Source organism: Sphingomonas sp. NFR04, assembly GCF_900114095.1.
In the GTDB taxonomy this organism is placed as follows: Bacteria; Pseudomonadota; Alphaproteobacteria; order Sphingomonadales; family Sphingomonadaceae; genus Sphingomonas.
In genome coordinates, this window is record NZ_FORV01000010.1 from 57,672 (window position 1) to 115,342 (window position 57,671).

The following is a 57,671-nucleotide window of genomic DNA, read 5'->3' on the forward strand; positions in this document are numbered from 1 at the left end:
AGGCGGCCGCGGCACGATCGTCGACGATGCGGATGCCCGTGACGCTCCTCAGTTCGCGAACACATTCTCCACCGCCGCCCGCAGCGCGCTCGGCGAGCAGGGCTTGGAGCAGACCACCGCCTGCGGATAGCGGTCGCGCAGCGAGGTGGCGTCGGCATGGCCCGAATGGAAGATGATCGGCACGCCCGCATCGCGCAGCACGTCGGCGGCGGGGAAGACCTCGCCGTCGGTCAGGCGGACATCGAGGATCGCGCAGCCGGGCAGATGGCTCGCCACCGCCTCCAGTGCCTCGGCGACCGAGACATAGGGGCCTTCCACCGCGAAGCCTGCCTCTTCCACCACGTCCTGTACGTCCAGCGCCACGAACAGCTCATCCTCGATGAGCATCACCGTCTTCGTCATTCGCAAGCACTTTCGCAGGCAGATGGATCTGAATGGCGAAGACATGGTCTTCCGCCGATCGGGTGACCGTCACGCCAAGCTGGCGCGACGAGGTTTGTACCAGAATCGTGCCGAACCCGGTGCCCGATTCCACCGAAACGGGGCGATCTCCGGTCTCGCGCCAGTCGAGCCGAACACCGTCGGGCACGCGTTCCCAGCGCACGACGAGTTCTCCGCCATTCGCACCGAGTGCCCCATATTTGACAGCGTTGGTCGCCCATTCGTGGAGCATCAACGCAAGCGGGGACAAACAGGTCCGGTGAATCTTCACGGCCGGGCCATTTATTTCGATGCTGGCATGATCCCGATAGGGGGCGAGCGTCGCCTCCACCAGCTCGGCGAGGTCGATCGACTGCAGCGCGCCGGCGGGTGCCGCCAGCGAATGGGCGCGGCCCAGCGCGGCGATCCGCTCGCGCATGTCGTTGGCGAAGCGGATCACGTCGTCATGGCTGCGGGCACCGGCAGAGATCATGCCGCTGACGATCGCGAACAGGTTCTTCACCCGGTGGTTCATCTCGCGCAGCATCAGCTCGCGGGTTTCCGCCAGCGCATATTCGGGCGTGACGTCGATCGAGACACCGACCAGGCGGCGCGGTCCGGCATCGTTCACCAGGCGCCCGAAGGTCTTGATCCGGCGCACCTCGTCCCCGTCGACGATGCGGTAGCTGATCTCGAGGTCGCCGCCCTCGGCGATAACCTGGGCAAGTTCGAGGTCGAATAGCGGGCGATCCTCGGGATGCAGCCGGTCGAGCCGCGCTTCGGGATCGTCGGGCGCGATGCCCGGGGCGATGCCCAGCACGGCACGGGCGTGATCGTCGATCACCGTCTCGCCGGTATCGACGCGATATTCCCACACCGCGATTCCGCCCGCGCGAATCGCCATGTCAAGTCGTTCGCGCTCGGCGGCCAGCGCGCGTTCGAGCGAGAGGGCGTCGGTGATGTCGGTCAGCACCAGCGTCGCGCCGTCGGTGGTGCCGTTCTGGGCGCGATAGGGCAGGGTGCGCATCGACAGCGTGCGGCTGCCGTCCTGGGTGGTCACGCGGCGCTGGAGCGGGCCCTCGCCCGCGATCACCGCACGGGCATCCGCCAGATAGTCCGCGCCGGCCAGGCGGCTGGCGACATCGGCCAGCGGTCGGCCACGGTCGCTCGGCTGGAGCGGGAACAGCGCGGTCGCCGCCTCGGTGAAGCTGCGGATGCGGAGATCGGCGTCGAGCACCACCACCGCGAGATCCGTGGATTCGAAGAAATTGCGCAGGTCCGAATTGGCGATGGTAAGCTGGTCGACCTTGCTCTTCAGCTCGTCGTTGACCGTGGACAGCTCCTCGTTGGTCGACTGGAGCTCCTCGTTCATCGACATCATTTCTTCGTTGGAGCTCTTCAGCTCCTCGTTCGCGGTCTCCAGCTCTTCGACGGTGGTGCGCAGCCGGTGGCGGGTGACGCGCAGCTCGTCCTCGAGCGCATCGAGATGATCGTCGCCGGCATCGAGTTCGGCAACGTCCTCGTCGAGCGCGGGGCGGAAGGGCGCGGTCTCTCGGAACACGAACAGCAGCGTGCCGTCGGGCATCGGATCGCAGACCACGTCGATCGTCTGTGCGCCATATTCGGAATCGACCGTCACGTCGCGCGCCACCACCCGCTTGCGCTGGTCGCGCCCGGCCCGGAGCAGCGGCCCCAGCACGTTGCGCAGGCCCGGCCGTGCCAGGCCGATCGCACTCGATCCGCCGGTGCGCGTCACCGGAAAATCGAAATAGCGGCCGAGCCTACCATAAGCGGCGATGATCACGCCTTCCTGGTCGAGCACCAGGCTGGCCGGGGCATAGCGATCGATCAGCCGGCGGACGGCGGCGGTCTCCTCGGCACCGACTCGGCCCGCCCGGCGCTCGTGCCGATCCTCGCGCGGGCTGCGCGCGCGGGAGCTGCCGGGAAGGTCGATCGGGTAATTGGGCGCGCCCGGCGAGCGCCGGAAGATCCGCGCCTGGGCGTCGATCGCCGGGAACAGATGCTCGAACCGCCCGATCGTTTCGGAGGGTCCGAGGAACAGATAGCCTTCGGGCCGGATCGCATAGTGCAGCAGCGGCATCACCGATTGCTGCAGGCGATCGTCGAAGTAGATCAGCAGGTTGCGGCACGAGACCAGGTCGATCCGCGAAAAGGGCGGGTCCTTGACCAAGCTGTGGTTGGAGAAGCGGATCATGTCGCGGATCTGCGGCACGATCTGGAAGCGCTCGGTATGCGGCAGCGTGTAGCGTTCGCGCAGCGCCGGCGGCAGGTCGATCATCGCAGAAGTGGGATAGACGCCGTTGCGGGCGATCTGCAGCATCTGCTCGTCGATATCGGTCGCGAAGATCTGTACGCCGGTGGAAGGGAGCGCGAGCTTGCGCGCCGCCTCCGCGAACAGCATCGCGATGCTATAGGCCTCTTCCCCCGAGGAGCAGCCGGGGATCCAGACGCGGATGTCCTCCTCGCTCGTCCAGCTGCGCATCAGCGGCTCGATCACCTGAGTGCGCAGGCGGTCGAACAGGTCGGCGTCGCGGAAGAAGCGGGTGACGTTGATCAGCAGGTCGCGGAACAGCGCCTCGCATTCGTCGGAGTCGGACTTGGCGCGGGCCAGATAGGCGCGGCCACTGGTCATGCCGAGCACGTGCATCCGTCGCTCGATCCGGCGGATCAGCGTGGTGCGCTTATAGCCCGAGAAGTCGTGGCCGACGGCGGTGCGCAGCACCTTGCACAGCTCGTCGACATGGTCGGCGACGAGCGAGGCCTCTTCCGTCTGCTCCTCGCCGCCGCTGCGATGGAAGAAGGCGTGGAGGCAGTCGAGCATCTGGCCCGGCGCCTTGACGAAATCCACCAGCCCGGTGCCGACGGCCGAGAGCGGCATGCCGTCATAGCGCGCGCTCTCCGGCTCCTGCACCAGGCAGACGCCGCCATGTTCCTTCACCGCGCGCAGGCCGATCGTACCGTCCGCGCCGGTGCCCGACAGGATCACGCAGGCGGCATTGCCCTGCTGGTCGGCGGCGAGCGACAGGAAGAAATCGTCGATCGGGCGACGCAAGCCCCTTGGCTGGGCGAAATCGGTGAGCTCGAGCGTGCCGCCGCGGATGGCCAGGCCATGGCCCGGCGGGATGATATAGACCTTGTCGGCCTCGATCTGCTCGCCGCCCTCGCACTGGAGCACTTCCAGGCTGGTCTGGCGGTCGAGCAGCTGCGCCAGCATGCTCTCATGATTGGGATCGAGATGCTGGACGATGACGAACGCCATGCCGGTCGGTGCGCGGGCGGGCGCCAGCATCTCGCGCAGTGCTTCCAGCCCGCCGGCGGAAGCGCCGATGCCGACGATCGGCAGCGTCGTCGTCTTGGCGTCGAAGGGCGCGTTCACAGATAGCTGCTCGTATCGAGGTCGGAGAGCGTCATCTTCGCCTGGGCGATCGTCGCGGCGGTGTTGGCGATGGTGATCAGCGTGCCTTCCACCGCAATCCCGCTCTCGGCGACAACCGGCGCAAGTCGCGCAAGGGTTTGCCGCAGCGCCTTGTCATAGTCGGCCAGCCGCTCGGGCTGGGTGCGGCTGACGTCGAACTGCGAGGCGAAGATGTAGCGCGTCTCGCCGGTGAGCGCGCGCAGCTTCGACATGTAGAGCAAATTGACGAAGGGCGTGCCGTCCTTGCGGAAGTTCACGATCGCGGTGCGGACGCTGGTCTGCGCATCGTCGTCGAGGAACGCGTGGATGCGGATGCGGGCTTCCTGATTGTCGCTGTCGCCCTGGAGGAAGCGGCAATTCTGCCCGGCGATCTCGTGCGAGGCGTAGCCGGTCAGGTCGCGAAAACGCTGGTTGGTGAGCAGCAACGGATGATCGCCAACCGCTTCGCCCAGCGACAGGGCGACGGGCGAGCTCTCGAAATAGTCGCGGAGCGCGGGGGGGAGTTGCGGGGTCATGTCTGCGGGGGCCTCGATAGGGAAGCAGAACGACCTGTCCCGGAAACTGATCCAGGATAGGCGCGATTCCGTTCCGAAACAACCCGCGCGGCCGGGCCACGGCGCCGCTAATCACCTGATTTCGCTTGCGATCCAATCATCGGCGCAGCGCGGCATCGCCCCACACTACGGGCAATCTCTCATTGGCGGCGCCGCCGGACCGGGCCACCAGCTCGACCAGCTTTACCCCGGCGACGTCGGCGCGGAGCGGCTTGGCAGCGCCGCCGCGCCGTATGGGGGCGGAGGTGGCGAGCAGACGCCGGTCGCCATAGATCTGGAAGGTCACGGCGTGGGTGGCATCCGTCGCGGAATCGTCGACACCGACTGACACGGTGAGCTGGCGATAGCCTGCATTGCGCACCTCCAGCCGCGAGTTGGCGAGCACGCCCAGCCCGGCGGCAAAATGGGCCCCTGCCACGGCGAGCTCGCGGCCATAGGGTGTCGCATCCGCCTGCGCGCCGCCCCAGCCGGCATAGAGCGGGCGCTGCCCGGCGCCACGCGTGCCGCTCCAGGAGACGATCGCGCGGTGGATGGTCGGGTCGGCCATCGGCGCGGTGACGCCGTCCACCGCCGGGTTCACGCTGCCCGGCATTTCGGACAAATACAGCCCGTCGGCGAGCAGCCGCGTGCCCTTGGCGCGGAACACCAGCGTCTCGTGCGGGGCGAGCTTGAACTTGGTTTCCTTGGTGAAGCTGGAGGCGCCGCCGGTCCACAGATCGGTCAGCGCGATGGGCGCATCGTCGCGCAGCTTGAGATGCTGGGCGGTGAGGATCGCCTCGGTCGGCGCGGCGGTGCGATTGAACAGCGCGACGGCCTTGTCGCCGTTCGCCAGCGTCTTGACGAGGATCTGGAAATCGTCGGTGTCGAAGGCGAGCACCGCCTGATTGCCGGCAGGATCCTGGTCGATCGCGATCAGCGCGGCATTACCGAAAATGTCCATCAGCGCTTGCGGGGTTGTGCGCAGGTCGGCACCGATCAGCAGCGGGGCGGAGACCATCGCCCAGAGCGCGAAGTGGGAGCGTGCCTCGACGAGGTGGTCGGCATCGAACTCGCCCTTGCCGATGAACAGCATGTCGGGGTCATTCCACGAGCCGGGGTGCGCATAGAGCGGGCGGCGGGCGGCGGTGTCGAAATTGGTGAGCAGGCGCGTCCAGTGCGGCGTGATGTCGTCACTGGTCCGCGAGATATTGCCCACGTCCTTGGCCCAGCTGCGCACATCGGCCGATCCCCAGATGCACAGCGACAGGAGATAGTCCTGGTCCGGATCGGCGCGGACCAGCGCGGCCTTCACCTGTGCGAACATCGCCCGCACTGCCGGAATGTTGGAGCGGTTGATGCTGTCGAGGTCGAGGATCGGCGCGAGCGCGCGGTAGCGGCCCTCGCGGACCAGCGGGCTGTCCTCGCCATAGGCGCGCAGGCCGCAGCCGTCGATCTTGATGTAATCGAAGCCCCATTCGCCGAAATAGAGGCCGATGTCCTGGTCGATATGGCCGTAGAGCCCGACCTCGCGTTCGAGCACGCTGCCGCGCGGCAGCTGGGGCTCGTTGGGGCCATAGGCCTGGGCGCAGGTGTTGCGGCCAAGATCGGTATAGATGCCGGCCTTGAGCCCCATGGCGTGCAGGCGATCGGTTAACGGCTTGAACGAGGTCGCGCCGTCGGCGGTGCGGGCGGAGGGGAACTTGTCCGCACGCACCAGCATGCGGCCGTCGGCGCGTCGATGATCCCACCAGCCTTCGTCGAGGTTGATGTAGCGATAGCCCTTGGCGGCGAGCCCGGTGTCGACGATCTTCTGCGCGGACGCGAGTACCTTCTCCTCGTCGACATCGGTCGCGAAGGCATTCCAGCTGTTCCAGCCCATCGGCGGCGTCGGCGCACGGCCATCGGTGTTGGCGGACCAGCGGCCGGTGGGGGCGAGCGGATCGCGGGGGGCTGACTGTGCGCTCGCCGATGCCAGCAGCAGCGCCGAAATGCCCGCCAACGTCTTGATCGCCATGCTGCTTCTCCCCTAATCTATTTGTCCGACTAAGCGTTCCCTCGGGGCCGAGGCAAATGCTTTCGTCGGGTCTACGACCATTGCCCGCCACGCCGCCGCGCCGTAGCTAGGGGCCATGAACCCCATCCGGCGGATCCTGATCCTGGGCGGCGGCACCGCGGGCTGGCTCACCGCCGCCTATCTCGCCCGCTATCTTGACATCGCCCGGCAGCGCCGCTTCGCGATCACCTTGCTCGAATCCCCGGCGCTGGGGATCGTCGGCGTCGGCGAAGGGGGCTTCCCCACGATCCGCCAGACCCTGGAATTCCTCGGCATTGACGAGCGCAGCTTCGTGCGGCGGGCCAGCGCCACCTTCAAGCAGGGCATCCGCTTCGACGACTGGCTGCACGCGCCCCAGCCCGACGGCGCCCGCCACCGCTTCCTCCACCCATTCGAGGCGCCGTTCCACACCGAGGGCGCGGGTCTGGTGCCCTATTGGCTGCTCCAGCCCGAGGGGTGCCGGGCGCCCTTCGCCGAGGCGATGACGATCCAGAACCACGTCGCCGCGCAGGGCCGGGCGCCCAAGCGCGCGGAGGAAGCGGGGTTCGGCGGGCCGCTCACCTATGCCTATCATTTCGACGCGGTGCGGCTGGCGCAGCTGCTCCGCGACCGGGCGATCGAACTGGGCGTGACGCATCTGGAGGGCGAGGTCTTCTCCGCCCACACGGACGCCGAGGGCGCGATCGACCGGATCGAGACGCGCGAGCATGGCAGCCTCACCGCCGACCTCTATATCGACTGTTCTGGGTTCGAGGCGGCGCTGATCGGCAAGGCGCTGGGCGCGCCCTTTACTTCGGTGCGCCACCACCTGTTCACCGACCGCGCGCTCGCCTGCAAGCTGCCCTATGCCGATCCCGAGGCGCCGATCGCGACCACCACCGTCGCCGCCGCGCACGAGGCCGGCTGGACCTGGGACATCGGGCTGCAGCACGCGCGTGGCATCGGCTGCGTCTATTCCTCGGCGCATCTGAGCGACGAGCGCGCGGTCGAGATCCTCGACGCGCATTGCGGCGGCGCGCCGCACGAGGCCCGGCTGATCACCTTCGAGCCGGGCTATCGCCGCACGCCCTGGGTGAAGAACTGCGTCGCGGTGGGGCTGTCGGGCGGGTTTCTCGAGCCGCTCGAGGCAACCGGCGTGGTGCTGATCGAGGCCGCCGCGGCGATGATCGCCGAGCTCTTCCCGCATGCCGGCCCGGTCGATGCGCCCGCCGCGCGCTTCAACGCGCTGATGGCCGCGCGCTACGAGCGCATCGTCGACTTCCTGAAGCTCCATTATTGCCTCAGCCGCCGCGAGGAGCCGTTCTGGCGCGACAATCGCGATCCCGCTTCGATCCCGGACACGCTGCAGGCGCTGCTCGACCAATGGCGCCATCGCCCGCCGAGCCGGTTCGATTTCCTGCTCGACGTCGAGAGCTTCGCCTTCTTCAACTATCAGTACATCCTCTACGGGATGGGCTTCCGCACCGATCTTTCGGCCGCGCGGGAGGGCTTTCCGCATACCGACGCCGCCGAGCGCCAGTTCGCCCGAATTCGCGGCTTCGGCGAGCAGGCGGTCGCAGACCTGCCCGGCCATCGCGAGCTGATCCGGCAATTGAGCGGATAGCTGCGGGAGAGTTCATTTCACGCTAAGGCGCAAAGGCGCGAAAGAAGCGTTGATTCACGGGGAGGCGCGGAGCGGTTCTGGTCCGCGAAGCGGATCGCCTCCTGATCACACACCAGCCAGCGCTGCGGTGCTGCGTTCCCTGGGCTTGAGGCGCTGGCGAACCCCTTCGCGCCTTCGCGCCTTCGCGTGAACCAGATTTTCTCTTTTTACGCTATATCGGTAACCCTCAAACTGTCGCCAGCTGGCCCTCGATCGCGTCGAGCTCGCCGCTCGCCCGCGCCTTGCGGCCATAGACCGCCTCGAACAGCGGGGTGGCCATCACGGTGGTGATGATCGCCATCAGCACCAGCATCGAGAACAGCGTCGGGCCGATAATGCCCTTCTGCAGCCCGATATTGATGATGATCAGCTCCATCAGCCCGCGCGAGTTCATCAGCGCGCCGATGCCGAGCGCGGTGCGGTTGTCCTCGCCGGCGATCCGCGCCGCCGCCCAGCAGGCGCCGAACTTGGCGAGCACCGACACCGCCAGGATGCCCAATGCGACCAGCAGCAGCGAGGGCGAGTTGACCATGTCCATCCGGGTGTTGAGCCCCGAATAGGTGAAGAACATCGGCAGCAGCAGCACTACGGCGAGCGGCTCGACCTTGCGCTTGAGTTCCGCGACGAACAGCCCGCGCGGCATGCACACGCCCATCAAAAAGCCGCCGAAGATCGCATGAATGCCGATCGCGTCCATGAAGAAGGCCGACAGGCAGAACAGCATCATCGTGACCGCAAGCACCGCGCTGCTCATCTCGCCGCGCGCCTCGACGATCCGGCCGAGGGGGGCGAGCAGGCGGCGGCCGAAGACCAGCATGAAGCCGGCGTAGAGCACCGCCCCACCGATCGCGAGCACCGCCACGCCGGGTCCTGCGCCGAAGGTCGCCAGCACCAGCGCGAGCACGCACCAGGACGCCGCGTCGTCGAACGCGCCGGCGGTGAGCGACAGGGTGCCGAGCGCCGAGTTCGCGAGGCCGCGCTCGTTGATGATCCGCGCGAGCATCGGGAAGGCAGTCAGCGCGATGCAGGCGCCCATGAACAAGGTCGCATTGGCCTGGCTGATGCCGGGCGTGAACAGCCCCGGCACGGTCAGCATATAGGGCGTGATCAGCGCGGCGAGCAGGAAGGGCGCGGCGATCCCGGCGGCGGAGACGCCAGCCGCGCTCTTGGCCTTGGACTGGAAATGGTCGAGCCGCAGCGTCAGCCCGACCATGAACATGTAGAGCCCGACGCCGAGCTGTGCGCCGGCATAGAGCACGTTGCGCGTCTCCTTGGGGAAGACCGCCAGCTGCAGATCGGGCGCGACCAGCCCGAGCAGCGACGGCCCGAGCACCACGCCGGCGATCATCTCGCCGACTACCTGGGGCTGCTTGAGGAACTTCTGCCCGGCCCAGCCGACCACGCGGCAGGCGAGCAGGATGATCGCGAGCTGCAGGAAGAAATGGATGCTGAAGTCGCCCGGCGCATAGGTCTTGGCGGCGTGTACCGCAGGTCCATGCGGATTGAGGACGTCGGTCAGCGCGTGCCAGGCGCTGGTCAGCAGCTCGTTCATTCGGTCCAATCCCCTCGTGCGCTCGACATCTGGTGCGTCGGCGCGAGCCTTAAGGGAGCGGGTCGCCGCGCGTTGCACAAGGGGCGATCGCCGCCTCCCCCCTAGTTTTCGGTCCGGTCGAGCCGGACTGTTGCCGAGGCTCCACAAGGTAGGTACGTACCTACAGGATAACGCTGTCCATCAGGTGCTCGGGAACCCGCGATGAAGGTGCTCACCAGCCGCGAATTCAATCAGGATGTCAGCGCGGCCAAGCGATTCGCGCGGACCGAACCGGTGTTCATCACCGATCGCGGCAAGCCCACCCATGTCCTGATGAGCATCGCCAGCTTCCGCGCCTTCACCGGCGAGCGCGAGAGCATCGTCGATGCACTGGCGGCCCCCGAGCCGTTCGACGTCGATGCCGCAGCTGGGCGTTGGTGAATGTACCTGCTCGACACCGCGGTGCTGCTCGACCTGCGCAAGGCACGCGCCGGCATCGCCGATCCGCGGCTGACCGCCTGGGCGGGTGGGGTACCGCGCGAGCAGCTGTTCGTCTCGGTGCTGGCGCTGGCCGAGATCGAGGCGCAGGCAGCGCGCTCCCCGCGCGGCGAAGGCGCGAGCACACTCCGGCGCTGGATCGACGACCAGCTCGTCCCCGCCTTCGGCGCGCATCTGCTGCCGGTCGACACCGCCGTGGCGCGCCGGCGAGGCCAGGTGGCGCTGGCGAGCGACCGGCATGCGCTGGTCGCCGCGACCGCGCTCGAACATGCGCTGACGCTCGTCACCTATGATGCCGCCGCCTATCGCGGCGTCCGGCTCAAGCTGTTCGATCCGCGCCGCTACGATCCCGACGAAGCGGTGGACGACTGGCGCGCTGCCGCCGCGCGCAGCGGGCCGGTCTGGTTCCGCAATCTCTTCCTGCGCAGCTGAACCGCTGCAACCGGTGCGATCCCCAAGCATTTGTCTGCCAAGGAGAAACGCCATGGCCGACGCAAAGCAAGCGACCCTCTACCGCATGGTCCTGCCCGACCATGTCTGCCCGTTCGGCGTCCGCGCCCGCGAGCTGCTGCTCGAACGCGGCTATGACATCGACGACCGGGTGCTGCGTACCCGCGACGAGGTCGAGGCGGTGAAGGACGAATTCGGCGTCGCCACCACCCCGGTGATCTTCCTCGGCGAGGAACGGTTCGACGGGGCCGACGCGCTCGCACACGCGCTGGCCCGTCGCTGACCGCGGCTCAGGCCACCGAAGCCGCGGCCTCCAGGATGACCTTCGCCACCGCCTCGGGCTGCGAGAGCAGCGAAAGGTGACCCGCGGCGAGTTCGGTCGTCGTTGCTTTCATCCGCGCGGCGAACTCGCGCTCCAGCTCGACGCTCACCACCCGATCCTCGGTCGAGACGATGTACCAGCTCGGCACCTTTTCCCAGGCGGCCTGGCCGATCACGTCGGCGAAGGTGCTGGCGGGCAGCGGCGGCTGCACCACCGCCAGCACGCGCGCCTCGGCCTCGGGCAGGTCGTTGGCGACGTCCTCCACCCAGCCTTCGGCGCTGAGGGTAAGGTTGCCCTTGCCGTCGTCGTGGATTTTGCCGAGCGCGGGCGGATTGGGATATTTGCCGACCAGCGGGCCCAGCGCCTCGCCGGCGGCGGGCGCGAAGGCGGCGACATAGACCAGCGCCTTCACCTTGGGGTCGGTACCCGCCTCGGTGATCACCGCGCCGCCCCAGCTATGGCCGACCAGCACTACCGGCCCTTCGACGGCGTCGAGCGCCTGTCGGGTCGCGGCGACGTCGCCGGCGAGCGACTGGGTGGGGTTCTGCACTGCGACCACCTTGTGGCCGGCGTCGAGCAGGATCGGGATCACGCGCTGCCAGCTCGATCCATCGGCCCAGGCGCCATGGACGAGCAGAATCGTGGGCGAAGAATTAGTGGTCATGCGGCAAACCTCCATGCGGGATGTTGTCCGATGGTCTAAGCCGCGGGAAGGACAGCGGATTGTCGCATCCCGCGGTTTCTTGGCGGATCCGGCCACGCACTCGGCTCGTCGCGTTCGCGTTACAATCTCGGAACAAAGCGGCGCGTCGTTGATTTCCGCTGCCAACGATTTTCGACTGTACCAACGTAAAAGGGTAATGATGATGAAGAAGATGCTCGTGCTCGGCGCCGCTGCCGGCCTGATCGCGCTTTCGGCGTGCAACAACACCCCGCGCGAACAGGCGGCCGACAACATCGAAGCGAATGCCGAGAACGTCGCCGACAATCTCGAAGCGGCTGCCAGCAACGCCAGCACCGATGCGGCGCAGGACAATCTGCAGAACCAGGCTGACGCCGTCCGCGCCGAAGGCGACGCCAAGGCCAAGGACATGCGCACCCACGACGCAGACACCAACCTGCACAACGGGATGTAATTCCGGAAATTTTCCGGTCCGGGTTCCCGCCGTTCCCACGCAGGCGGCGGGCCCTAGCGAAGGGCGCTCGCAATCGCGGGCGCCCTTTTGCGTTTCCGCTTTTCCCTCCGGTCTGACTACAATCGATTGTTGCGGCGCTGTAGCAATCGCTTCATAACAGCTGTCTAGAAAAGACGGGCCGTGTGGAGAGGCGCGACGATGAACCCTGCTGGCGCGAAGCCGCGTCTCTCGCTGTGGCGCATCCTGGAGATGAACCTGGGCTTCCTGGGCCTGCAGTTCAGCTTCGGGCTGCAGCAGGGCAACATGGCGCCGATCTATTCCTATCTCGGCGCTTCCGAAGCCTCGCTGCCGCTGCTCCAGCTGGCCGGGCCAATGACCGGGCTGCTCGTCCAGCCGCTGATCGGCGCGATGAGCGACCGCACCGACAGTCGCTGGGGCCGCCGCACCCCCTATTTCCTCGCCGGCGCGGTGCTGTGTTCGGCGGGGCTGTTCTGGATGCCGCTCAGCAGCTCGATCCTGATGGCGGTGTCGCTGCTCTGGCTGCTCGATGCCGGCAACAACATCACGATGGAGCCCTATCGCGCCTATGTGTCCGATCGGCTCGATCCCAGCCAGCACGGGCTCGGCTTTCTGACGCAGAGCGCGTTCACCGGCCTGGCGCAGATGCTCGCCTTTCTCACGCCGTCTCTGCTCGTCTGGGCGGGGATGAGCCAGGATTGGGTCGATGCGCACCATATTCCCTATACCGCGCGTATCGCGTTCATGGTCGGGGCGGTGCTGGCGCTGGGCACGATCCTATGGTCGGTGCTGCGCGTCCCAGAACTGCCGCTCACTCCGGCCGAGCGCGCCCATATCGCGGCCCAGCCCAAGTCGCTGGCCGCGGCGCTCGGGGAGATCGGCAGCGCCATCTGCGACATGCCGCTGGCGATGCGCAAGCTCGCGCTGATGAGCCTGTTCCAATGGTATGCGATGATGGCCTATTGGACCTATGTCATCCTCGCCGTCGCGCGTTCGGTCTATGGCACCGCAGACTCGACCGCGCCGGGTTTCCGCGCCGCAGTGCTGACCAATGGCGAGATCGCCGCCTTCTACAACGCCGTCGCGTTCGTCGCCGCCTTCGCGATGGTACCGATCGCCCGCCGGATCGGCGCGGCGCGGCTGCATGCCGCCTGCCTGGTCTGCGCCGGAATCGGCATGCTCTGGCTGCCGCAGGTGCAGGACAAGGCGCTGCTGTTCGTCCCCGCGATCGGCCTGGGGCTCGGCTGGGCGAGCATGATGGGCAATCCGTACGTGATCCTCGCCGGATCGATCCCGTCCGAGCGGACCGGGGTCTATATGGGCATATTCAACATGATGATCGTCATTCCGATGCTGTTGTTTTCGGTTACGCTGCCGTTCCTCTACGGGCCGCTGCTCGGCGGCGACGCGCGCAACGTGCTGCGCCTGTGCGGGCTGTTGCTGTTCTGCGCCGCACTCGCCGTGTGGACCGTGCGGGAGCGGAAGGCGGCATGAGCGCGACCGCCGAATGGACGCGCGCGGCGGTCGCCGGGATCGCCACGCAGGCGGGGGCGGCGCTGCCGCTGCTCGCGCCGGGCGGAGAATCTCCGGTGCCGGGCATGGACCTGTGGGACATGTGGCCGATCGCCGACGCCGATGGCCGCACCGTGCTGCGCGGCGGGCGCAGCTGGTGGTTCTTCCTCGCCGCGCCCCGGCTCGACGATCCCGAGGGGCGGCATGATATCGCCCGCATTCGCCTCACCAGCCATGGCGACGAAGGCTGGAGCGACCATGGCGATGCCTTCCCCGATGACTTCACGCCGGGGTCGCGCGAATGGTCCGGTTCGGCGGTGCTGGCGGCGGACGGGGCTACGCTGTTTCACTATTTCACGGCCGCCGGGCGTCGCGGCGAAGCGACCACCTATGAGCAGCGGCTGTTCGTCAGCCAGGGGCGGTTCGTCCTGAACGGCGAGACCCCGCGGCTCGAGGGCTGGACGCCGCCGCAGGAGATCGTCGCCGCCGATGGCGCGCTCTATACCGTCGCCAACGAGGCGACTGCCCCCGCGCATGGCATCCAGGGCTTCCGCGATCCCGGCTATTTTCGCGATCCCGCCGACGGCGCGGACTATGTCCTGTTCACGGCCAATGCCGCGTGGAGCGCAGCCCGGGTCAACGGCGTGATCGGTGTCGCGCGTCGCGAAGGCGAGGGCTGGCAGCTTCGGGCGCCGCTGCTCTCGGCGATCGAGGTCAACAGCGAGCTCGAGCGGCCGCACATCGTCGTCCGCGACGGCCTCTATTATCTGTTCTGGAGCACCCAGGCACGTCGCTTCGCCGAGGGGCTCGTCGCGCCGACGGGTCTGTACGCGATGGTGGCCGAGGGAATGGCGGGGCCATGGCGTCCGGTCAACGGCACCGGCCTAATCGCGGGCAACCCGCCCGAGGCGCCGACCCAGGCCTATTGCTGGTGGGTGACGGGGGAGGGCGAGGTGCTCAGCTTCGTCGACTATCCCGGCGTCGGCCCCGCCGACGCGGCGATGCTCGCCGATCCCGCCCAGCGCCGCCGTATCTTCGGCGGGGTGGCGGCGCCGTTCTTCCGCCTCGCCTTTGCCGGGGACCGGGTGACGATCGCGGCTTAGGCCGAGTCCCGCACCACCAGCTCGGGCGCCATCACCAGGGACGGCGCGTCCTGCCCGGCAATTCGCGCGAACAGCCGCTCGACCATCGCGCGGGCGCCGCGGGCGATGTCCTGCCGCACCGTGGTGAGGCGCGGCACCGTCTGCAGGCCGAGCGGCAGGTCGTCGTAGCCGATCACCGGCACGTCGCTGGGCACCGCCATGCCCTGGTCGGCGAGCACGCGCAGCGTCGTCATCGCGATCATGTCCGATCCGGCCGCGATGCCGTCGATGCGATCGAGATGGCGGGTGAGATGCGCCGCGATCTCGCGCTCCATCATCTCGGAGGCGAGATGGGTGTCGAACTGGAGCGGCACCGGCAGTCCCGCGGCGGCGGCCGCCGCGCACACCCCCTCGAAGCGCGCACGGATCTCGGGTGCGCGCAGTTCGCCGAGAAAGGCGATCCGCCGCACGCCGCGCGCGATCAGATGCTCGGCGGCGATGCGCCCGCCGGCGACATTTTCGGTGCCGACGGCGCAATGCACCTGCCCCGGCAGATTGCTGCCCCAGGCGACCAGCGGCCGGTACCGTGCCGCGACGCGCTCGATCGCCGCCATCTGGTCCGACTGGCCGATCAGCAGCACCCCGTCGAGCATGCCGGAATCGACGATCCGCTCCAGCCAGTCCGCGGCATCGGGAATCACGCGGGAGAGCATCACGTCATAGCCATTTTCGGTCAGTGCATCGGCGAGATGGCCGAGAATGGTCATGAAGAACGGATCGGAGAGATGCTGGCGGCGCTCATGCCCCAGTGGCACGACGACGCCGATCACGCCGGTTTTCTGCGTGCGGAGCCGTCGCGCCATCTGGTTGACCCGGAAGTCGTGCGCCGCAGCGAGCGCCTGGATGCGCTGGCGCGTCTCGGGGTTGACCAGGCTGCTCCCCGCCAGCGCGCGCGACACGGTGCCGGTCGAAACGCCGGCGAGGCGGGCAATATCGGCGAGCGTGCGGGCCGGCCGATCGGAGGGCGGTGCGTCTTGGCTCACGCCGCACGGTGTGACCGGATTGGCGGAAAACCGCAAGATAGTGCCGCTCCGGACAAATACGGGTATTGCTGCAATCGATTGCAGTGGAGGATATGCAGCCTTGTGAAGGGCTCCCGCAAAGGAGGGCCCGGAACAGGGAGAGAGGCTCATGGCCATGTCTGTGCGCGCGAACCACGCGCCGAGGCTGCTGCTGATCGGCAGCATGCTCGCAATCCCCGGCGCACCCGCGTTCGCGCAGGAGGCGAACCCGCCGCAGGAGGCGGAAGCATCCAACTATACCGAGATCGTCGTGACTGCGGTGGCGCGCGGGCGCGATCGGCTCGACACTGCGATCTCGACCAGCTCGCTCAAGGCCGACGACATCCAGAAGGCGGCGCCGCGCTCGGTGGCGGAGATCTTCCGCAGCCTGCCCGGCATCCGTTCCGAAAGCTCGGGCGGCGAGGGCAATGCCAATATCTCGATCCGCGGCCTGCCGATCGCCTCGGGCGGCGCCAAGTTCCTGCAGCTGCAGGAAGACGGGCTGCCGGTGCTCGAATTCGGCGACATCACCTTCGGCAATGCGGACATCTTCCTGCGCGCCGACCTCAATCTGGCGCAGGTGGAATCGATCCGCGGCGGCTCGGCCTCGACCTTCGCGTCGAACTCGCCGGGCGGCGTGATCAACATGATCTCGAAGACCGGCGAGACCGAGGGCGGCGCGGTGCAGGCGAGCACGGGGCTCGACTATAAGGACTATCGCCTCGACTTCGACTATGGCGCGAAGCTGAGCGACTCCTTACGCTTCCACATGGGCGGCTTCTATCGCCAGGGCACGGGCCCGCGCCGCATCGGCTATGACGGCAACAAGGGCGGCCAGTTCAAGTTCAACGTCACCAAGGACTTCGAGGGCGGCCATATCCGCCTCTACGGCAAGTTCCTCGACGACCGCGCGGTGGGCTATCTGCCGATGCCGGTGCGGGTGACCGGCACCAACGCCAGTCCGAGCTACCAGGACCTGCCCAATTTCCGCGCCAATCGCGACCAGCTGCTGGCCCCCAACTTCACGCGCAACGTGACGCTGGACGGCAACAACAATCTGGCCACCGACGATGTCCGCGACGGCCAGCACCCGCTGGTCAAGTCGATCGGCTTCGAGGCGGAGACGACGCTCGCCGGCTGGGTGATCACCGATCGCTTCCGCTATTCGGATATCTCCGGCCGCTTCATCGCCAACTTCCCGGCGGCGGTGGACAGCGCGAGCACCATCGCCACGTCGATGGGCGGGGCAGGGGCAACGCTCGCTTATGCCAGCGGCCCGAACGCCGGCAAGGCGATCACCAACCTCGCCGGACTCAACGGCAACGGCCTGCTCGCGCAGATCGTGGTGTTCGATACCAAGCTCAACAGCCTCGACAACATCACCAACGATCTGCGCGCGAGCCGCGCGTTCGACGTGGGCACCGGCAAGCTCACCGCCACCGCCGGCTTCTACAAGTCGCGCCAGACGATCGACACGGACTGGTTGTGGACCTCGATCCTCACCGATGTGCGCGGGGGCGGCGATGCGGCGCTGGTCAATGTGCGCCGCGCGAACGGCACGGCGGTGACCCAGGACGGCTTCTACGGCTATAGCGCCGCCTATTTCGGCGGGTGCTGCCGGCGCAGCTACAATGTCGACTATAACGTCAACGCGCCCTTCGCCTCGCTCAACTATCAGGTGGGCAGGGTCTCGATCGGCGGCAGCGTGCGCTACGACTTCGGCGATGCGAGCGGCTCGATCGCCGGTGCCGATCTCGGCGGCGGCCGGGTGGGCACCACCAGCCGCGACATCAACGGCGACGGCGTGATCTCCGATGCCGAGACCCGCGTCGCGGTAATCCCGCTGACCAGCCCGGCACCGGTCAACTACAGCTATCATTATTGGAGCTATTCGACCGGCATCAATTACCGCTTTGTCGATTACATGTCGGTGTTCGCCCGCTACAGCCGCGGCGGCCGCGCCAACGCCGATCGCCTGCTGTTCGGCCCGGCGGTGAGCACCACCGACGGCCATCTGGTGAGCGCGGCGGCAGCGGTAGACTTCGTCAACCAGGCGGAACTGGGCGTGAAGTATCGCGAAGGCCCGCTGACGCTCAACCTCACTGGCTTCTGGGCGCGCACCGAGGAGCAGAATTACGAGGCGACGCGGCAGGTGTTCATCGATCGCACCTATCGCGCCTATGGCCTCGAATTCGACGGTTCGGTGCGGCAAGGGCCGTTCAGCCTGACCGCGGGGGCGACCTGGACGCACTCCCGGATCGTCGCCGATGCGCTCAATCCGGCCTCAGTCGGCAACACCCCGCGGCGCCAAGCGAGCCTGATCTTCCAGGCGACGCCCCAGGTGGAGCTGGGCCGCGCCTCGATCGGCGCAAACGTGATCGGCACGACGAGCAGCTATGCGCAGGACAACAACCAGCTCAAGCTGCCGGGCTATACCCAGGTCAACGCCTTCGGCCAGTTCCGGCCGATCCCCAAGCTGCTGGTGTCGCTGAACGCCAACAACCTGTTCAACGTCCGCGGCTTCACCGAGGCGGAGGAGGGCGCGATCCCGGCCAACGGCATCGTCCGGGCGCGCTCGATCAACGGCCGCACGATCAGCACCTCGGTGCGGATCGACTTCTGACCCCCTGATCCTCCCCCGCCAGGGGGAGGTGGCCCGCGCCAGCGGGTCGGAGGGGGAGGACGCACGCCGCTCGCGAGCTTCTGGAATCCTCCCCCTCCGTCACCTTCGGTGACACCTCCCCCTGGCGGGGGAGGATTTTAAAGGCTTACCAGATCCGCACGCGATCCGCGGGCGCGACATATTGCTTCTGGCTGGGATCGATCTTCCACGCCGCATACCAGGCATCAACATTGCGCAGCGGGTTCACCGCGCGGATCTGCCCCGGCGAGTGCGGATCGCTGACCAGCTGCTGGCGCAGCGCCTCGTTGCGGAACAGCGTGCGCCATACCTGGCCCCAGCCGAGGAAGAAGCGCTGGTCGCCGGTGAAGCCGTCGAGCACCGGCGCCGGCTTGCCGCCAAGCGAAGCATGATAGGCGTCGAGCGCGATCATCACGCCGCCCAGATCGCCGATATTCTCGCCCATCGAGGCGCGGCCGTTGATGTGGAGACCGGGCAGCCCCTCGAAGCTGTATGCCTCATATTGCGCACCCAGACGCACCGCCTGCGCCTCGAACTTGGTCGCGTCCTCGGCGGTCCACCAGTCGCGCAGCACGCCGTTGCCGTCGGACTTGCGGCCCTGGTCGTCGAAGCCGTGGCTGATCTCGTGGCCGATCACCCCGCCGATGCCGCCGTAATTGACCGCGTCGTCGGCCTTGGGATCGAAGAAGGGCGGCTGCAGGATCGCCGCCGGGAACACGATCTCGTTCTTGACCGAGTTGTAATAGGCGTTGACCGTCTGCGGCGTCATGCCCCACTCGGCCTTGTCGACCGGGCCGCCCAGCCGGTTGCGGCGATAGTCCCATTCGAACTTGCTCGCGCGCTCGGCATTGCCGACCAAGTCGCCGGGACGGACCTCCAGCGCGGTGTAATCACGCCACTTGCTCGGATAGCCGACCTTGACGGTGAAGCCCTGCAGCTTGGCGAGCGCCTGCTCCTTGGTCGCCGGGCTCATCCAGGCGAGGTTCTTGATGCGGCCGGCGAGCGCGACGCGCAGATTGCCGACCAGCACGTCCATCTTGGCCTTGCTCTCGGGCGGGAAGTAGAGCGCGACATAGTCGCGGCCGACGCCCTCGCCGATCGCCCGCTCGGTGAAGGAGACCGCCCGCTTCCAGCGGTCGCGCTCCTTGGGCTGACCGTTGAGGAAGCGCGAGCGGAAGTCGAACTGTGCATCGGCGAAGCGCTTCGACAGCAGCGGCGAAATGTCGTCGGCGATGCGGAAGGCCTGCCAGGCCTTGAGCGTCTCCAGATCGGTATCGGCGAAGACCAGCGCGATCTTCGGCACGGCGCTGTTCTGCGCGACGATTACCCGGCTCGCCTTGGTGAGCCCAGCTGCCTGCCAGAACGGATCCCAGGCGAAGCCCGGCGCCTGCGCCTTGAGCTCGGCGACGGTGACGGGGTTGTAGGTCTTGTCGCGGTCGCGGCTCTGCGCGCGGGTCCAGTGCGCCTCGGCAATGCGCGTCTCCATCGCGACGACCTTGTCGGCGGCGGCCGCCGCATCGGGCCAGCCCGCCATGCCGAGCAGCTGCGCGACATATTGGCGGTAGCGGGCGACTTGCGGTGCGAACTTGGGATCGAGATAGAGGTCGCGGTCGCCCAGGCCCAGGCCGCCCTGGCGCAGGTACAGCGCGTAGGTGTCAGGCTGCTTGGCGTCGTCGCTCACGCCGACGCCGAAGAAGCTGGCGCCGAACCCGCCCATCGAGGCGCCCATCTCAGCGGCCAGGGCTGCCTTGGTCTTGGCCGCCTGGATCGGCGCGAGGCGCTGGGTGAGCGGCTGGGCATCGAGCTTCTCGATCGCGGCTTCGTCCATATAGCCGCGATACAGGGTCGCGGCCTTGCGGCGATCGGGGTTGGCGGTGTCGGTCGGGCTATAGCCCTCGATCAGCCCGCGCAGCCGCATCTCGGACAGGTCGCGCAGCACGATGAACGCGCCGAAGGAGGAGCGATCGTCGGGGATCTTGGTGCGATCGGTCCAGGCGCCGTTGACGAAGCGGTACCAGTCGTCGCCGGGCTTTACGCTGCGGTCCATGCCCGAAAGGTCGACGCCCCAGCTGCCATAGCGGGTCGCCTCGGCGCTCGGGGCGGCGGGGGCGGTCTGCTGGGGCTTGCGGCTGAGCGCGGGGGCGGCGAGCGCCACGATCGACAGGGTAGAGGCAAGGAGGACGTGCTTCAGCGCCAAGGAAAGTCTCCAAATCAGTCGGTTAGCCGACAATCGACGCCAGTCTACACGGTGGAAGGCGGCTGGCAATCTGTCGTCGGAAATTGGCGGTTGAGCGCATCGGGCGGGCGGCGGTAGAGCGTGCGGCCATGCAGACGTCGCCCGAACTTGCCATCCGTACGACCCGCGCCGCCTTCAACCGCGCGCTGGCTGCGGCCGATCTCGCCGCGATCGGGCCGCTGCTCGCGCCCGATGTCGTGCTGGTCGCGGGCACCGACAGCGCGGTGCTCCAGGGCCGCAAGGCGCAGCTCCAGGCGTGGAAGCGCGAGTTCGCCGCCCGCGAGCGGAGCGTGTACAGCCGGATACCCGAGACGGTGGTCGTCTCGCCCGTCGCCCCGATCGCGTTCGAGCATGGCCAGTGGCGGGGCGTCTCGGCGGCGGATGGCGCGGTTCAGGCGCGCGGCAGCTACACCGCCAAGTGGCGCGAAATCGGCGGTGCCTGGGTAATCGAGGCCGAGCTCTACCTCACGCTCGGCTGACCACTTAGCGGCAGCCGAGACCCGTCAGCGTCGCCGCGACCGCCTCGACCAGCGGCGTGCGCGGCTCGGCACCCAGCGTCTCGACCAGCCGCGTGTTCCGCAGGCGAATCGGCTGCTGCCACAGATAGCGCATCTCCATCAGCTCGCGCGGCGTGGTCATGGCGAGCGCGGCGAGGCGGAGTTGCCACCAGGGCAGGGGGCGGATCGGCACCGCCGGATCGCCGAGCACCCGCGCAATCGTCTCCGCCATCTGCCGGCCGTTGGCATCCCAATGCCCGTCCATGTGGAAGCGGGCGAAGGCAGGGAGAGCGGGCCGGTCGAGCAGCTGCGCCATCGTCTCCGCGACGTCGGGCAGATAGGCCCATTGATGGCCTATGCCGCGCTTGCCGGGCGTGCGGATCACCCGGGGGCGGGCACCTGGGGTCACCATCGCCTGGCCGAACCAGTTGTTTGCGGCACCCGGCCCGAAATAATCGCCGGCGCGGACGATCAGCACCTTGGCAGGCCCTTGTTGCGCGGCATCGCGGAGCCGTTCCTCCATCGCGACCCGTATCGCGCCCTTGCGCGTGCGAGGATGCTGCGGCGCGTCTTCATCGATCTCTCGGAAGGCGTCGGGCCCATAGTTGTAGACCGTACCCGGCAACACGATCCGGGCGCCGCTCGCCTGCGCGGCGGCGATGCTGTTGTCGATCATCGGCAGCACCAGATCTGCCCAGTTGCGATAGCCGGGCGGGTTCACCGCATGGACGATCACCTCCGCGTCCCGTGCCGCCGCCAGCACCGCAGCGGGATCCATGGCGTCGCCCAGGATCTGCTCGCAGCCTTCGAGCAGCGGGGAGGCGCGGCGGGCCAGCGCCTTTACCCGCCAGCCGCCGGCCAGCAGCCGTTGCCGCATCGCGCCGCCGATGCCGCCGGTCGCGCCCAGGATCAGTGCCGTTCTCTTGGTCATGTGTGCCTCCACGTCTGATGGAGACCGTTTCGCCCTTCAGGGCCAAAACGAAAATTGCTTAACGTCGGCTAGCCGTTATACGAAAATAGATGAACTCCGAACCGAGCTGGGACGTCTATCGCAGCTTTGCCGCAGTGCTGCGCAGCGGGTCGCTCTCGGCCGCGGCGCGGGCATTGGGCATGACGCAGCCGAGCATCGCCCGCCATATCGACACCCTCGAGGCGGCGACCGGCGGCGCGCTCTTCGTGCGCTCGCAGCGCGGGCTGTCGCCCACCGATCGGGCGCTGGCTCTCCAGCCGCATGCCGAGGCGCTGGTGGCGGCGGCTGCAGCGCTCCAACGGACCGCGCAGGGCCGCCCGGACCAGCCCGAGGGCGTCGTGCGGATCAGCGCCAGCCAAGCGGTGGGCGTGCTCCACCTTCCCGCCATCCTTGCGCGCCTGCGCCAGACCTATCCGGGGTTGGTTTTCGAGCTGTCGCTTTCCGACGCCGTGGACGATCTGCTCCAGCGCCGCGCCGATATCGCCGTGCGGATGACCGAACCTGCACAGCAGGCGCTGGTGGCGCGGCCCGTCGGCACGCTGCAGCTCGGATTCCATGCCCATCGCGATTATCTCGCTCGGCGGGGCACACCCGCTGACATGGCCGATCTGCATACGCACGACCTGATCGGCTTCGATACCGAAACGCCCTTCATCCGCGCGGCGATGCGTCATTTGCCGGGGTTCGACCGATCCGCCTTCGCGCTGCGCGTGGACAACGATGCCGCCCAGTTCGAGGCGATCCGCGCCGGGTTCGGTATCGGCATCTGCCAGACCGTGGCCGCGCGGCGCGACCCCGCGCTGCGCCACATCCTGCAGGACGCGTTCGCGCTGCCGTTGCGGATGTGGGTGGTGATGCACGAGGACCTCCGTCACGGCGCCCGCTACCGCGCGGTGTTCGATGCGCTGGCGGACGCGCTCGCTGCCATTGCCGAGCGCTGAGGAACGAAAGGCGGGCGGCGTCGGTTGACGTGATACCTCCGCCCTTGTGGGACGCGCCGCCGTCCGGGAGACGCCCCATGCCCAGTTCCCGTTCCTTCTTCGAACGACGCGCCCAGGAAGAGCGCGCCCGCGCCGCATCGTGCGGTAACCCCGTGGTCGCGGCCGCCTTCCGCAGGCGGGCAGAGGCGTTCCAGCACCGCGCCAACGCCCAGTTCGAGGACGTACTCGACCTGCGCTAGCGCGCGGCACGCATCGCGTTTGGGGCCGCCAATCTTTTCTTTCCTGCATTCCTAGCCGGAAGATGGGAAATCGCGCGCTGACAAGAACGAGATCAAGGGGTTGACCATGCGTACCTTCCGCCGCGCGCTGCTGATTGCAGCCTCCACCGCCGCACTGGCCTCCGGCACCGCACAGGCGCAGCAGACCAGTGCGGAGCCGGCGCAGGCCGACGCCCCGGTGGCCGGCGGCGGCGACGAGATCGTCGTCACCGGTACGCGGACGCAGGGGCGCTCGCGGCTCGATACCGCCTCACCGGTCGACGTGCTGAGCAGCGAGGCACTCGGCCGCCAGGGTACCACCGAGCTCGGCGCCGCCGTCGCCGCGGTCGCGCCGTCGATCGATTTCCCGCGTCCCGCCGCCACCGATGGCACCGACGCGATCCGCCCGGCGACGCTGCGCGGCCTTTCCCCGGATCAGGTGCTGGTGCTGGTCAACGGCGTGCGGGTGAACAGCTCGGCGCTGCTCAACATCAACGGCTCGGTCGGGCGCGGCTCGGCGGCGGTCGACCTCAACACCATCCCGACCGCGGCGCTCGAGCGGATCGAAGTGCTGCGCGACGGCGCCTCGGCGCAATATGGCTCGGACGCGATCGCCGGCGTGATCAACCTGCGGCTGCGCGAGGCCCGCTCGGGTGGCGCTGCCTCGGCGACCTACGGCATCTATCGCACCGATATCGATACCGCGCGGGGTAGCCGCTCCACCACCGGCGAGCCGGCCTTCACCGCCTCCGTCTGGCAGGGTTTCGGGCTTGGCGACGACGGCTTCGTCACGGTCACCGGCGAATATGTGAACCGCCAGGCGACCAACCGCGCGGACTTCGATCCCCGCGTCACGCCCACCCGCGTCACCGGCCGCTTCGGCGATCCGCAGGTCGAGCAGTACACCGGCACGGTCAACGCCGGGAAGGGCATCGGCGGCGGCTGGAGCCTCTATGGCTGGAGCAGCTATCAGGATCGCGACACCCGCAGCGCCGCCTTCCCGCGGCTGGCCAGCGCCACCACCGCGCTGGCAGGGTACCCGGACGGCTTCCTGCCAATCATCAACACCAAGTCGACCAACGCCGTCGGCGCGGTGGGGGTGAAGGGCGATCTCGGCGACTGGGGCGTCGATCTGCATGCCGGCTATGGCCGCAACAAGATCGCCTATCGCACCCGCAATTCGGCCAACTATGCCTATGGTGCGGCGACGCCAAAGAATTTCTATGACGGCGCGCTGATCTTCGATCAGTGGGTCGCGGGGCTCGACGTGCGACGCAAGTTCGACGTGCTGCAGTCGCTGAACCTCGCCTTCGGTGCCGAAGCGCGGCGCGAGGGCTACAAGATCACGCCGGGCGAGGCCGCCTCCTATGATGCACCCGCCACCGGTGCGGTTGCCGGCGCGTCGCCGGGCGCGCAGGGCTTTGGCGGCTTCGCGCCGGTCAACGCCATCGAGCGGTCGCGGCGCAGCGTCTCGGGCTATCTCGACCTCGAGGCGCAGGTCACCCAGGCGTTCCTCGTCGACGTGGCGGTACGCGGCGAGCATTATTCGGACTTCGGCGACACCGTCAACGGCAAGCTTTCGGCACGCTACGACGTGGCGCCCTGGTTCGCGCTGCGCGGCACCGTCTCCACCGGCTTCCGCGCGCCGAGCCTGCAGCAGCAATATTTCACCTCGGTCGCGCAGGTCGTCCAGAACGGCACGCCGATCCTCACCGGCACCTTCCCATCGACCGCGCCGGTGGCGGCAGCGCTGGGCGGGCGCGCGCTTCGGCCGGAGAAGTCGACCAACCTTTCGGTCGGCACGGTGATCCGTGCCGGCGGCTTCGACCTCAGCGTCGACGCCTATGAGATCCGGCTGCGCGACCAGCTCGGCCTGTCCGAGAACATCCAGGCGAGCTTCAGCCCGCAGGTCGCGGCGATCCTCGCGCCCTTCAACGTGCCGTCGGCGCGCTTCTTCATCAACGGCCTGCGCTCGCGCACCCGCGGCATCGACGCGGTGGCGCATTACCGGCTGGGCAACGCCGCCGATCCGGCGGGATCGTTCGACTTCACGCTGGCCGGCAACGTCAACGAGATCGTGGTGACTCGCGTGCCGACCAATACCGCGACGGTGAACCCGGCGCCGGTGCTGTTCGCGCGCAGCCGCGTGCTGACGATCGAGCAGGGCACTCCCGGCGAGAAGGTGACCGGCACGATCGACTGGGCGAAGGGTCCGGTGGGCCTCACGCTGCGCGGCACCTATTATGGCGATGTCAACCAGCCGGGGACCACGCCGGCGGCGGACATCCACACCGGCCAGCATCTGATCAGCGACCTCGAGCTGCGCTACCAGCCGCGCAAGGGCGCCCAGATCGCGCTGGGCGCGAGCAACCTGTTCGACGTCTATCCCGACCGGACGATCCCGGCGAACAACTCGACCGGCGTGGTGGGCTTTCCCTATTATTCGCCGTTCGGGTTCAACGGCCGCTATCTCTACGCCCGGCTCGGCGTGAACTGGTAAGCCGGGCGGCGGCGGACAACGGGAGTCCGCCGCCGCAGCTTCAGTCGAGATTTTACATAAGAAGTATTATCGACTTTCTTCGGGCGCAGTGATGCGGCCGGACAGATTCGCCGAGGCCGTCATCACTTAGCGCGCACTCGTGCGACTTGACGATTAAATCTATATATGTCGTATATAACCGATGTCGCGGGCTCTTTGCCCTTCTCCACAAATGCTGATGCTGCTGGCGGCGCTCGTCGACCGGGCACACCAGTGATGGCACGGCTATGAGCTGATGAAGGCGACTGGCCTGCTGCCGACACTTGTCCTCGCGCTCGAGCTTGCCGCCGTGACGGTGCTCGCGCGGTGGCATGCGGCGCCCGACCTTTTTCTGACCCCCGATTTCCGGGAGCGGTGCATGACCAAGGTGAAAGCGGCATGGTCGAATGGGCGGGCACGATCCTTGGCGATTGTTGCCATGGTCCTGCTGACGGCGTGCCCGACGCGCGCGCAGACGCAGGACCGGACGCTCGGCGTTAGCGAGTGGGCGATATGGGGAGCGTCCTACAGCCGCCAGCGAGATACTGCCGTGCCCGGGCAAGGAATCGTCGTCCTGCAGCCCGACCCGCACGCGACGGCAGCTTGGTCGAGCGGGGCCACCATGCCGGTCCCCGACGCGATTGCTGCTGGAGAGCATGTGACCGCGGTGTTCTGGGCCCGTGCGGCGCGACCGCTTCGCTTGACCATCGCGCTGCAGGGCGGCGCACCGGCCTATGCCCGATTTGGAACCGCCGAGCTACGCTTGACGACAGGCTGGCAGCCCGTCTCGGTGCGCGGCACGGCGCCGACGGCGTTCGCCGCCAAGTCCCAATCCCTGTCGGTACCGCTGGGAGACAGCGGCGCGGTCGTCGAACTGGGGCCGGTCGCCTTCTTGCGCGGCATGCCGAGCAAGGCCGACGTCGCGCACGCCTTCGCCGCCTTCCGCCCCTCCGAGGTGACGACAGACGAGCGCATCGCCTCCGAGCCGGGCGTTGCGTTGGCGGGCACGCTCCACCTGCCCCTGGGGGTCGGTCATGCGCCCTACCCGCTCGCAATCGTGATTCAGGGGCACGGGCCCAATGGCCGCGGCGGGTACACGGACATCATCCGCCGCCTGACGGCGCACGGCATCGCGGCGCTGGAATATGACAAGCGCGGCGTGGGCCAATCGACCGGCATCTACAAGGAGGACGTCGAAAGGCTGACCGCGGACGCGCGGGCGGCGGTGGCGACGATGCGTCGCAATCCGGCGATCGACGGCCGCCGTATCGCGCTGGTTGGCCATAGCCAGGGCGGTGTGATCGCGCCTGCCGTGGCCGCGGCGGACCCGACGATCGCGGCGGTGGTCACGCTCGCGGGCTCGGTCGGCGACGGCCTGTCCTATCTCCGCCAGGCGATGCTCAGCCAGATGCGCGCTGCCGGTCGACCGGAGGCGGAGGCGGTGCCTGCGGCGGACGCGGCACTGGCGCTGCTCCAGGCGCGGGTCGACCGCAAGGATGCGGCCACGATCGCGCAGCGCCGCGCCGAGGTGATCGCGCGGTTTGAGGCCGCGGGCTTTCCCCGGCCGCTGGCCGAAGGGGCGCTCGAAAGGATCGATACCGAGGAAGTCTGGCGGGCGGACAAGCTCCACTCCGCGTCCGATCTCAGGGCGCTGCAGATGCCGGTGCTCGCCGTCTTCGCCGAAAAGGATCCGCTGGTGGTGGCGTCGGTCGAAGCGGCGGACGCGCGCAAGGCGCTCGCCGCAAATCCGCGCGGGTCGGTGGTGGTGCTCGACGGGCTGAGCCACTGGTTCCAGGAAGGCGCGGTCACCGGCGGCGAGGAAGAAGTAGCCAGGCTGGGCCCCAATGCGGGGTCGCCCCGGCTGGTGGCGCTGGTGGGGGATTGGCTCGATCGCGTACTCGGCGAGAAGCCGCAGGTCGCAGCGACCGCCCCGCCCCGCTAGTCGACTGCGCTTAGACGGTACAGGTGCGCACCGCCTGCGCGAGCGCTGTCAGCGGATCGCCGGTCGGCACGAACTCGTGCGCGAAATAGCCCTGGAAGCCGAGGTCGGCGATGCTCTTCGCCACCGCGTGCCAGTCGACCTCCTGGGTCCCGTCGAGATTGTGGCGGCCCGGCACCCCGCCGGTATGGAAATGGCCGATCCAGGGCAGGCTCTCGCGGATCGTGGCGATCAGGTCGCCCTCCATGATCTGCATATGGTAAATGTCGTAGAGCAGCTTCACCCGCGGCGAGCCGACTTCCTTGGCGACCTGCACGCCCCAAGCAGTGTGGTCGGCCATATAGTCGTGATGGTCGCGCTTGCTGTTGAGCAGCTCGACGCAGATCGTCACGCCGTGATCCTCGGCGATCGGCGCGAGCCGCTTGAGCCCGGCAATGGTATTCTCCGCCCCTTCGGCGTCGGACATGCCTTGGCGGTTGCCGGAAAAGGCGATCACGTTGGGCACGCCGGCCTTGGCCGCCTGCGGGATGCCGGTGCGGAACGCCTGCTCGAACGCGGCATGATGCTCGCGGCGGTTGAGGCCGTGCGCGATCGTCATGCTCGGGTCGGCATAGCCCATGGTGCAGCGCAGGCCGTAGCGGCGCGGCGTCTCATACTCGGCGGGTTCGAGCAGATCGATGCCCTGCAGGCCCATCTTCGCGGCGGCGGCACACAGCTTGTCGAGCGGGATATCCTGATAGCACCAGCGGCTCACCGACTGCTTGAGCCGCCCGGCCGGCGCCGAGCAGGCGGGCACGGCAGACACTGCCAAGGTCGCAAGAGAAGAAGCCATCAGTCCGCGCCGCGTGATCATCGCAATCCCTCTCCCTCTTGTGCGGCCGAGGATAGGCACTGCGTCGGATTTGTCATCTAATTCGTTGCCGCGGGACTTAGATCCGCGCGATCGAGGCGTGGATCGGCAGCAGCGCGGCACCCAGCGCCGATCCCGCGCCGCCTAATTGCGAGATCTCGATCGGATAGCGGCCGCGCTCGCTCGCCGTGACATGATCGCCCCAGGTGATCGCGCGGCGGTTCAGCCGCTCGGCCAGGCCGTGCATGATCGGCGCGGGCAACGGGCTCATCAGCCGGATCGCGCCGGGATCGAGCCACGCCAGCGCCGAGTTGATCGTCTGGAGCAGCTGGTCGGCGGCGCGCTCCTGCCAGCCCTCGACCACGGCTTCGTAGCCGGGGATCGCCTCCTCGAAGTCCGCGAGCGACTGCACCGGGCAGCCCGCCGCCTGCAGCGTCGCGATCAGGTCCAGCGTGGTCGGGCGCGGCCGGTCGCCGGGGTAGAACATGCCGATTTCCCCTGCCCCGCCGGACTCGCCGCGCATCAGCCGCCCTTCATGGACGATCCCCGCCCCGACGCCGTGGCCGAGCAGGAGCACCACCGCCGTCGTGCAGCGCCGGATCAGCCCGCCCAGATAATATTCGGCGAGCGCCGCCGCAGTCGCGTCATTCTCGATCCACACCGGCAGCCGCAGCGTCTCCTCGAAGATCGTCCGCAGCGGCGCGTCCTTCCAGCCGGGGAGGTTGCGGACGACATGCCAGCGATTGCCGTCGCGCGACAGCGCCGGGCCGGGCACGCTGAAGCCGACGCCGTAGAGCCGGCTCCCCAGCAGGCGATGCTCGATGGCGAGTTCGTGGATCCGCCGGTCGACATGCCGGGCGAAGGAGGGCGCATCGGTGGGGGCGATCTTCTCCGAGGTGAGCGACACCACGCCCCCGGCATAATCGACCAGCGCGAGCTCCAGCAGCCCGGCATAGATCGCCACGCCCACGGCATAGCCCCCCGCCGGCGAGATCCGCAGCGGCACGGTCGGCCGCCCGCGTCCCGCCAGCGGCGCGGCCGGGAGTTCCTCGATCAGTGCCTGGCCGATCAGCGTCCTGGTCAGCTTCGACACTGCGGCGTTGCTGAGCTGCAGCGTCTCGGCCAGCGCGGTACGCGGCTGGGGGCCGTGCGTGCGCAGAAGCCAAAGCAGGCGCTTCTCTTCATCCAGCAGGGTAAGCGGCGGGTGTCTCATCTTCGGTAGCCTGTATCCGCCCGGCACGGTGCGCGCGATTTATTTTCTCAGAAATAAATAAATCTGTCATCGACCCCGCGCATCGGCACGTCCAAGTTCAGAACAACTCGGGGGAACGATCCGATGAAGAAGCACCATTTCGCCGCCGGCTGCGCGTTGCTCGCGCTGAGCCTCGCCGCCGCGCCCGCCTTCGCGCAGACCAGCGACACGCCCGCCGCCGATCCGGCCCAGGCCGAGGCGGATACCGGCGGCGACATCATCGTCACCGGCTCGGCGCGCGCGCAGCGCCGCTTCGACGTCTCCTATGCGATCAACTCGCTGAGCCAGGCCGACGTCCAGAAGATCGCGCCGAAGAGCTTTGCCGATCTGCTCGGCACCGTGCCCGGCATCCAGGTCGAGGCGACCGGCGGCGAGGTGCAGAACATCACCCGCATCCGCGGCATCCCGACCGACCGCGGCTATCTGATCTTCCAGCAGGATGGCCTGCCGCTCTACCACGAGATCGACGGCGTCTTCTTCAATTCCGGCGAAGGCATGAACCGCTACGACCTGATGACCGAGCGGGTCGAGATCGTTCGCGGCGGCCCGGCGCCGATTTATGCGAGCAGCGCGGCGGCGATCGCCAACAACATCACCGTCTCGGGCGGCCCGGTTGCGCGCGGCAAGGCGCAGGTGACGCTGGGCGATACCGGCCTCTACCGGCTCGATGCGATGCAGTCGGGCCCGCTCAGCGACAACACCTATTACGCGATCGGCGGCTTCATCCGCCAGCATGACGGCTATCGCTATGGCGGCTTTCCCAGCGACAAGGGCGGCCAGATCCGCGCCAACATCAAGCGCCAGCTGAGCAACGGCACGCTCAAGATCTCGGCCGAATATGTCAACGACCACAACGTCTTCTATCTGCCGATCCCGACCAACGATCCGCGCAATCCGGCGGTCTCGCTCAACAAGTATATCGACTATTTCGAGGGGACGCTGAACTCGCCCTCGCTGCGCAACGTCAACATCAAGTATCGCGACGGTTCGGGCGCGCTGCAGAGCATGACCCGCGACCTCTCCAACGGCCGCCACATGCGCTTCTTCAACGCCGCGATCGACTATGATGCGGACTTCAACGGCTGGCAGGTCTCCGCCAAGATCGGCGGGACCAAGGGCAAGTCGAGCTTCGACGCCTTCTACTCGACTACCAACCCCGCCGACGCCACGACCTTCGCCGCCGGCTATCTGACCGCAGCGCGCACCGCCTTCGGCCCCAATGTCGCGCGGCTCGGCTATGCGTTCGCGGGCACCAACGGCGCGTCGGTCTATGACCCGTCGACCGCTTCGGGGCTGATCCTGTCCGGCCAGTATCGCGCGTCGGAATCGGATTTCTACTCGGTCCAGGGCGATCTCAGCGTCACCCGCAAGTTCGAGACCGGCATCGGCAGCCACGACGTGCGCGTCGGCGTGTACAGCGCCTTCTACGGCAACACGCTGCTCCAGGCCTATCAGGACATGCTGATCGAGCTGCGCAGCCAGCCGCGCACGCTGGACCTGCTCGCCTATTCGGCGACCGGCCAGGTGCTCGGCTCGGTCACCCAGAACGGCGTGCTGCGCTACACCACCACGCTCAATCAGGGCGAGGGCGACGCCCAGATGATCGCCTTCTATGCCAACGACACCTGGGAGATCACCCGAGGTCTTCGCGTCGATGGCGGCATCCGCACCGAGATGTACGATTACAAGGGCATCGCGCTGCCGACCACCCAGGTGAATCTGGGCGACGCCACCACCCTCGCCGACGACACCACCCGCGCTTTCACCGGCCAGGTGCTCGACCAGCGGCTCAAGCCCAAGGCGACCAACTGGACGGTCGGCGTCAACTACGACCTCAACGGCCATTTCGGCGCCTATGGCCGCATCTCGAACCTCGAAGTGCCGCCGCAGCTGGGCGTGGTGACCGGCATCAACGCCACGATCATCAAGACCAAGGCGCGCCAGTATGAGGTCGGCCTCAAGGCCAGCTTCGGTCCCAACTATCTCTACGCCACCGGCTTCTACACCAAGTTCAACCCGTTCAACGCCTCGTTCGCGGCGTTCAACCCGCTGACCGGCCGCAACGATCAGACGCTGCCGTTCATCGGCGAGGCGTCGGTCAAGGGCGTCGAGGTCGACGGCCGCGTGTCGCCGATCCGCTGGTTTGCGCTCGATGGCTCGGTGACGTGGCAGAACCCCGAATATGCCAATCTGCAGAATACGTCGGGCGCGGATCCCAGCGCGGTGAACGGCAACCAGATCATCCGCGAGGCCAAGTTCTTCGGCAATCTGCGCCCGAGCTTCGACTTCGCGCTGGGTGAGCAGAAGGTCTCGATCTTCGGGCGCTACGAATGGGTCGGCAAGCGCTATGTCGACCTGTTCAACCGCACCGCGATGCCGGGCTACCAGACGATCGGCGGCGGCGCCTCGCTCGACTGGGGCGCGTGGCACTTCCAGGTGGTCGGCGACAATCTGTTCAACGCGCACGGCCTGACCGAGGGCAATACCCGCACCGACCAGTTCGCCGGCCAGGGCACATCCGAGGCGATCTATGGCCGCCCGCTGTTCGGCCGCAACTTCCGCCTCATCGTCAGCCGCAGCTGGTGATGCGGGCATTGCTCTCCTCTGCGGCGCTGGCGCTGACCGTGTTCGCTGCCCCGGCATCGGCGGCGGACGACGCGGTGATGGCGGCGCTGTCGGCGCGGCTGTTCCCCACCCTCGACGCTGCCGGGCACGACCTGGCGGCGCTCGAGCGGATCGCGCACGCGCCGGGGATGGAAAGCGTGCTGCGCGCACGGCGCGAGCGGCGCGCCGCCTGCGGACAGGATCTGGCCTGCCGGGCGCAGGCGCTGTTGTGGAGCGAGCCCGAAGCGGCCGCGCTCCGAAGTGCCGTGGCGGCCGAAAACCGGCTCCCTACGGCGGAGGATGGGCGTGCCGCGCAGCTCGATCGCGAGATCGCCGGCATCAACGGGATCGTGCGCATCTATGCGCTCGGCGCCACCCCGGCGACTGCGATCGACGGTCCTGGCCCGATCGCCCCGAAGGAAATCGCCGCCCGGCTCCAGGCGGCTGACTGGATTGCCGATATGCCGCGCGACGGATCGGCGCAGCGGCTCGATCCCAGCATCGACTATGTACTCGCGCTGCTCGACGCGAGCGACCGCACCGACGCGATCGGCCACGAGCCGCTGACCGGCGGCGCCAACGCTGCGCCGATGGCGCGCGCGAAAAGGCTGGACTGGAAGCGCTATCGCTACAGCGCCATGATCGTCACCGGCGTCGGCCCCGAGATCGAGGGCGAGCCGCTTAGCCCGTTCGGCAAATATCATCTCCGCCTCGCCGCGCGCCGCTTCGCGCAGGGCGACATCGCCTTCATCCTCGTCACCGGCGGCCGGGCGCACCCGCGCGCAACGCCGTTCACCGAGGCCGACGAGATGCGCAAGGCGCTGATCGCGCGCTACGGCATCCCCGCCGACGCCATCATCAGCGAGCCCTATGCCCGCCACACCACCACCAACCTGCGCAACGCCAGCCGCCTGCTCGCCGCCATGGGCGCGCCGATGCAGATGGAGGCGGTGATCGTCTGCAACCCGCTGCAGAGTGGTTATATCGAAAGCGCCAGGTTCACCGAGCGCAACGCTACCGAGCTCGGCTACCAGCCCGGCACGGTCGTCCGCCGCGTCTCGCCCACCGAACTCGTGTTCCACCCGTCGCGCGCGTCCGAGCGCGTCGACCCGCGCGATCCCCTCGATCCCTGAAAGGAACCGCCATGCGCCGCTTTGCCCTGGCCGCCGCCCTGCTGCTCGCCCCCGCCGTCGCCCATGCCTGGGGGCATACCGCGCACGCAGTGATCGACCGCGCGGCGATCCAGGCGATCCCGGAAACCGGCCCGACCTTCCTGCGCCGCTATGCGGACTATATCGCGACCTCGGCCACGCTGCCTGACAGCTGGCGCGGCGATTCCGAGGGCTTCTCGAAGATCGAGGAGGATCCCAACCATGGCTGGTTCCGCGAGCAGTTCGCCTTCCTCAAGCCGATCCCGCGCTCGCGCTACGCCTTCGTCATCGCGCTCTACAAGCACTATGAAACGATCAAGGACAGCGATCCCGCCACGGCCGTGCGGACCAATGTCCGCTGGACCGGCACCCTGCCCTATGCGGCGATGGAGGCCTATGAGCGGGTGATCGTCTGCATGCGCGCGATCCGCGCGGCGCAGGCAAGCGGCGGCGACACCGCGGTGCCCGAGCAGCACTGTGCCTTCGACGTGATCCGGCTCGGCCATTATATCGGCGACGGCGCCCAGCCGCTCCACGATTCGGTTAACTCGGACGGCTGGCTCGGGCCCAATCCGAACAACTATACCCGTGATCGCAGCATTCATGGCCGCTTCGAGAGCCGCTTCGTCGACGCGATCGGGCTGACCCCGGCCGACATCGCCTCGCGGATCGCCGCACCGGCGCACGAGCAGGGCGATATGTTCACCGCCGTGCTCGGCTTTCTCGACCAGTCGGGCGACCGGATGGAGCGCGTCTACCAGCTCGAGAAGCGCGACGGGTTCGCCAACGCCGCCGACCAGGACGTGCGCGCGCTGGTCTATGAACGCACCGCGGCGGGGGCGGCGATGCTGCGCGACATGCTCTGCCGCGCCTGGGCCGAGAGCGCGCGACCGCCTGCAAAGGTGACGCCGTCGCCGCTCGACTTCTCCAACCCGAAGTTCGATCCGGAAACCGGCTCCGCGCCCGCCTGACGCCGGGCCAGCGCGCGCAGCAGCCGCGCGTGCTGGGCATGGCCGAGGGTGAAGCGGCGCAGCAGCAGCATCGCCAGCAGCGCCCCCGCCAGCGGCACGCCGAGTCCCAGGCCGAGCATGCCGAGGCGGACCCCCGTCGGCTGGACTGCGCCGGGGATATAGCCGAGTGCGCCCAGCACCCAGCCGATCATCGCCGTCGACGCCGCCCCGCTCGCCTTCACCAGCACCAGGTAGAAGGCAAACAGACCGGTCTCATAGCGCCGCCCGTGCCGCCACTCGACGACGTCGACCGCGTCGGCGAGGAGCCCCCAGGGCAGCATGAACACACTCGCAAAGCCGAAGCCGATCAGCGCGGCGCCGGCCATCTGCCCCGTGGGCCAGGCGGTGCAGGCCGCAAAGAGCAGCAGGCCGGCGGCGCTCACGCCATGTCCCGCCGCGAGCAACCGGCTCTTGCCGAAGCGGTGGGTGAGCGCGGTCCAGGCGAGCACGCCGCCGAACTGCCCGACAGTCATAGCCCCCAGCAGCAGCGTCACCGCCCCCGGCCGCGCGATCACATAGGTCCCCAGATACATCAGCATCCGCCCAAAACAGGGCATGGCGAAGCCGGTGATCAGCGCCAGCGCCCCCATCCCCAGCACCATCGGATCGCGCAGCGGCACCGCGATGCGGTCGCCGCGGAGCGCGGTTGCGGCACCGCGCTGGCCGCCACAGGCCCAGACGCAGAGCAGCATCGTCAGCGCAAAGGCGAGCCCCGCCGCTATCCCGGTCAGCGCCAGCGCGCCGAACGCCCGCGCATGCCCGGCCTGCTGCACCAGCGGGGTCAGCACCGCCGCGATCGTCAGCGCGCTGGCGGTGCTGAAGAGCAGCCGATACCCCGAAACGCGCCCCCGCGCGCGGCTGTCGCGGCTTACCTGCGCCATCAGCGCATTGTGCGGCACGTCGACCACCGCATAGGCGCCGCGGAACACCAGGATCGCCGCTGCCAGCATCCAGCCCCGATGCAGCCCCAGCACGGGCATCGCATAGATCAGCGCGAAAGCGGCACCGCACGGGATCGCGGCAAAGGCGACCGCCCAGCGATAGCCCCGCCCCGCCGCCCGCCAGCGCAGCATCAGCCGGGCCGCGAGCAGGTCGAACACCAGGTCGCCGAGCAGCGCGAACAGCATCAGCCCCGCCGCGCGCGCGCCGTCCAGCCCCAGCACGTCGGTGAGCAGGAACAGGATCGTCAGGTCTGCGCCGCTGAACAGCAGCGCCTTGCCGAAATTGCCGGAGGCATAGGCCAGCATCCGGCCTTCTGTGGCGAGCGTCGCGATGGGAGCCTCGTTCCTGCAAAATCCTTGGCGATTCTGCGCTTAGGTCGGCTCGATTGCAGTTCGGCGACGCCCTCGCGTCAATAGGCCCAGTCCATCTGCAGCCAGAAGCGGCTGGTATCGGTCACGAAGCGGTCCGCCTCGTAGCGCGCATAGCGCACCGAAAGCTGAGTCTTGCGCAGCTTGGCGGTGGCGAGCAGGTTCCACTCGTCGCCATAATGCTGGTTCAGCCGGTCGCTCTGGTAGCGGTGCCACACCGCCTGCAGCGAGAGCGCGTCGATCCGCCCGAGCTTCTTCCAGCCATAGCCGCCGCCCGCATAGAAGTCGCGAACGCCGTTGGGCGGGGTGACCGTCAGCTTGTCCGCCCAGCCCTGGAACTTGAACACGCTGCCGAGCGGGGTCTGGAAGCTCGCGAGCGGCTGGCCGCCATCGGCGCCCAGCACTTCATAGCCGGTGTTGAGCGTCCAGCCGCGTACGTCCAGGGTGGCGTCGGCGAGCCAGTAATCTGCCTGGTAGCGGGTGGGATTGTGGTGATAGTCGGACTGGCGCGCCCAGCTCAGCTGGTAGCGCAGCTTGATCTGGGGCGCGATCGCGCGGCTGTCGACCAGCCGCACGCCATAGCTCTGGTTGGAGAGGCGGAAGCCCTGGACCTCGGCCTCGTCCTGGTCGACCAGATAGGCGAAACCGGTGAGCGTGCCGAGCGGGGTCGCCGCCCCGAGATTGGCGAAGACATTGTGGCCGCCCACCCCGCGCTGGCGGGCGCCCCGCCCGTCGGTGCCCCAGATGGTCCGCACGTCCCAGGCATAGGTGAGGTCGAGCTTGACGCCCTTCACCGGCACGATCTCGGTGCGGACGGCGTCGAAGGTCTGGGCGTTGTTGCGGAACTGCGCGTTGCCGACGAAGCGCTCGTCGTCGAGGGTGATCCGCTGGCGTCCGGCGGTGACGGTCAGCGGCGCCGAGCGATATTGCAGCTGGGCGCGGTAGATCGCGACATTCTCCGGATCGCCGATCGTCGGGCGATTGGCCGGCCCGTGCAGTCCGTCATGATAGTCGCCGACTACCGCGAGGTTGCCCTGCGCCTCGCCCAGCGCGACCCAGCGGCCGCGGGTCACTTCGGCACCGGCGCGGACGCGGATCGTCACGGCATCGGCGGTGTCGGCGAACTCGGCCTGGTCGAGATGCTCGTAGCGGGTGCGCGCCTCGACCAGCGGCTTGACGGTGACCTCTTGCGCGCACGCCGGCGCTGCGGCGGCAAGCGTCGCCGCGGTGGTGATCCAGAAACGCATACGTCCCCCTGTTGCGCGAGATGGCGGCGCTACCCGTCCCTGCACCCCCGTCCCAGTTACAAAGTTTGTCTGACCAAGGGTTTGCAGGTCAAGTTTGTGCAGAAGCCGGGGCGGAATTGCGCTAGCGAGGAATGGACAAACGGATGGGAGAGAGACGCATGAAGGCATGGAAAGCGGCGTTGATCGGCGGCGTGGCAGCCTGGATGCTGCCCGGCGCCGCGCTGGCGCAGGCAGGCGGCATGGTGGTCGCGACGCAGAGCGGCAAGGTGCAGGGCGCGACCGCGGATGGGGTCGCGAGCTGGAAGGGCATCCCCTTCGCCGCACCGCCCGTCGGCGCCCTGCGTTGGCGCGCGCCCCAGCCGGTCGCGGCCTGGAGCGGCGTCCGCCCTGCGACCGAATACAGCCATGACTGCATGCAGAAGCCTTTCCCCAGCGACGCCGCCCCGCTCGGCACCGCGCCCGCCGAGGACTGCCTCTATCTCAACGTCTGGAAGCCCGCAGCCGCCAAGGCCAGGCTGCCGGTGATGGTGTGGATCTATGGCGGCGGATTCGTCAACGGGGGCTCTTCGCCGCCCACCTATGCCGGTGCCGCCATGGCCAAGCAGGGGGTGCTGTTCGTCAGCTTCAACTACCGCGTCGGCCGGTTCGGCAGCTTCGCGCTGCCCCAGCTCAGCGCCGCGAATCCCGACGGACTGCTCGGCAACTACAACTTCATGGACCAGATCGCCGCGCTCAAATGGGTGCAGCAAAACATCGCGGCATTCGGCGGGGATCCGGCGAACGTGACGATCATCGGCGAGAGCGCCGGCGGCATGTCCGTCCATACGCTGGTCACCTCGCCGCTGGCGCGCGGGCTGTTCCACAAGGCGGTGGTGATGTCGGGCGGCAACGCCCAGACCGCGAAGAACGCGACGCTCAAGGATGCCGAGGCGATCGGCGAGAACCTCGCGCGGGCACACGGCATCGATCCGGCCGCGCCGGATGCGCTGGCCAAGCTGCGCGCGCTGAGCGCGGAGGAAGTGACCGACGGCCTCAGCATGATCGAGCTGTTCCAGCCCAAGCCCGGCCCGCGCACCTATGGCGGCCCGATGCTCGACGGCACGCTGCTGGTCGACCAGGAAAAGGCCTATGGCAGCGGCAACTTCGCGCGCGTGCCGATGCTGATTGGCGCGACCAGCGCGGACATGGGCGGCAAGACCGGCTTCATGATCGCCGGCGCGCGCGAGGCCAGCGCCCGCATCGCCGCGCAGAAGGTGCCGGTATGGGAGTATCGCTTCTCCTATGTGGCGGAGTCGGTCGGCAAACCCGGCGCCGGGCACGCCACCGACATCCCCTTCTTCTTCGACAATGCCGCGATCAAATATGGCACGGCCACCACGCCGCGCGACGTGCAGATGGGCAGGACGATCAGCGCCTATCTCGCCAACTTCGCCAAAAAGGGTGATCCGAACGGCGCCGGCCTGCCCGTCTGGCCGCGCTTCACTGCCAAGGACGACACGATCCTCGACTTCACCCCCGACGGCAAGGCGGTGGCGGGACGCGATCCCTGGGGGGCGGAGATCGATGCGGCGGCGTCCGGCACCAGGCCGTAAGCAACGGCGCAAAGGGGGCGCGTGATTGTGACTCGCAACTGGAACATGCAGCAATAACAGCCGCTTGGTGCTTTGACTTCCACCAACGCCGGAGCATGTTCATGTCGATTCTGGACCAGGCGATCGCCGCCATCACGCCCCCCGAAAGCGAACAGGATCGCCGCGAGGCGACCGCCAAGGCCGAGGCACTGGCGCGACCGGGCGACTGGCTGTCGCAGATCCTCGGCCATCATCGCGAGATCGAGGCGCAGTTCGAACGGCTCCGCACCGCCGCGCCCTCCGAGCGCATGGCCGAGCAGAAGCGTCTGGGGCTGCTGCTCACGGCCCATTCGATCGCCGAGGAAGTGTCGGTCTATCCCGCGCTCGCCGCCGATCACCAGGTCGGCCATGCCGAGCTCGCCTATCAGGAACAGTCGGCCGCCAAGATGGAGATGGGGCTGCTCGAGCGGCTCGACCCCTCGAGCCAGGACTATCACGACAAGCTCGAGCATATCCGCGGCGCGGTGCTCCACCACATCTATTCGGAAGAAGGCACCTGGTATCCGAAGCTGATCGAGTCCGCCGGCCCGGCCGATCAGGATCGCGCCACGTCGCGCTATGCCGAGGAATATGCCCGCTACATGGGGCAGGACAGCCAGCTCTTCACGCGCTGACCGTGCGCGGGGGTGGGGCACGCCACCCCCGGAACGGATCCCCGCTTCCGGCGGTTCTGCCCCTTGTTCCGGATCGGCAACAAGGGGAATCGCATGCGCGGGCGGTGGACTTCGGCGGTGCTGCTGCTCGTACTGGCCGGCTGTTCGGGCAATCGCGGCAGTGGGGCCCCGCCCCACGCCAAGGACCGGATCGAGGTAAAGCCCGAGCTCTCCACCCTCACTTTGCCGCTGGAGGCCAATCTCGACGACCTCGCGGCCACGCTGGAGCGCGCGGTGCCGCGCCAGCTCTGGGCGATCGACAAGCCGGACCAGCCCTGCGTGCAGCCGAAGAAGCTCGACCTCGGCATCGCCAAGGTGAAGACGCCCACCATCAAGTGCCGCATCGTCGGCGAGGTGACGCGCGGGCGGATGACGATCGGCGGCCAGGGCCAGGTGATCCGGCTGGCGATGCCGCTCCACGCCGTGGTCCGCGCCGAGGATATCGGCGGCATCCTCAAGCGCGAGACCGCGACCGCCGACGCGATGGCGCATGCGGTGATCACGCTGTCGCTCGGGCCCGACTGGAATCCGCGCGGCAAGATCGCCATCGACTATGACTGGGCCAACGTCCCCCATGTCGACATCCTCGGCCAGCGCATCGAGTTTACCGACAAGGCCGACCAGAAGCTGGCGCCGGTGATCGCGAAGCTGGAGCGCGAGCTGCCGGGCGAGCTGCAGAAGCTCGGCGTCCGCCAGAAGATCGAGGAGGCCTGGCGTTCGGCCTTCACCACCCTGTCGCTCAACCGCGAGAACCCGCCGGTATGGATGCGGGTGACGCCCAAGCAGCTCCGCTATGGCGGCTATGCGATCACCGGCAAACGGCTCGAGCTGCGGCTCGGCATGGAGGCGACCACCGAGACCTTTGTCGGCCAGAAGCCCACGGATCCCGCCCCCACCCCGCTGCCGCCGCTGCAGCCGCTGCAGGGCGAGACCGGCAAGGTCTCGCTGTTCCTGCCGGTTATCGCCGACTATCGCGAGCTGGAGCCGGTGCTGATGAAGGCGCTGGTCAAGCGCCAGGCGCGGCCGTTCGACGTCCCCGGCGTCGGCCCGGTGCGGGCCACGTTCGAGAAGGCGACGATCTACGGCACCAAGGGCGGGCAGATGGCGGTGGGCCTGCTGTTCTCGGCCGAGGACGTGGCGGGCAATATCGGCCGGACGCGGGGCACCGTGTGGCTGACCGCCACGCCGGTCAACCTGCCCAATTCGCGCAAGGTCGACTTCCAGAATCTCGGCGTCAGCGGCACCACCGACATGACCGGCGGCGACCTGATCCTCCAGCTGATGAACGCGCCGGGGATGAGCAGCTTCATCGCCGCCGCGCTCAGCCAGAATTTCGAGCGCGACTATGGCGAGCTGCTCGGCAAGGTCAGCCGCGCGATCTCCAGCCGGCGCGAGGGCGTGTTGCGCATCGACGCCAAGCTGGAGCGCACCCGCACGGGCACGCTCCAGGCATCGGGACAGGGGCTGTACCTGCCGGTCTGGGCCGAGGGCACGGCAACCGTGCGCCTCGCCAGCCCGACCTCAGGCGGAGAGAAACACCACGCCCGGTAGCGCCACGCCCTTGGCGGCGGTGCCGAGGCGACCGTCCGCGCCGATCGCCATCCGGGCAATATTGCCCGAGCGCTCGTTGGCGACGAGCATCTCGCCGTCACCCTCGCGCAGCAGGAACAGTCGCGGCCAGTGGCCACCCGACCCTGCATGCTGGAGCGGGGTCAACCCGCCGTCGCGCTGGATCGCGAATACCGCGATGCTGTCATGCCCGCGATTGGAGATATACAGCCGCGTGCCAGCGGCGTTCACCGCGATATGCGCGGCGGCCGAGGCGCCGGTGAAGCCGTTCGGCAGCGTCGAGAGCGTCGCCAGCGCGGCGAAGCGGCCATCAGGCAGCGCGCGCAGCACCGTCACCGTGTTGGCGAGCTCGGTGACGAGATAGGCGATCGGCAGCTTGGGATGCCGCGCGAGATGCCGCGGCCCCGCGCCCGACTCGGTGCGATAGGCGATGCTGGTGTCGACCGCACCGCCTGCGCCGAGCCGGTGGAGGAACACCGTATCGGCGCCGAGGTCTACGGAGTGCAGCTGGTCGGTGCCGGCAAAGCCCACCCAATGCGCGTGCGGCCCGGCCTGGCGCTCGCGATTGGGGCCGCTGCCCTCATGCTGGATGCGGCGCGCCTCGCCCGCCAGGCGACCGGTGCGATCCAGGTCGAACAGCGCGACGCTGCCGCTCGAATAATTGGCGACCGCGAGACGGCGGGCATCGGCCGAGAGTGCAGCATGGCAAGGATCTGCACCCAGCGTCGAGGCATTCCCCAGCTTGGCAAGACCCGCCGTGTACACGCCGACAGACCCTTGCGTCTGCTCGTCGAGCAGATAGCGCATGCCCGTCGTCGCCGAGCGGACGCCGAACGAGGCATTGCGGATCGTCGCGACCGGCGTGCCCGCCTGCCAGCCCTGCGCGCCGTGCGCCAGCGGCACCAGTCCGGGCCCGCCCTCGCTGGCATAGGTGCCGGCGATCAGCCCGCCGGTCGTGCGGGCGAGCAATGCGGTCGGGCAGGCGCCGAGCGCCACGGCGGCGCCGACCAGCGCGCGGCGCGTCAGCGGAAGTGCGGGAATAGTCATATCCTATTGAAGCCTTTCGGTTTCTTGCCGTCAACGCTGAACCTTCGCCGGTCTCGCGCGCTGAACCCGCTGCAACAGGGAGCTGCGCCATGACCGAAGACCCAAGCCGCCGCGATCTTCTGAAGGGTGCCGCTGCCGCCGGCGCCGCTACTGCCGCCGGTCCCGCCTTCGCGCAAGCCGCGAACGGCGGCCCGGCTCCCGATCCGCAGACCAAATATACCGACCAGCCCTTCCCCGAGCAGCGCCAGAAATGGCCCGCGCTCCAGCGCGAGATGCACCCGGTACCCGATTGCGGCGAGCGCAGCTATCGCGGTTCGGGCAAGCTGACCGGCCGCAAGGCACTGGTGACCGGTGGCGATTCCGGCATCGGCCGCGCCGCCGCCATCGCCTTCGCGCGCGAGGGCGCGGACGTGGCGATCAACTATTTTCCGACCGAGGAGCCCGACGCGCAGGACGTCGCCAAGCTGCTCCGCGCCGAAGGCCGCAAGGTGTTGCTGCTGCCCGGCGACCTCACCGACCAGGGCTTCTGCGTCGATCTTGTCGGCCGCGCCCACCGCCAGCTCGGCGGGCTCGACATTCTGGTCAACAATGCCGCCTATCAGCAATCCAAGGCGTCGATCGACGAGATCAGCTTCGAGCAGTTCGATCGCACGCTGAAGACCAATCTCTACGCGATGTTCTGGATCACCAAGACTGCGCTGCCGCTGATGAAGCCGGGTTCGGCGATCATCAACACCGCCTCGGTCAACAGCTTCGCGCCCGAGAAGGAGCTGCTCGACTATGCCACCACCAAGGGCGGCATCGCGATCTTCACCAAGGCGCTGGCCAAGCAGATGGCCAAGAAGGGCATCCGCGTGAATGCGGTAGCACCTGGACCGATCTGGACGCCGCTGCAGGTCGCTGGTGGCCAGCTGCCGGGCGAGATGGGCAAGTTCGGGCAGGACACGCCACTCGGCCGCGCCGGCCAGCCGGCCGAATTGGCGCCGCTCTACGTCGCGCTCGCCTCGAACGAGTTCAGCTACACCGACGGCAGTGTGTTCGGCGCCAATGGCGGCACCGGCGCGGTGTAAGGCGCCGGGGCCCCCGAAGCGGGGTTCTCTCCAACCCAGCCTCCGCTGGATCGCAAGTCGCATGTCGCCATCAGGCACCCGAAGCGCTCGTCGCCGCACGCGCTTCGGGTGCCTGCCGCCGGTAAGGGTTGATTAACCATAACCGCGAGCCGGCAATTAACCTTATCCCCTTAATAACCAAGACATTCCCAGATCGCGATCGAAGGAGCGGGGGGCGTGTCAAGCGTAACGAAACAGGCTTTGGCGGCAGGTGCCGCCTTGGCGATGGCCATGCTGGCCGCCTGTGATGGCGGCGGCGGTGGCGGTTCTTCCGGCGGACTGGTCTCCGCCCCACCTACCCCGGCACCGGCGCCCGTCGCCGCGACCGCACTTGACGATTCGGTGCGGCTTGCCCAGCAGGCGAGCTTCGGCCCGACGGTCGCGCTGGTCGACCGGATCCGTGCGCTCGGCGTGAACGGCTGGCTCGACGAGCAGTTCGCCGCAACCGGCAGCACCTATGGCGACCTCGCGGTCGACGTCCGCGCCGATTCCTGCGCATCGGGCGACACCGCCTGCTCGGCCCAGCGCTTCACCCGCTTGCCGGTGGCGATGCGCTTCTACGCCGATGCGATCACCGCGCCGGACCAGCTGCGCCAGCGGGTCGCGTTCGCGCTTTCGCAGATGATCGTCGCATCGGAAGCGGGGGTACGCTCGACCGCGGGCATCGCCGCGTTCAACCAGCTGTTCCTCACGGGCGCCTTCGGCAACTATCGCGACCTGCTGCTCGGTGTGACGCTCAATGCCTATATGGGCGACTATCTGGACATGGCGGACAGCCGGAAGGGCACGCCGTCCGAGAACTATGCCCGCGAGTTCCTCCAGCTGTTCACCATGGGCCCGGACCAGCTCAACATGGACGGCAGCCTCCAGCGCGACGCGAGCGGCGGGCCGATCCCCAATTACACCGCCGACGATATTCGCGACATCGCCCGCGCGCTGACCGGCTGGACCTATGCCCGCGTCGGCAGCGCGGCGGCAACCGACGGGCTGGCGATCGCCTATGCGCAGCCGATGATTCCTTCGCCGGCGCGCTATGACAGCGCCGAGAAGCGCTTTCTCGGCACGGTCGTACCCGCAGGTGCGGCGCAGCAGGCGAGCGTGACGGCGGTGGTCGACGCAGCGTTCAACCATGCTTCCACCCCGCCCTTCGTGGCGCGGCACCTGATCACCCATCTCGTCACGCCCAACCCTTCGCCCGCCTATATCAGCCGGGTCGCGGCGGTGTTCGCCAACAATGGCAGCGGCGTGCGCGGCGACCTGAAGGCGGTGGTGCGTGCGATCCTGACCGATGCCGAAGCACGTGGTCCGCAGCTTTCGACGCCGGGCAAGCTCAAGGAGCCGGTGCTGGCGATGACCAGCCTGGCGCGGGCGATCGGCTTCACCACCGACGGCTATGTCTTCCAGGTCCGCGATGCCACCTTCGGCCAGCCGGTGATGCGCGCGCCCTCGGTGTTCAACTTCTACCCGGACGACTTCCCGCTGCCCGGCAGCGCGACGCTCCGCAGCCCTGCCTCGAAGCTGCTGACCAGCGCCAACCAGTTGCGGCTGCACAATCTGGCCTATGACTGGACGGTGAGCGGCGACCCCAGCCGCGGCGAATATGCCGCGGCGGCGAGCATCCCCGGCACCTCGGGCACCGCGCCGGTCTGGGCCGATTGGGAAGCACTTGGCGACAATGTCGATGCGATGGTCGATCGCATCGACCTGCTGTTCTTCGCCAAGGGTCTCGCCAAGACCCAGCGCGACGCGCTGAAGGCGGCGGGCACGGCGATCACCAACGCCGATCCCAAGCTGCAGGCCCGCAAGCGGGCACAGATGATGCTCTACATCGCGGCGACCAGCCCGATGTTCCTGGTCGATCGCTGAGGAATTTCCCGATGACGCTTTCCCGTCGCGATTTCGTTCGCCTCACCGCCGGCACCGGCGCGCTCGCCGCACTAGGCCAGTTCGGCCGCACCGCCGCCATTGCCGCGCCCACCGGCAGCTACCGTGCCATGGTCGGCATCTTCCTGTTCGGCGGCAATGACGGCTGGAACATGGTGATCCCCACCGATGCCCGGCACAGCACCTATCTGGCATCGCGCGGCAGCGTCGGCATCCAGCGCGCGGCGCTGACGCCGCTGACCAACAGCGCCTATGCGCTCCACCCTGCCATGGACGCGCTGCGCCCGGTGTGGGACGAAGGATCGCTCGGTCTGGTGCTCAACGCCGGCACGCTGTTCGCGCCGCTGACCAAGGCGACCTACCAGTCGCGTACCGATCTGCGCCCCGCCAACCTGATGAGCCATGCCGACGAGCAGGACCATTGGCAGGGCCTGCGCGCGAAAGAGACCAGCCGCGACGGCTTCCTCGGCCGCATTGCCGACAAGATGCCGGGGGGCTCGCTGCCGCCGGTGATGTCGCTGGCCGGATCGACCGTGGCGGTGCTCGGCCGCCAGACCACCCCGCTGATCCTGCCGAGCACCGGCGGCCTGCCTGGCCGCAGCGGCTTCACCGCCGGCAGCAGCGCCAAGAACAGCGCGATCACCGCGCTGGGCAGCAATGGCGACGGCAGCGCCGTGCTCGACGGTGTCGCCCAGACGCTGACGCGCAACTATGACCAGGCAGCCACGGCCAACGGCATCCTCGCCGGCACTGCGCCGACCGACGCCTTCTTCGTCAACCCGACGACCGGTGCGGCGCTGACGAGCGACGTTGCGCGCCAGCTGATGGTCGTCGCGCGGATGATCGCCGCGCGCGGCACGCTGGGCCATGCCCGGCAGAACTTTCTGGTCAGCCAGGGCGGGTTCGACACCCATGCCGGCCAGGTGGGCGGCGGCACCAACGCAGCCGGTCTGCATGCCAACCTGCTCGGCGACCTCGCCAACGCCATGGCCGGCTTCCACAAGGCAATGGGATCGCTGGGACTGGCGGGCAACGTCACCAGCTTCACGATGAGCGACTTCGGCCGCACCTATCTGGGCAATGGCCAGGGCGGCACCGACCATGCCTGGGGCAGCAACCATCTGGTGATGGGCGGCGACGTCGCGCCCGGCGCGGTGCTCGGCAGCTATCCCGATCCGGTGCTGGGCGGCGCCGACGACATCACCAAGGAAGGTCGCTTCGTCCCCGGCGTGGCGCAGGAGGAATATCTCGGCGCGATCGCCCGCTGGCACGGCGTCGCCGATGCCGACATGCCCTATGTCTTCCCCAACTGGTCGACCTGGAGCAGCGCCGGGCGTGGGCCGCTGGCACTGTTCAAGCCCTGAGGCGCGAGTCGCGCATCGGTATCAGCGTTCGTCATCCCGGCGGAAGCCGGGATCCATTCGCCTATACGTCGCGGCAAGCGCCCAAACGGTGACCCCAATGGATCCCGGCTTTCGCCGGGATGACGCTGGGGGAGCAACGTTGGCGGGCATCCGGACCGTTACCGCTCCTCGTCGGGATAGGGGCCTTTGCCGCCTTCCTGGATGAACTGGTCGGTGCGCTGGTCGATCACGGTCAGCGGCACCGATCCGAGCTGCAGCATCGCATCGTGCCAGGCGCGGATGTTGAACTTCGGGCCGAGCGCCTTTTCCGCGCGGGCGCGGGCGTCGAGGAAGGCGAGCTCGCCCATGTAGTAGCTCAGCGCCTGGCCCGGCCAGGCGATGTAGCGATCGACCTCGGTCTCGATCTCGTGGTTGCTGAGCGCGGTGTTGTCGCGCAGGAAGGCCTGGGCCTGTTCGCGCGTCCAACCCATCGCGTGGATGCCGGTATCGACCACTAGCCGCGCCGCGCGCCACATCTGGTAGCTGAGCATGCCGAACTGGTCATAGGGTGTCTCGTACATCCCCATCTCGACGCCGAGCTTTTCCGAATAGAGCGCCCAGCCCTCGCCATAGGCCGAGAGATAGGTGTCGCGGCGGAAGGGGGGCAGCGCCTTGTTCTCGTTGGCCAGCGGCATCTGGAAGGCATGGCCCGGCGCGCTTTCGTGCAGGGTCAGCGCGGTCAGCTGGTAGAAGGGCCGCGACTTGAGGTCATAGGTGTTGACCAGATAGACGCCCGGGCCGCCGCGCCCGCCGGTGTAGAAGGGCGCCAGATCGTCGGGCACGGGGATGATCGCGAAGCGGCGGCGGGGCAGGTGGCCGAAATATTGCCCGGCCTTGCCGTCGAACTGCTTGGCGGCCCAAGCGGCGTGGTAGAGTAGCTCGCGCGGCGTCTTGGCATAGAATTGCGGATCGGTGCGCAGGAAGTTGAGGAAGGCCGGCAGGTCGCCGGCGAACTTCGCCTCGGCCTTCACCGTCATCATCTCGGCGCGGATCTTCGCCACCTCGCGCACCCCGACGGCATGCACCTGCTCGGCGGTCATGTCGCGCGTCACATATTCGCGGATCTTCGAGCGGTAATAGGCCTGGCCGTCGGGCAGCGTGGTCGCCGCGAGTTGGGTGCGGGCGCCCGGGATGTACTCGGTGCGCAGGAAGGTGAGCAGCTTCTGGTGCGCGGGCACCACCGCCTCGCGGATCGCCGCTGCGCCCTCGCGGCGCAGTTCCGCCTGCACCGCGGCGGGGATCGCGCCGGGAAACTTCTTGAACGGCGTGTAGAACAGATTCTCCTCGAGCGGCGCCTCGACCACCTGCGCCACGCCGATGTCGCGCCCGGTGAGCGTCACCTTGGGCGGGGTGAAGCCGCGGGCCAGGCCGGCGCGCATGTTGGCGATGTTCTGGTCGAAATAGCGCGGCATGTCGCGCAGCGTCTTGATGTAGGCGCGATACTGGTCCTCGCGGACGAAGGCGTCGCGCGCGGAGCCTGCGATGTCGCTCCAGAAGCTGCTGTCGGAGTTGAGCGGCTTTTCATAGTCGCGGAAGCGCTGGGCGGCGAGCAGCGCGTCGATCTGCCCCTTGTAGACCAGATAGTCGATCCGCCCCTTGGGGCTCAGCTTCGCCGGATCGATCGCGGCGAGCGCCTGCGCGGTCGCGGTCCAGCGCGCCAGCCGCGCCGCCTGCGCCGTGGGGCCGACATCGGGCAGGCCACCCTTGGCCGCGGGGCTGTCTTCGCCCGGGCCCTGCTGGTCGACCCGCCATTTATATTCGCTGTCGATCAGCGCCTTGAGCCGGGCGTCGGCGCTGACCGGCTTGGGCGCGGGTGCGGCGGCGAGCAGGGCGACGGAGAGGAGGAGAATGGGCTTCATCGGGTAAGGCTCGCTTCCAGCGCTAGAATGTCGGCATAGAGCTTGTCGGGGATGCGCACCCCCTCGGCAAGGCTGCGGCTGCGGGCGGCATAGCGGCGCGACGAGGGCAGCCGCGCGCCCTGCGCCTCGATGGCATCGAACATGGCGTCGGCGCGGGCGAGATGCTCGAGGACCGCGTCGCCGAGAAAGCCCGCCGGATCGATCGCGACGATCAGCTCGCCGCCGAGCGGGGAGGCCCCTGCCCCGCCGTCCGCGGCGATAGACTCCGCGCTGGTCAGGTCGCCGATCAGCGGTCCGGCGACCAGCTCGACCATCGCGGCGAGCGCCGAGCCCTTGTGGCCGCCAAAGGTGCGCATCGCACCGTCGAGGATCGCGGCGGGATCGATGGTCGGGCGACCTTCGGCGTCGATGCCCCATTCCTCGGGCACCGGCTTCCCCGCGCGGCGGTGCAGCTCGATCTCGCCGCGCGCGACCATGCTGGTGGCGAAATCGAAGACAAAGGGCGGCGCCGGTGCCGGTCGCGGCCAGCCAAAGGCGATCGGGTTGGTGCCGAACACCGGTCGCGTGCCGCCGGCCGGCGCGACCCAGGCGTGGCTGGGGGTGAAGGCCAGCGCGACCAGCCCCTCTTCGGCGAGCGCCTCCACCTCGGGCCAGAGCGCGGCGAAATGGACGATATTGTTGAGCGCCAGCGCCGCGATGCCGCAGGCGCGCGCCTTGGCAATCAGCGCGGGCTTGCCGACCTGGAACGCCAGCTGCGCGAACCCGCCCTTGCCGTCGACCCGCGCAAGCGCCCGTGCCGGCTCGGACAGGATCGGCACCGCATCGCGCACCACCTTGCCCTTGGCGATGGTATTGGCGGCGACAAGCAGCCGGTAGATGCCGTGCGAGGCGCAGCCGTCGCGCTCGCCCGCCACCATCGTCTCGGCGACAGCATCGGCATGGTCCTCGGCCAGGCCGGCCGCACGCAGCACCCGGCGGGCGAGTGCGCGGACGTCGTCCAGCGTCAGCGCGACGCCGCTCACGGCTTGGCGGTGAGCAGCACGACGCCGAACACCGGGCCGGCGGTGTTGCCGTCGTGGGGCACGAAGCGGACGCGGGCGCTCTTCTTGCCCTTGGTCAGTGCCTCGGGGAGCTTGTAGGTGACGTCGAAGAACTTGCCCGGCGCATCCTGCTCGCCGAGATGCTGGGTCACGATCTTCTGGCCGTCGATCAGGATGTCGAAGTCGCGGTCGCGCTCGCCGCCCCAATAGGTCGCCTGGAGCAGCAGCGGGCCGTCCTTCACCTTCATCGTGAAGTCGAACCAGCTGCCCGTGCGCGCGTCGCGTCCCTGCCGCCCGCGATAGGCGACCGGGAAGGAGGCGCCCTCGGTGCGCAGGTCATGGTCGCGCTCGGGCTGCATCTCGCCCAGATGCATCACGTCGACCGAGCGGGCGGCGATGTCCTTCAGCCGCGCCTGCTCGGCGAGGAAGGCGGCTTCCTCTTGCCGCCACTGCGCCTCGCTGAACCGCTTGAAATAGACCGCACTCCGGCGATCATATTGGCGGTAGAAAGGCACGAAGCGCAGGTCGCCCGGGCGCACCACGCCGCGCGTCTGAAAGATTGCCGGTTCGGCGGTCGGTGCGAAGCTGGCGAGCAGGTCCTGCCCGACCAGCGCTGGGTCGGCGCCCGTCCAAGGCGTCGCCGCCGCGCCGAGGTCGCCCGCCAGCACCATCGGACCGCGCAGCACCGCGACGACGCTGTCGTCACCCGGCGTGGCTTCGAGGCGCAGGTCCATCGGCAGCGTGATCGCCAGCGTGTCGCCCGCCTTCCAGCTGCGCGACACGAGCGCATAGCCGCGCTCGAACCGGGCACCGGCAGGTGCGCCGTTCACGGTCACGATCGCCTTGCCCGCCGCCCAGCCCGGCACGCGCAGCGCCACCGTGAAGCGGCCTGCCCGCGCCAGCCGCGCGAGCTTCAGCGTCGCCGTACCCTCGATTGGATAGGCGGTATCGAGCACGAACAGCGCGCCCTTCGCCTTCCAGTCGATCGTCGCGGGGATGTAGAGGTTGACCAGGAACGCGTCCGCGCCTTGCCAGAACGCCGCCTCGCCATGCTTGGCGTGGCTCTCCATCCCCGAGCCGATGCAGCACCAGAACTCCTCCGCCTCCGGCCCGGCGAATTCGCGCTTGGTGCCGCTCATCAGCGGCGTCATGTAGGTGAAGCCGCCGGTCTTCGGGTCCTGCTGCGCCATCACATGGTTGAGGTGGGCGCGCTCGTAGAAGTCGAACAGCGCGCCGTCGGGCTGCCAGGCATAGAGATGGCTGGTCAGCTTGAGCATGTTGTAGGTGTTGCAATGCTCGCAGGTCTGCTCGGTGATGTGCTGGGCGATGCTGTCCGGCGCGGTGAAATATTCGCGGTCGGCATTGCCGCCGATGACGTAGCTGTGATGCTGCGTCACCCGCTCCCAGAAGAAGCGCGCCGCCTTGGCGTCGCCCGCATCGCCGGTCAGCTCGTGGATGCGTGCCAGCCCGATCAGCTTGGGCACCTGGGTGTTGGCGTGGAAATTGGCGAGCTTGTCCTCGCCCGCCTTGAGCGGATCGAGCACGCGATCGTCGTAGAGCCGCTTGGCCACCACCATCCAGCGCGCGTCGCGGGTGCGGGCATAGAGCTCGGCGAAGCTCTCGTTGAGCCCGCCATATTCGCAGCCCAGCACCTGCTGCATCTGCGCGTCGTTCAGCGCGGCGAACACCCGCTCGAAATAGCCTGCCAGACCGAGCGTGACCTGCAGCGCCTGGGCATTGTTCCACCCGGCATGGACGTCGAGCAGCCCGGCGAACAGCTTGTGCACGGTATAGAGCGGCGACCAGGAGCCGTTGAGATCGAACCCGCTCGACTTGATCTCGCCACGCTGGATCTCCTGGAAGATCACTTCGCCGTCGACGATCTTGCCATCGCGTCGGCGCCCGAGCGCGCCGACATAGCCGGTGCCGCGCTTCGCCTGGGCCTCGGCCAGCTCGGCGACGATATAGTCGGCGCGGCGGCGGAGTTCGGGTTCGTCGGTCTGTTGCCAGCCGAGCACCAGCGCCGAGAGATAATGGCCGAGGGTGTGGCCGGCGATCGTGTCCTTCTCCCATCCGCCATAGATCGCGCCTTTCGGCTCCAGCCCGGCATAGAGGCGGAAATTGTGGAGCAGCCGATCGGGATCGAGCCGGAGCAGATAGCGCTGGTTAGCCTGCACCGCCGTGGCATAGTCCGACGGCGCAAGCTTGATCGCGGTGAGCGGCAGCGGGGTCAGCGTCTGCGGCAGCGCGGCCACCTCCCCTGCGCGTGCAAAGGCGGGTGCGGCCCCTGCGCCCGCCACGAGCAAGGCGCTTCCGGCGCTTGCCAGCATTTCCCGTCGCGTACGCCGCATCCTTCGTCCCCTCAATGATCGTATACGATCTACGGAGGCCGTTGCGGCGGGTCAAGCGCTTAGCCACGGCATAATATACCGTATAACATTATTGACCCCGTCGCCGTGGCATGGTCTATCCACGCGCAAGGGGGAACCTAGCAATGCTTCTACCAGCTCGGCTCGGCAGGACCAGCGCCTTGGCAGCATGGGCGCTGCTCGCGCCTTGCCTGGCGGCGGCGCAGCAGGACGCGCCGATCGAGGCTCGCTATGCCGCAGCCGATCGTTATCTGGGCGACGGGCTCGCCAAGCTGATCGTCGATCGCAGCCTGCGTGCAGGCTTCACCACCGACAGCGCCGGGATCGTCTATCGCCATGGTCCCGAAGGCGAGCGGATCGTCGCCTATTACGACCTCGCCACCGGCCAGTCCCGCGCGATCGCCCCGGAAGCGGCGATCGCGGCCGCACTCGCCAAGGCGCTCGACAAGCCGGTCAAGCCCGCCGCGCTGCCGATCGAGGAGGCGAAGGTCGAGGGCAGCGCGCTTCATTTCAGCGCCTTCGGCAAGCGCTGGACCTGGGTCGGAGACGGTACCCTCACCCCCGCGGCGAAGGGGGCGGTGGACGGCGAGGAGGCGCTCTCGCCCGACGGCCGCTTCCGTATCGTATCGCGCGATTTCAACCTCTACGCGGTCGAAGTGGCGAGCGGCCGCGAAGTCGCGCTGACCGAGGACGGCACCCGCGACCAGCCCTATGGGCGCGGCATCCCGGTCCTTGCCGACATCCTCGCCCAGGGCACCGAGGACCCGACCATGCCGGTATCGGTCCGCTGGTCGCCCGACAGCAAGCACATCCTCACCTGGCGGCTCGACACGCGCGACGTGATCCGGCTGGGCGTGGTCCAGGCGACCCCGCCCGGCACGATCTACCCGCGCACCTTCCGCTACATCTATCCGCTCGCCGGCGCCGAGAAGCTGCCCCAGGCGACGCGGCTGGTGATCGATGTCGAGCAGGCGCTGCGCCGTCGCAAGGCGCGGCTGGTCCCGCTCGCCATCCCGAGCGAGTCGCTGCTCTACCCCTATGATCCGGACATGAGCTGGGTGAACGGCCAGGTCCGCGCACAATGGACCGAGCGCGGCTACAAGCAGCTCGTCGTCTACAAGGCCGATCCCCAGACCGGCGCGGCGACGGTGGTCGCGCGCGAGGCGCTGACGCCCAGCGTGTCGGTCGTGTCGAGTTCGCTCCAGCCCGCGCCCGCGCTGGGCGGCGAACTCGTCGTCTCCGAACGCAGCGGCTGGGCGCAGCTCTATCTGGTGCGCCCCGACGCGCCCGAGGGCGGCATCCCGCTCACCCGCGGCGAGTGGGAAGTGATCGGCGTCGACCATGTCGATGCGGCGACGGGCGCGATCCTCGTGCGCGGGGTCGGCCGCGAGCAGGACCGCAATCCCTATTACATCGCGCTCTACCGGGTGGGCATCCACGGCGAACAGCCGCTGCTGCTCACCCCCGAGCCGGTGCAGCACGACGTGCAGGTGGCGCCCGACGGCAAGACCTTCCTCGATGTGCTGTCGACGCCGACGCAGCCGAGCCGAACCGTGCTGCGCAGTGCGACCGATGGCCGCATCCTCGCCGAGCTCGGCCATGCCGACCCCGCCGCGCTGCTCGCCAGCGGTTATCGCATGCCCGAGCCGTTCCAGGGCGTCGCGGCGGACGGCAAGACGCCGATCTACGGGATGATCTACCGCCCCGCGCGCTTCGACCCGAACCGCCGCTACCCGGTGGTCGACAATGTCTATACAGGGCCTACGACCACGCAGGTGCCGGTCAGCTGGACCGCTACGGTGGGTGCCCCCGGCTCGAGCGTCGCCCAGCTCGGCGCGATCGTGGTGATGATCGACGGGCGCGGAACCTCGCGGCGGGGGCGCGCCTTCCGCATGCATGCGTACCAGAATCTGGGCGAGGTCGGGCTCGACGACCATATCGCGCTGATCCGCCAGATGGCCGAGCGTTATCCCGAGTTCGACCTGTCGCGCGTCGGCGTGTTCGGTGGGTCGGCCGGCGGCTATGACGCCGCGCGCTTCGTGATCCGCCGCCCCGGCTTCTTCAAGGTCGGCGTCGCCTCCTCGGGCAACCACGACCTTCGGCTCGACAAGGCCTGGTGGCCCGAAACCACCATGGGCGCCGCCAGCCCCAACGACTGGGCGCGCAACTCGAACATGGTCGCCGCCCCCAATCTCGGCGCCAGGCTGCTGCTCATCCATGGCGACATCGACGACAATGTGCCGGTGACCGAAAGCTTCCAGCTCGCCACCGCGCTGATCTGGGCGGGCCGCGACGTCGACATGGTGGTGCTGCCCAACACCACCCATGCGGTCTACCAGCCCTATTTCTGGCGGAAGTTCCGCGATTATTTCGTCCAGCACCTGCTCGGCGAGGCGCCGCCGGCCGATATCGGCTTCGACACCCCCGCCTGGCACGAACAACTGCCGCTGCTGCGTCCCGAGAAATGAGGTTCCCGATGCGTGCCCCCCGCCTGTTCCTCGCCGCCGCCGCGCTCGCCGGGGTGAGCAGCCTGCATTTCGCCGCGCCGCTGCTCGCGCAGGAGAAGGAGGCGGCGAAACCCGTCTATCCGCCGATCCGCACCACGCCGGTGCGGGTGGGGGCCTTCCTGCTCGAACTGCGCAGCGATACCGGCACGCTCGCTCGCCTGTCGCCCGTCGCCGAGCCGGCCTTCGACTTCGTCCCCGGCGGCCGCGAAGCGGAGCGGCAGGGGGATGGCTTCAACCATATCGGCGACCTCAACCTGCGCCTGCGAACCGCGGGCGGCGCATGGCAGGACTTCGCCTCTGCGCGCGCGCGAAAGCCGATCCGGCCCCTGCCCCTCACCCCCGGCGTATTCGCCGCAGCGGACATCACTGCGAGCATGGGCGCGAGGCTGCCGCTCCGCGTCGAGCGCCGCTGGGTGGATGCAGCGGGCGTGCCGGTGCTGCGCTTCCGCATCGTCAACACCTCCGGCGCGCCGGTCGAGATTGGCGGGCTCGGCATGCCGATGGTGTTCGACAACATCATCCGCGATCGCACGCTGGAGACCGCGCATGCGCAGGCCAGCTTCGTCGACCCCTATATCGGCCGCGACGCCGGCTATCTCCAGGTCACAAGGCTGAACGGCAAGGGCCCGGCGCTGCTGGTGCTGCCCGACGGCCGCACCCCGCTGGAGAATTACGCACCGCTCAAGAACCCTAGCGAGCCCGGCGCGATCTTCACCGACAAGAGCCCGCGCAGCCAGGTCTCGGAGGGCTTCTACGACTGGACGGTGGCCTCCAAGGGCTTTGTCGAGCAGGAATGGCGCAAGGCCGGCGAGCAGTGGAACCCGCCGACCAGCTTCACCCTCGCCCCTGGCGAGGGCCGCACGATCGGCGTGCGGCTGGTGCAGGCGCCCTCGATTCGCGGCATCCAGTCCGCCCTCGTCGCGCAGGGAAGGCCGGTGGCGTTGGGCGTGCCCGGCTATGTCGTGCCGAACGACCTCGAAGCGACGCTCTTCCTCAAATATGCGCAGCCCGTGGCGAAGATCGACGTCGCCCCCGCCGGGGCGATGACGGTCACCGCTGCGGGCGTGGTCAATGGCTGGCGGCGCTATGCGGTGCGAGGAACCGGCTGGGGCCGCGCGCGCGTGACGCTCACCTATGCCGATGGCAGCGTGCAGACGGTCCAGTATTTCGTCACCAAGCCGCTCGAGCAGGTGATGGCCGACCTCGGCCGCTTCGCGACGACCAAGCAATGGTACGACGATCCCAAGGACCCGTTCGGCCGCGCCCCCGCGATCCTCAGCTATGACCATGCGGCGGGCAAGATCCTCACCCAGGAACCGCGCGTCTGGATCGCCGGCATGAGCGACGAGGGCGGTGCCGGCGGCTGGATCGCGGCGATCATGAAACAGCTCGACAACCCCGATCCCGCCGAGGTCGAAAAGCTGGAGACGCTGGTCGACAAGACGATCTTCGGCAAGCTCCAGGTCGCCAGCGGCGAGCATGTCGGCGCGGTGAAGAAGAGCCTGTTCTACTACGACCCCGCCGCCTTCCCCGGCTTTTACGACCCCGCCGCCGACTGGAAGACCTGGACCAGCTGGTCGAAGAAGGATGCCGACGATCTCGGCCGTTCGTTCAACTACCCGCATGTCGCGCTCGGGTATTGGACGCTGTACCGGCTGGCGCGCAACCATCCGGGGCTGGTCACCCATCACGACTGGCGCTGGTATCTCGACCATGCCCGGATGACGATCGTCGCGATGATGCGCGATGCGCCCTATTACACCCAGTTCGGCCAGATGGAGGGCGAGGTCTTCGTCGACATCCTCGAGGATCTGAAGCGCGAGAGGATCGCCGACGGCGCCGCGCAGATCGAGGCGCTCATGAAGAGCCGCGCCGATCACTGGGCGAGCCTCGCCTATCCGTTCGGCAGCGAGATGGCATGGGATTCGACCGGCCAGCCCGAGGTCTATTCCTGGATGCGCTATTTCGGGCATCCCAAGCAGGCTGCCGAGACGGTGGAAGTGATCCTCGGCTATGATCCGCTGATCCCGCACTGGGGCTATAACGGCAATGCCCGGCGCTATTGGGACTTCCTCTATGGCGGCAAATATCCGCGGATCGAGCGCCAGATCCACCATTACGGCTCGACCAACAACGCGCTGCCGCTGTTCGAGGCCTTCCGCGCCAACCCCGCCGACCTGCATCTGCTGCGTGTTGCTTACGGCGGGCTGATGGGCGGCATCACCAACATCGATCGCGACGGCTTCGGCTCGGCCGCCTTCCACAGCTGGCCCGATCGGATGGCATGGGACCCATATACGGGCGACTATGGCTCGGGATATTTCGCCCATGCGTACGGCGCCGCGACCTATCTGGTGAAGGACCCGGTGTTCGGCTGGCTCGGCTATGGCGGCAATGTGCGGGTGAGCGCCGAGGCGGTGACGATCGCGCCCAAGGACGGCGCGCGCAGCCGGTTGTTTGTCGCCCCCGCCGGGCTGTGGATCACGCTGGAGGCGGGCAAGATCGCCGAGGTCCGCTATGTGCCCGCGACCGGCGCGGTGACGCTCACGCTCGATCCCCGCAGCGCGATGACGCCGCAGGCGCTGGTGCGGGTAGAGAAGACCACCGCCGGCCGCGGCTACCGCGTCGAAGGCGGTACCTCGGTGCGCGGCGCCACCGCACTGCCACTCGGCGCCGGGCCGACCGAGGTGCGGCTGGTGCCCCGCGGCTGACGGCAATCAGAAGCGCGAGAGCGTGAACCGATCCACGTCGAGCGCCCCGCCTGCCGCACCCGGGTTGAAGCAGGACAGTGCGAACTGCACGCCCTGGAACGTCCCGGTCCGCCAGTCATAGACCAAAGGCACGGTACCGCCGAGCGGGGTGAAGCGCCGCCCGTCCTCGCTGTACGAGAGCAGCGCGGTCGCCGCGGTGAAGTCCATCTCGGTGCGCAGCCAAAGGCGCGGCGCCTTGGTCGGGATCGCGGCGACGCGGATGTCGGTCTTCGGCCCGGCGGTGGTCGATTCGGTCACGCGCATCGACAGCGCGCGGCTACCGTCGGGCTGACCGACCACGACGATCGCCGCACTATACTTGCCGAAGGTGCCGAAGCCGCACACGTCGCCCGGGCGGATGCCGGCCGGATCGACCACGACCTCCCCCCGCGAGCGCGGCGCTTGCCCCTTCTGCACCAGCGTGTTGCGCGCCCACCAGAGCTGGTCGGCCTGCACCGCGCGCAGCCGCAGCCAGCCGCGCCGCGCGGTGAGCGACCAATAGGGATCGAGCGGATTGTGGTTCCACTGCCATTGCCGGCCGAGCGTCGGGGCGGTGAAGTCGTCCGAGGTGGGCGGTTCGGTGAAGCGGCCACCCGGGATCGGCTTGCGCGCGCGATCGGGCACGCGGCCGGGCTGCTCGGGCGTGCCCCAGACCGGCCAGCCGTCGCGCCAGAATACCGGGCTGATATTGGTCACGCGGCCGATCGGGCCAGAATCGCGCATGACGAAGCCG

Annotated in this window: 41 protein-coding genes and 2 pseudogenes (2 of these 43 cut by a window edge); 24 read left to right on the forward strand and 19 right to left on the reverse strand. The window is 68.5% G+C overall.

Annotated elements, in window-relative coordinates; all coding sequences use genetic code 11:
- From BM009_RS23050 to BM009_RS21190, 5 genes and pseudogenes are all read right to left on the reverse strand, one after another.
- Nucleotides 1–158: pseudogene (locus BM009_RS23050) on the reverse strand (RNA 2'-phosphotransferase) (it extends 541 nt beyond the left edge of the window).
- Entirely contained in the window at nucleotides 49–402 is a 354-nt protein-coding gene (locus BM009_RS21175; RefSeq protein ID WP_175488161.1) for a response regulator, read from the reverse strand. Before BM009_RS21175 ends, BM009_RS23050 begins: the two are co-directional and overlap by 110 nt.
- Nucleotides 371–3,817 (reverse strand): CheR family methyltransferase, encoded by a 3,447-nt coding sequence (locus BM009_RS21180; protein ID WP_254772401.1) that lies wholly within the window; start codon nucleotides 3,815–3,817, stop codon nucleotides 371–373. The genes BM009_RS21175 and BM009_RS21180 overlap by 32 nt, the downstream gene beginning before the upstream one ends.
- Nucleotides 3,814–4,371: a PAS domain-containing protein gene (locus BM009_RS21185; protein ID WP_093299404.1), complete on the reverse strand. Its 558-nt coding sequence runs from the start codon at nucleotides 4,369–4,371 to the stop codon at nucleotides 3,814–3,816. Before BM009_RS21185 ends, BM009_RS21180 begins: the two co-directional genes overlap by 4 nt.
- Before the next feature lie 136 nt (nucleotides 4,372–4,507).
- Nucleotides 4,508–6,403: an NPCBM/NEW2 domain-containing protein gene (locus BM009_RS21190; protein ID WP_093299407.1), complete on the reverse strand. Its 1,896-nt coding sequence runs from the start codon at nucleotides 6,401–6,403 to the stop codon at nucleotides 4,508–4,510.
- Between the two features lie 115 nt (nucleotides 6,404–6,518).
- Between BM009_RS21190 and BM009_RS21195 the strand changes: the two genes are divergently transcribed.
- Nucleotides 6,519–8,045, forward strand: coding sequence for a tryptophan halogenase family protein (locus BM009_RS21195; protein WP_093299409.1), 1,527 nt, complete (start codon nucleotides 6,519–6,521; stop codon nucleotides 8,043–8,045).
- A 226-nt stretch (nucleotides 8,046–8,271) separates the two neighbouring features.
- Here BM009_RS21195 and BM009_RS21200 read toward each other — a convergent pair whose 3' ends face one another.
- Nucleotides 8,272–9,636, reverse strand: a complete 1,365-nt coding sequence (locus BM009_RS21200) for a cation:proton antiporter (RefSeq protein ID WP_093299412.1) — start codon at nucleotides 9,634–9,636, stop codon at nucleotides 8,272–8,274.
- 201 nt (nucleotides 9,637–9,837) lie between these two features.
- Here BM009_RS21200 and BM009_RS21205 point away from each other — a divergent pair, with 201 nt between their 5' ends.
- The 3 genes from BM009_RS21205 to BM009_RS21215 are packed head-to-tail and all read left to right on the forward strand — an operon-like array spanning nucleotide 9,838 to nucleotide 10,846.
- The gene (locus BM009_RS21205) at nucleotides 9,838–10,056 is read left to right on the forward strand and encodes a type II toxin-antitoxin system Phd/YefM family antitoxin (RefSeq protein WP_093299414.1); all 219 of its coding nucleotides are present in this window, start codon (nucleotides 9,838–9,840) and stop codon (nucleotides 10,054–10,056) included.
- Nucleotides 10,057–10,545 carry a PIN domain-containing protein gene (locus tag BM009_RS21210; RefSeq protein ID WP_093299417.1) on the forward strand — a complete coding sequence of 163 codons (489 nt, stop codon included), beginning with the start codon at nucleotides 10,057–10,059 and terminating at the stop codon, nucleotides 10,543–10,545. It begins immediately after the preceding gene.
- A gap of 52 nt (nucleotides 10,546–10,597) precedes the next feature.
- Entirely contained in the window at nucleotides 10,598–10,846 is a 249-nt protein-coding gene (locus BM009_RS21215) for a glutaredoxin domain-containing protein (protein WP_093299419.1), read from the forward strand.
- Between the two features lie 7 nt (nucleotides 10,847–10,853).
- Here BM009_RS21215 and BM009_RS21220 read toward each other — a convergent pair whose 3' ends face one another.
- Nucleotides 10,854–11,549 carry an alpha/beta fold hydrolase gene (locus BM009_RS21220; RefSeq protein ID WP_093299422.1) on the reverse strand — a complete coding sequence of 232 codons (696 nt, stop codon included), beginning with the start codon at nucleotides 11,547–11,549 and terminating at the stop codon, nucleotides 10,854–10,856.
- Between the two features lie 202 nt (nucleotides 11,550–11,751).
- Between BM009_RS21220 and BM009_RS21225 the strand changes: the two genes are divergently transcribed.
- From BM009_RS21225 to BM009_RS21235, 3 genes are all read left to right on the forward strand, one after another.
- Nucleotides 11,752–12,021, forward strand: coding sequence for a hypothetical protein (locus BM009_RS21225; RefSeq protein ID WP_093299544.1), 270 nt, complete (start codon nucleotides 11,752–11,754; stop codon nucleotides 12,019–12,021).
- Between the two features lie 198 nt (nucleotides 12,022–12,219).
- Nucleotides 12,220–13,533: an MFS transporter gene (locus BM009_RS21230; RefSeq protein ID WP_254772402.1), complete on the forward strand. Its 1,314-nt coding sequence runs from the start codon at nucleotides 12,220–12,222 to the stop codon at nucleotides 13,531–13,533.
- The gene (locus BM009_RS21235) at nucleotides 13,530–14,654 is read left to right on the forward strand and encodes a glycoside hydrolase family 68 protein (RefSeq protein WP_093299424.1); all 1,125 of its coding nucleotides are present in this window, start codon (nucleotides 13,530–13,532) and stop codon (nucleotides 14,652–14,654) included. Before BM009_RS21230 ends, BM009_RS21235 begins: the two co-directional genes overlap by 4 nt.
- Here BM009_RS21235 and BM009_RS21240 read toward each other — a convergent pair.
- Nucleotides 14,651–15,676 carry a LacI family DNA-binding transcriptional regulator gene (locus BM009_RS21240; protein WP_175488162.1) on the reverse strand — a complete coding sequence of 342 codons (1,026 nt, stop codon included), beginning with the start codon at nucleotides 15,674–15,676 and terminating at the stop codon, nucleotides 14,651–14,653. The genes BM009_RS21235 and BM009_RS21240 overlap by 4 nt on opposite strands.
- 148 nt (nucleotides 15,677–15,824) lie before the next feature.
- On the opposite strand from BM009_RS21240, the gene BM009_RS21245 reads away from it, so the two are divergent.
- Nucleotides 15,825–18,317, forward strand: coding sequence for a TonB-dependent receptor domain-containing protein (locus tag BM009_RS21245; protein WP_254772403.1), 2,493 nt, complete (start codon nucleotides 15,825–15,827; stop codon nucleotides 18,315–18,317).
- Nucleotides 18,318–18,462: 145 nt separating this feature from the next.
- On the opposite strand, the gene BM009_RS21250 is transcribed toward BM009_RS21245, so the two are convergent.
- On the reverse strand, nucleotides 18,463–20,532 hold the full coding sequence (locus BM009_RS21250; protein WP_093299431.1) for a M13 family metallopeptidase: 2,070 nt from the start codon (nucleotides 20,530–20,532) through the stop codon (nucleotides 18,463–18,465).
- 128 nt (nucleotides 20,533–20,660) lie between these two features.
- On the opposite strand from BM009_RS21250, the gene BM009_RS21255 reads away from it, so the two are divergent.
- A complete protein-coding gene (locus BM009_RS21255; RefSeq protein ID WP_093299435.1) occupies nucleotides 20,661–21,050 on the forward strand; it encodes a nuclear transport factor 2 family protein in 390 nt (129 codons plus the stop codon).
- 4 nt (nucleotides 21,051–21,054) lie between these two features.
- Here BM009_RS21255 and BM009_RS21260 read toward each other — a convergent pair whose 3' ends face one another.
- Nucleotides 21,055–21,999 (reverse strand): NAD-dependent epimerase/dehydratase family protein, encoded by a 945-nt coding sequence (locus BM009_RS21260; protein WP_093299437.1) that lies wholly within the window; start codon nucleotides 21,997–21,999, stop codon nucleotides 21,055–21,057.
- Between the two features lie 89 nt (nucleotides 22,000–22,088).
- Here BM009_RS21260 and BM009_RS21265 point away from each other — a divergent pair, with 89 nt between their 5' ends.
- The 4 genes from BM009_RS21265 (at nucleotide 22,089) to BM009_RS21275 (ending at nucleotide 27,696) form a co-directional block, all read left to right on the forward strand.
- Entirely contained in the window at nucleotides 22,089–22,979 is an 891-nt protein-coding gene (locus tag BM009_RS21265) for a LysR family transcriptional regulator (RefSeq protein WP_093299440.1), read from the forward strand.
- Between the two features lie 77 nt (nucleotides 22,980–23,056).
- Nucleotides 23,057–23,218, forward strand: a complete 162-nt coding sequence (locus tag BM009_RS22745; RefSeq protein WP_175488163.1) for a hypothetical protein — start codon at nucleotides 23,057–23,059, stop codon at nucleotides 23,216–23,218.
- A gap of 106 nt (nucleotides 23,219–23,324) precedes the next feature.
- The gene (locus BM009_RS21270; RefSeq protein ID WP_093299442.1) at nucleotides 23,325–25,736 is read left to right on the forward strand and encodes a TonB-dependent receptor plug domain-containing protein; all 2,412 of its coding nucleotides are present in this window, start codon (nucleotides 23,325–23,327) and stop codon (nucleotides 25,734–25,736) included.
- Nucleotides 25,737–26,010: 274 nt separating this feature from the next.
- A complete protein-coding gene (locus tag BM009_RS21275; RefSeq protein WP_093299445.1) occupies nucleotides 26,011–27,696 on the forward strand; it encodes an alpha/beta hydrolase in 1,686 nt (561 codons plus the stop codon).
- Between the two features lie 10 nt (nucleotides 27,697–27,706).
- Here the strand turns inward: BM009_RS21275 and BM009_RS21280 are convergent, their stop codons facing one another.
- Together BM009_RS21280 and BM009_RS21285 are read right to left on the reverse strand one after the other, a co-directional pair.
- Nucleotides 27,707–28,525 carry a hydroxypyruvate isomerase family protein gene (locus tag BM009_RS21280; RefSeq protein WP_093299552.1) on the reverse strand — a complete coding sequence of 273 codons (819 nt, stop codon included), beginning with the start codon at nucleotides 28,523–28,525 and terminating at the stop codon, nucleotides 27,707–27,709.
- A gap of 97 nt (nucleotides 28,526–28,622) precedes the next feature.
- A complete protein-coding gene (locus tag BM009_RS21285; protein ID WP_093299447.1) occupies nucleotides 28,623–29,756 on the reverse strand; it encodes an ROK family transcriptional regulator in 1,134 nt (377 codons plus the stop codon).
- Between the two features lie 123 nt (nucleotides 29,757–29,879).
- Between BM009_RS21285 and BM009_RS21290 the strand changes: the two genes are divergently transcribed.
- The 3 genes from BM009_RS21290 to BM009_RS23270 are packed head-to-tail and all read left to right on the forward strand — an operon-like array spanning nucleotide 29,880 to nucleotide 34,521.
- Nucleotides 29,880–32,381 carry a TonB-dependent receptor gene (locus BM009_RS21290; RefSeq protein WP_093299450.1) on the forward strand — a complete coding sequence of 834 codons (2,502 nt, stop codon included), beginning with the start codon at nucleotides 29,880–29,882 and terminating at the stop codon, nucleotides 32,379–32,381.
- Nucleotides 32,381–33,532, forward strand: coding sequence for a YdcF family protein (locus tag BM009_RS21295; RefSeq protein ID WP_093299452.1), 1,152 nt, complete (start codon nucleotides 32,381–32,383; stop codon nucleotides 33,530–33,532). Before BM009_RS21290 ends, BM009_RS21295 begins: the two co-directional genes overlap by 1 nt.
- 11 nt (nucleotides 33,533–33,543) lie before the next feature.
- Nucleotides 33,544–34,521, forward strand: coding sequence for a phospholipase C/P1 nuclease family protein (locus tag BM009_RS23270; RefSeq protein WP_368085950.1), 978 nt, complete (start codon nucleotides 33,544–33,546; stop codon nucleotides 34,519–34,521).
- A 56-nt stretch (nucleotides 34,522–34,577) separates the two neighbouring features.
- Here the strand turns inward: BM009_RS23270 and BM009_RS21300 are convergent.
- Together BM009_RS21300 and BM009_RS21305 are read right to left on the reverse strand one after the other, a co-directional pair.
- A pseudogene (locus BM009_RS21300) lies at nucleotides 34,578–35,807 on the reverse strand (MFS transporter); the annotation flags it as partial.
- A 104-nt stretch (nucleotides 35,808–35,911) separates the two neighbouring features.
- On the reverse strand, nucleotides 35,912–37,117 hold the full coding sequence (locus BM009_RS21305) for an alginate export family protein (protein WP_093299459.1): 1,206 nt from the start codon (nucleotides 37,115–37,117) through the stop codon (nucleotides 35,912–35,914).
- A gap of 158 nt (nucleotides 37,118–37,275) precedes the next feature.
- On the opposite strand from BM009_RS21305, the gene BM009_RS21310 reads away from it, so the two are divergent.
- The 3 genes from BM009_RS21310 to BM009_RS21320 all read left to right on the forward strand — a co-directional run bounded on the left by BM009_RS21310 (nucleotide 37,276) and on the right by BM009_RS21320 (nucleotide 40,952).
- Complete coding sequence (locus tag BM009_RS21310; protein ID WP_093299461.1) at nucleotides 37,276–38,709, forward strand: carboxylesterase/lipase family protein; 1,434 nt, start codon at nucleotides 37,276–37,278, stop codon at nucleotides 38,707–38,709.
- A gap of 101 nt (nucleotides 38,710–38,810) precedes the next feature.
- Nucleotides 38,811–39,362, forward strand: coding sequence for a hemerythrin domain-containing protein (locus BM009_RS21315; protein WP_093299554.1), 552 nt, complete (start codon nucleotides 38,811–38,813; stop codon nucleotides 39,360–39,362).
- A gap of 93 nt (nucleotides 39,363–39,455) precedes the next feature.
- The gene (locus BM009_RS21320) at nucleotides 39,456–40,952 is read left to right on the forward strand and encodes a DUF4403 family protein (protein WP_093299557.1); all 1,497 of its coding nucleotides are present in this window, start codon (nucleotides 39,456–39,458) and stop codon (nucleotides 40,950–40,952) included.
- Here BM009_RS21320 and BM009_RS21325 read toward each other — a convergent pair.
- Complete coding sequence (locus BM009_RS21325; RefSeq protein WP_093299463.1) at nucleotides 40,923–42,017, reverse strand: lactonase family protein; 1,095 nt, start codon at nucleotides 42,015–42,017, stop codon at nucleotides 40,923–40,925. The two genes, BM009_RS21320 and BM009_RS21325, sit on opposite strands and share 30 nt — an antisense overlap.
- Nucleotides 42,018–42,106: 89 nt before the next feature.
- Between BM009_RS21325 and BM009_RS21330 the strand changes: the two genes are divergently transcribed.
- The 3 genes from BM009_RS21330 (at nucleotide 42,107) to BM009_RS21340 (ending at nucleotide 46,374) form a co-directional block, all read left to right on the forward strand.
- Complete coding sequence (locus BM009_RS21330; protein ID WP_093299465.1) at nucleotides 42,107–43,087, forward strand: SDR family oxidoreductase; 981 nt, start codon at nucleotides 42,107–42,109, stop codon at nucleotides 43,085–43,087.
- Nucleotides 43,088–43,303: 216 nt separating this feature from the next.
- Nucleotides 43,304–44,992, forward strand: a complete 1,689-nt coding sequence (locus tag BM009_RS21335) for a DUF1800 domain-containing protein (RefSeq protein WP_139216707.1) — start codon at nucleotides 43,304–43,306, stop codon at nucleotides 44,990–44,992.
- An 11-nt stretch (nucleotides 44,993–45,003) separates the two neighbouring features.
- A complete protein-coding gene (locus BM009_RS21340; protein ID WP_093299470.1) occupies nucleotides 45,004–46,374 on the forward strand; it encodes a DUF1501 domain-containing protein in 1,371 nt (456 codons plus the stop codon).
- A gap of 158 nt (nucleotides 46,375–46,532) precedes the next feature.
- On the opposite strand, the gene BM009_RS21345 is transcribed toward BM009_RS21340, so the two are convergent.
- From BM009_RS21345 to BM009_RS21355, 3 genes are read right to left on the reverse strand one after another with little or no spacing between them, the layout of a single operon-like run.
- Complete coding sequence (locus BM009_RS21345) at nucleotides 46,533–48,272, reverse strand: DUF885 domain-containing protein (RefSeq protein WP_093299473.1); 1,740 nt, start codon at nucleotides 48,270–48,272, stop codon at nucleotides 46,533–46,535.
- Complete coding sequence (locus BM009_RS21350; protein ID WP_093299475.1) at nucleotides 48,269–49,294, reverse strand: Ldh family oxidoreductase; 1,026 nt, start codon at nucleotides 49,292–49,294, stop codon at nucleotides 48,269–48,271. The genes BM009_RS21345 and BM009_RS21350 overlap by 4 nt, the downstream gene beginning before the upstream one ends.
- A complete protein-coding gene (locus BM009_RS21355; protein WP_093299477.1) occupies nucleotides 49,291–51,663 on the reverse strand; it encodes a glycoside hydrolase family 127 protein in 2,373 nt (790 codons plus the stop codon). Before BM009_RS21355 ends, BM009_RS21350 begins: the two co-directional genes overlap by 4 nt.
- Nucleotides 51,664–51,806: 143 nt before the next feature.
- On the opposite strand from BM009_RS21355, the gene BM009_RS21360 reads away from it, so the two are divergent.
- Both BM009_RS21360 and BM009_RS21365 read left to right on the forward strand, forming a co-directional pair.
- Nucleotides 51,807–54,149 (forward strand): S9 family peptidase, encoded by a 2,343-nt coding sequence (locus tag BM009_RS21360; protein ID WP_175488165.1) that lies wholly within the window; start codon nucleotides 51,807–51,809, stop codon nucleotides 54,147–54,149.
- An 8-nt stretch (nucleotides 54,150–54,157) separates the two neighbouring features.
- Nucleotides 54,158–56,899: a DUF5695 domain-containing protein gene (locus BM009_RS21365; RefSeq protein ID WP_093299482.1), complete on the forward strand. Its 2,742-nt coding sequence runs from the start codon at nucleotides 54,158–54,160 to the stop codon at nucleotides 56,897–56,899.
- A gap of 6 nt (nucleotides 56,900–56,905) precedes the next feature.
- On the opposite strand, the gene BM009_RS21370 is transcribed toward BM009_RS21365, so the two are convergent.
- Nucleotides 56,906–57,671, reverse strand: partial view of a glycoside hydrolase family 43 protein gene (locus tag BM009_RS21370; protein WP_093299485.1) — the 3' portion only. Its footprint extends 773 nt past the window's final position; only the last 766 of its 1,539 coding nucleotides appear in the window; the start codon falls outside the window, past its right edge; the stop codon is at nucleotides 56,906–56,908.

Bases quoted from the DNA above. Each gene is read 5' to 3' on its own strand.
- BM009_RS21365 (WP_093299482.1), top strand. From the start codon at position 54,158: ATGCGTGCCCCCCGCCTGTTCCTCGCCGCCGCCGCGCTCGCCGGGGTG.
- BM009_RS21275 (WP_093299445.1), top strand. From the start codon at position 26,011: ATGAAGGCGACTGGCCTGCTGCCGACACTTGTCCTCGCGCTCGAGCTT.
- BM009_RS21345 (WP_093299473.1), bottom strand. From the start codon at position 48,272: ATGAAGCCCATTCTCCTCCTCTCCGTCGCCCTGCTCGCCGCCGCACCC.
- BM009_RS21360 (WP_175488165.1), top strand. From the start codon at position 51,807: ATGCTTCTACCAGCTCGGCTCGGCAGGACCAGCGCCTTGGCAGCATGG.
- BM009_RS21205 (WP_093299414.1), top strand. From the start codon at position 9,838: ATGAAGGTGCTCACCAGCCGCGAATTCAATCAGGATGTCAGCGCGGCC.
- BM009_RS21225 (WP_093299544.1), top strand. From the start codon at position 11,752: ATGAAGAAGATGCTCGTGCTCGGCGCCGCTGCCGGCCTGATCGCGCTT.
- BM009_RS21255 (WP_093299435.1), top strand. From the start codon at position 20,661: ATGCAGACGTCGCCCGAACTTGCCATCCGTACGACCCGCGCCGCCTTC.
- BM009_RS21235 (WP_093299424.1), top strand. From the start codon at position 13,530: ATGAGCGCGACCGCCGAATGGACGCGCGCGGCGGTCGCCGGGATCGCC.
- BM009_RS21210 (WP_093299417.1), top strand. From the start codon at position 10,057: ATGTACCTGCTCGACACCGCGGTGCTGCTCGACCTGCGCAAGGCACGC.
- BM009_RS21310 (WP_093299461.1), top strand. From the start codon at position 37,276: ATGAAGGCATGGAAAGCGGCGTTGATCGGCGGCGTGGCAGCCTGGATG.
- BM009_RS21265 (WP_093299440.1), top strand. From the start codon at position 22,089: ATGAACTCCGAACCGAGCTGGGACGTCTATCGCAGCTTTGCCGCAGTG.
- BM009_RS21280 (WP_093299552.1), bottom strand. From the start codon at position 28,525: ATGGCTTCTTCTCTTGCGACCTTGGCAGTGTCTGCCGTGCCCGCCTGC.
- BM009_RS21295 (WP_093299452.1), top strand. From the start codon at position 32,381: ATGCGGGCATTGCTCTCCTCTGCGGCGCTGGCGCTGACCGTGTTCGCT.
- BM009_RS21305 (WP_093299459.1), bottom strand. From the start codon at position 37,117: ATGCGTTTCTGGATCACCACCGCGGCGACGCTTGCCGCCGCAGCGCCG.
- BM009_RS21185 (WP_093299404.1), bottom strand. From the start codon at position 4,371: ATGACCCCGCAACTCCCCCCCGCGCTCCGCGACTATTTCGAGAGCTCG.
- BM009_RS21330 (WP_093299465.1), top strand. From the start codon at position 42,107: ATGACCGAAGACCCAAGCCGCCGCGATCTTCTGAAGGGTGCCGCTGCC.
- BM009_RS21220 (WP_093299422.1), bottom strand. From the start codon at position 11,549: ATGACCACTAATTCTTCGCCCACGATTCTGCTCGTCCATGGCGCCTGG.
- BM009_RS21320 (WP_093299557.1), top strand. From the start codon at position 39,456: ATGCGCGGGCGGTGGACTTCGGCGGTGCTGCTGCTCGTACTGGCCGGC.
- BM009_RS21290 (WP_093299450.1), top strand. From the start codon at position 29,880: ATGAAGAAGCACCATTTCGCCGCCGGCTGCGCGTTGCTCGCGCTGAGC.
- BM009_RS21195 (WP_093299409.1), top strand. From the start codon at position 6,519: ATGAACCCCATCCGGCGGATCCTGATCCTGGGCGGCGGCACCGCGGGC.
- BM009_RS21315 (WP_093299554.1), top strand. From the start codon at position 38,811: ATGTCGATTCTGGACCAGGCGATCGCCGCCATCACGCCCCCCGAAAGC.
- BM009_RS21200 (WP_093299412.1), bottom strand. From the start codon at position 9,636: ATGAACGAGCTGCTGACCAGCGCCTGGCACGCGCTGACCGACGTCCTC.
- BM009_RS21190 (WP_093299407.1), bottom strand. From the start codon at position 6,403: ATGGCGATCAAGACGTTGGCGGGCATTTCGGCGCTGCTGCTGGCATCG.
- BM009_RS21260 (WP_093299437.1), bottom strand. From the start codon at position 21,999: ATGACCAAGAGAACGGCACTGATCCTGGGCGCGACCGGCGGCATCGGC.
- BM009_RS21340 (WP_093299470.1), top strand. From the start codon at position 45,004: ATGACGCTTTCCCGTCGCGATTTCGTTCGCCTCACCGCCGGCACCGGC.
- BM009_RS21215 (WP_093299419.1), top strand. From the start codon at position 10,598: ATGGCCGACGCAAAGCAAGCGACCCTCTACCGCATGGTCCTGCCCGAC.
- BM009_RS21325 (WP_093299463.1), bottom strand. From the start codon at position 42,017: ATGACTATTCCCGCACTTCCGCTGACGCGCCGCGCGCTGGTCGGCGCC.
- BM009_RS22745 (WP_175488163.1), top strand. From the start codon at position 23,057: ATGCCCAGTTCCCGTTCCTTCTTCGAACGACGCGCCCAGGAAGAGCGC.
- BM009_RS21355 (WP_093299477.1), bottom strand. From the start codon at position 51,663: ATGCGGCGTACGCGACGGGAAATGCTGGCAAGCGCCGGAAGCGCCTTG.
- BM009_RS23270 (WP_368085950.1), top strand. From the start codon at position 33,544: ATGCGCCGCTTTGCCCTGGCCGCCGCCCTGCTGCTCGCCCCCGCCGTC.
- BM009_RS21230 (WP_254772402.1), top strand. From the start codon at position 12,220: ATGAACCCTGCTGGCGCGAAGCCGCGTCTCTCGCTGTGGCGCATCCTG.
- BM009_RS21285 (WP_093299447.1), bottom strand. From the start codon at position 29,756: ATGAGACACCCGCCGCTTACCCTGCTGGATGAAGAGAAGCGCCTGCTT.
- BM009_RS21270 (WP_093299442.1), top strand. From the start codon at position 23,325: ATGCGTACCTTCCGCCGCGCGCTGCTGATTGCAGCCTCCACCGCCGCA.
- BM009_RS21245 (WP_254772403.1), top strand. From the start codon at position 15,825: ATGGCCATGTCTGTGCGCGCGAACCACGCGCCGAGGCTGCTGCTGATC.
- BM009_RS21175 (WP_175488161.1), bottom strand. From the start codon at position 402: ATGACGAAGACGGTGATGCTCATCGAGGATGAGCTGTTCGTGGCGCTG.